This window comes from Thermus tenuipuniceus, assembly GCF_002964845.1.
GTDB classification, from domain to species: domain Bacteria; phylum Deinococcota; class Deinococci; order Deinococcales; family Thermaceae; genus Thermus; species Thermus tenuipuniceus.
In genome coordinates, this window is sequence record NZ_PRDA01000034.1 from 1 (window position 1) to 47948 (window position 47948).

Genomic DNA, 47948 nt, shown 5'->3' on the forward strand with positions numbered 1-47948 from the left:
GGCCCCCGCCTGCGGGGGGAAGGGGGTGTTTATGCAGGGTATTCGGGAGGTGCAAGTTTTGAGATCTCCAAGTCGTCAGAGGGACCTACCCAATAGCAGTTTCCGCCTATGCACTCGGCCTGCCCTCTGGGCAGGGGATTGGTGGCCAAGGGTACCAGATCTGGGGGCCGGACGGAGAAAAAAGCGTCCAGGCGCAGGTTCAGGAGGGCCTGGAGGGCGCCAGGGTCAAGACCTTGAATGGAAGGTTGCCAGGAAGGAAGACCAAGACCCTGAAAAGCGTTTGCCAGTTCTTGGATCACCTGCTGTACCTCTTCGCTCAGGGTTCCGAGGTTCTGTGCTGTTTCTTGGGGGGTGGCGTTGGCTTGGGGGATAGATTGCTGGGAGCATGCCACCAGCGCCAAGCCGAGGAGACCTAGGCCTGCAGCGCGGATGACCTTTTTCATGGCTTTACCTCCTCATTCTGAAGTTCGGTGTTAGCTTGGTGTGAGCAGGGGAACCCTAGTACTCTCACTTATATACCACGAAACCCCCTTAGGTTACAATCCCTCCATGGACCTTGCCTTCTATACCCCCTTTGCCCTCGAGCCCCGTCCCAACTTAGTCCCCATAAAGGACCACCCCCTCCTCATCCTGGTGGGCCTCACCGGGGTGGGGAAGAGCACCCTGGTGGAGGCCTTGGGCTTTCCCCGGCTTCCTGACCGGCGGGAGCTGGTGGACCTTTACGTCCTTCCCCGCTATGGGGCCAAGCCCCCCTTTCCCCGGGAGGAGCGCTTCCGGCTCACCCGGCGCTTCCGGGAGGAGTTCCCGGGAGGGGTGGCGGAGGTGCTGGCCCGGGGGTTTGTGGAGCCCCGCTTCCCCCTTCTCTTCGACGGGCTTAGGGGGGAGGCGGAGGTGGCCTATGCGTTGGAGCATCTGCCCAAGGCGCTTTTCGTGGTCCTCCACGCCCGGGAGGCCACAAGGCTCAAGAGGCTCCTCGCCCGCCGCGACGCCTTTGACCGGGTGGAACTCCGTCCCGAGGAGCGGGCGGAGCTCCAGGCCCTGGCTGAGGGGGTCCTTTCCTCCGAGGAGCTGGAGGAGGCCCTGGCCCCTTGGGAAGAGGTCTTGGCCAAGCTCAAAATCGTGGCCGAGGAGAAGCGGAACTACGATCCCTTGGGTCCCTTGCACCTCCTTGAGGACCACCCCCGGGCCCTCATCCTGGACACGGAGAGGCTTTCCCTCGAGGAAGAGGTGGAGGCGGTTAGGGGCTTCCTCAGGCGGCTTGGCCTCTAAAATGGCCTCATGGCGACCATCCGCGACCTCAGGCTGGTTCATTTCCGCATCCCCTTAAGGGCGCCTTTGCGCTGGGGTAAGGCCTCGGAGATGGCGGCCCTGGAGCATGCTCTTTTGCAGATGGAGCTCAGCGATGGCTCCCTGGGCCAGGCGGAGGTGGCCATCCGGCCTACCATCTACGGGGAAACCCTGGGGAGCGTGCGGGCGGGGCTGGAGTATCTGAAGCCTCGGCTTTTGGGCCTTGAGGCGGACGACCAGGAGGCTGTCCGGGCTGTCCTGGAGTCTTTTCCCTGCAACCTGGGCCTTAAAGGGGCCCTGGACCTCGCCCTTTGGGAGGCTTGGGCGAGAAGCGAGGGGGAGGAGCTTTACCAGGTATTGAAGCCCGCCAAGCACCGGGTGCGGGTGGCCTACATCCTGGGCATGGCCTCGGAGGAGGAGATGCTTTTAGATGCCCGCATGGCCTACGAGGCGGGGGTGCGGGTCTTCAAGGTGAAGGTGGGCCGGGACCTGGAGGAGGATGGCCGGAAGATCGGCCGCCTTAAGGAAGCCTTCCCCGACGCCGAGCTTTACGCCGACGCCAACGAAACCCTTTCCCCCAAGGAGGCGGAGCGCTACCTCCTTGCCTGGAAGGAAATGGGCCTCCTCTACGTGGAAGAGCCCCTGCCCATTGAGGAGGTGGAGGCCAGGAGGAAGCTAAGGGAGAAGAAAATCCTTCCCTTCATCGCCGACGACTCGGCTATGACCCCCAAGGACCTCCGCCGGGAGCTTCTTCTGGACACCTTTGACGTCCTGAACTTGAAGCCCGCCCGCACCGGCATCACCTGGACCTTGGAGATGCTCGCCCTGGCGCGGGAAAAGGGCAAACGGGCCATGGTGGGAAGCCAGGCGCAAAGTTCCTTTGGCGCCTACCAGTCGGCGCTTCTGGCCTTCCAACAGGGGGTTACCGAACCCAACGAGCTGGCCTTCCACCTGAAGGCGGGAGGGGGGTTCCTGGACTTCCCCGCCTTCCGCCAGGGGTGGCTTTACTGGGAGGACTTGGTGGAGGCCCGGTTTGAGGAGGGGGCCTTTCAGCGGTATGCCCTAGAGTAGCTCCATGGCCTTCCTGAAGTCCTGGAGGACCCCCCAGGCTCCCGCCTCGAGGAGGGCTTCCTCCTTGTGCCCCGTGAGCAGGGCGTAGGTAGGTATCCCCGCCCCCACGGCGCTCCTCACCCCGGAAGGGGAGTCCTCAAAGGCTAGGGCTTCCCGGGGGGTGAGGCCCAGGTGCCTTAGGGCCACCCGGTAGGGCAAGGGGTCGGGCTTGCCCCGGCCCACCTCCTCCGCCAGGACCAGAAGGGGCGGGTTCAAACCCAGGGCCTTCAACACATGGCGGGTGTTCTCCCGGGGAGCGTTGGTCACCACCCCCCAGGTGAGGCTCCTGGCCTGGGCCTTTTCCAGAAGCTCCTTAAGGCCAGGCATGGGCTTGAGGTTCAGGGCCAGCTCTCGGAAGCGAGCTTCCTTGGCCTCGATGAGCCTTCGGGCTTCCTCTCCCTCCAGCCCCAAAAGGTCTTTTACGATCTCGGGGTTAAGGCGGCCGGAGATGCGCTGGCGGTAGAAGTCCTCGTTCACCTCGAGGCCATAGGGCGCCAAGACCTCCCGCCAGGCCAGAAGGTGCAGGGGATCAGTGTCGGCCAAGGTGCCGTCCAGGTCGAAGAGAAGGGCCTTAAGCATGGACAGCCCTCCGTTCCAAGCTGGAAACCATCAGGAAAAGGCCCAGGGCCAGGCCGAGAAGCCCATAGGGGATGCCAGGTGTGGGCAGAAGGGCAAAGAGGGCTGGGATCAAGGTGCTTCCCGTGGCGCCTGCATAGAGCAAACCCCCCAGAGCCCGGTGGCCGAAGCGGGCCTGCACCAGGGCAAAAAGGGTGGAAAAAAGGGGACCCAGGAGAAAGCCAGCCAAGGGGAAGAGGAGGGCGGTGGGGGGCAGGAGGTTGAGGAAAAGGAGGGCGAGGACTCCGAGAAGGAGACCCCTCAGGGCAGCCAGGGGCTTTTGCGCCACCGGTTTGGCCAGGAAAAGGCGGCCCATAGCCAGAAAGAGCCAGTACAGGGAGAGAAGCACCCCTCCCATAGGGGTGGGGTGGCCGAGGCGTTCCAGCCAGACCCGGTTCCAGGTGGCTAGGGCTCCTTCCAGACCGGTGTAGATGGCCACGGCCAGGAGGAAGGGCCAAAGCCCCCGCCCTTGCTCCTTGGGCACCTGGGCTACCTGAGGGGCTCCCCAGAGGAGAAGGGCCCCTATCCAGGCCAGGAGGCCCGCCAGAAACAACACGGCGCCGTAGGGCAACAGGGTGAGGGCGAAGGGGGTGAAGACCGCCCCCAAGCCGAAGGCCACGTTCACCCGGTTCAGGAGTTCCACCCGTTTCCTGGGGTAAAGCTCCCCCACCAGGCTGTTGCCGTGCACGTTCATCAACCCTTCCCCGAGCCCCAGGAGGAAGGCCAGGGCCACCACCAAGGGGAAGGAAGGGGTCAGGGCCACCCCCCATAAGGCCAGGCCCACGAGCCCCAAGGCGGCGGGAAGAAGGGGGTGGCGCTTCTCCCCTTGGGCCAGGCGCACCCCCAGGAGAAGCCCCAGGAGGAGGGCGATGAAGAACCAGGAAACCTCCTCTCCCACCCCGTAGCGCCCTCGCCAAACGGGCAGGGCCGCCCCGGGCAGGGCCACGATCATCCCCACGAGGAAAAGCGCCAGGAAGGAGCCCCAGAAAAAGCGCACGTCCGCCATTCTCCCCCTTCCTGACCCTTTGGTCAATAATGGGAGGCATGGAGGCGGCCCTGGAAAAGGCCCTGGTGGGCGAGGGGTATTTCGCCTTCCCAGGGGTTTTACTGGTGCGGGGGCCTGACGCCTTTCCCTTCCTCCAGGGCCAGGCTACCCGGGACCTCAGGCGGCTTTCGGAGCCGGCGGGGACCCTCTTCCTCAACCATCGGGGCCAGATAGAGGAGGCGGCCACGGTGTTCGTGCACGAGGAAGGCTTTCTTTTGGCTCCCTGGGGCACCTTGGAGGGCTTAAGGGCCCGGCTGAAGCGTTACATCGTCTTTGACCAGGTGGAGCTTCTGGAACTTCCCCTTTACCGGCGCCTCCATGCTGATGGGCGGGAGGAAGTGGCGGAAAGCGGGGAGGGGGCCCATCCCGCTGGGGTTTATCCCCTTTACACCTTGCTTAAGGGCCTTCCGCTCCCGTCCGATATTCGTGGGGAGCTTCCCCAGAGCGTGGGGCTTCTCCACCTGGTGGACTACGGCAAGGGGTGTTATGTGGGCCAGGAGATCATGGCCCGCCTCGAGGGGAAGGAGGTGCACCATCACCTGGTGGGCCTAAGGGGGCTTTCCCCTACCCAAGAAGCCCCCTTTGACCTCCTGCTGGAGGGGCGCAAGGTGGGGGAGGCCAAGCGGGTGATGGAAACGCCCTTCGGGGTTTTGGGCCTTGCCGTGATGCGCAAGGAGGTGCCCCTAGGGGCGGTGGTGGAGGGGGGTGGGGGGCGCTTTCGGGTGGAGCCCCTGCCCTTTGAGGAGGTGGCATGGAGCGGGCGGAGATCATCGGGGTAGGCACGGAGCTCATCTACGGGGAGACCCTGGACACCAACACGGCGGAGATCGCCAGGAGCCTCGAGGCCTACGCCCTCAAGGTGGAAAGGACCCTCAGGGTGGTGGACGAGCCCCTCCCCTTGGCCCGGGAGGTGGGCCAGGCCTGGGAGCGGGCGAGGCTTTTGGTGCTTTCCGGGGGCCTGGGCCCCACCCCCGACGACGTGACCCGGGAGGCGGTGGCCGAGGCCTTGGGGGAGCCCTTGGTGTTGGACGAGGAGATGCTTTCGGAGGTTGAGGCCGTCTTCCGGGCCCGGGGTCGGAGCATGCCCGAGGCCAACCGCAAGCAAGCCTTGAGGATCCCTTCGGCCACCTGGCTTAAAAACCCCAGGGGCACCGCCCCCGGCTGGTGGGTGCGGAAGGAGGGGAAAGACCTGATCCTTCTGCCCGGGCCTCCCCCTGAGTGGCGGCCCATGTGGGAGGAGGTGTTGCCCAAGCTGAACCTCCCCCGCCGCCCCTACGCCAAGCGGGTTTTGAAGACCTGGGGCATCGGGGAGTCGGAGATCGTGGAGCGGCTTGGGGAGCTTTTCAAGCGGGAGGCGGAGGTGGAGGTGGGCACTTACCCCAAGCTCCAGGGGGTGGAAGTGGTGATCCGGGGCCGGGAGGATCGGGTGGCCGACCTTACGGAAAGGATCCGGAAGCGGCTTTTTAAGGAGATCTGGGGCGAGGGGGACCTCACCCTGGCCGAGGCGGTGAAGCGCCGCCTGGAGCTGGAAGGGGCCACCCTTGCCACCATGGAAAGCCTCACCGGGGGGCTTCTGGGGGCGGAGATCACCCGAATTGCCGGGGCAAGCCGCTTCTATTTGGGGGGCGTGGTATCCTATTCCGTAGGGGCCAAGGCCCGCTTCGGTGTGCCGGAGGAACTCCTCGCCAAGACGGTCTCCGCCGAGACGGCCAAGGCCATGGCGGAGGCCGCTCGGGTGCTTTTCGGTTCCACCTACGCCCTTTCCACCACGGGGGTGGCGGGACCGGACCCCTTGGAGGGCGAGCCCGTGGGCACGGTCTTCGTGGCCCTGGCGGGGCCTAAGGGGACGGAGGTGCGCCGCTACCGCTTCCCCGGGGACCGGGAGGTGGTGCGGCTCCGAAGCGTTTATGCCGCCTTGGCCTTGCTCCTGACATGAGGCTCTTCTACGCGGTCTTCCTTCCTGAAGAGGTGAAGCGAGCCTTGGTGGAGGCTCAGGGGCGGGTGGCCCGCTACAAGGGGTGGAAGGAGGTGGTGCCCCATCAGCTCCACCTTACCCTTCTCTTCCTGGGGGAAAGGCCGGAGGAGGACTTGGAGGACCTTTTGGCCCTGGGCCACCGGCTGGGCCGGCTCCATCCTCCCTTCACCGCCCGCATCCGGGGCACGGGTTACTTCCCCAACGAGGGCACCCCCAGGGTCTGGTTCGCCAAGGCGGAAGGGGAGGGGTTTGCCCCTTTGGCGGAGGGGCTTCGGGAAGGGGTGCGGGAGTTGCTGGGGGAGGAGGCGCTTCTGGCAGGTGGGGATAAGTCCTTCAAGCCCCACATCACCCTGGCCCGGCGCAAGGCTCCTGCCCCCCGGGTGCCCCCGGTGGTCTTCGGCGTGGAGTGGCCGGTAAGGGAGTTTGCCCTGGTGCGCTCGGAGCTTAAGCCCAAGGGGCCCGTCTATACCATTTTGGAAAAGTTCCCTTTGCGAGGTGACCATGGACGAGAACAAGAGGAAAGCGCTGGAAAACGCTCTCAAGACCATTGAGAAGGAGTTCGGCAAGGGCGCGGTCATGCGCCTGGGGGAGATGCCCAAGCTGCAGGTGGATGTGATCCCCACGGGTTCCTTGGGTCTGGATCTGGCCTTGGGGATCGGGGGCATTCCCCGGGGAAGGGTTATCGAGATCTACGGCCCCGAGTCCGGGGGGAAGACCACCTTGGCCCTCACCATCATCGCCCAGGCCCAGAAGCAGGGGGGTGTGGCGGCCTTCGTGGACGCGGAGCACGCCCTGGACCCCCTATACGCCCAGAAGCTGGGGGTCAAGGTGGAGGACCTGCTGGTCTCCCAGCCGGACACGGGGGAGCAGGCCCTGGAGATCGTGGAGCTTCTCGCCCGCTCGGGGGCGGTGGACGTGATCGTGGTGGACTCGGTGGCCGCTTTGGTGCCCAAGGCGGAGATCGAGGGGGAGATGGGGGACCAGCACGTGGGCTTGCAGGCCAGGCTCATGAGCCAGGCCCTGCGCAAGCTCACCGCGGTCCTCTCCAAGAGCAACACCGCCGCCATCTTTATCAACCAGGTGCGGGAGAAGGTGGGGGTGATGTACGGCAACCCCGAGACCACCCCCGGCGGCCGGGCCCTTAAGTTCTACTCCAGTGTGCGCCTAGATGTGCGCAAAAGCGGCCAGCCCATCAAGGTGGGGAACGAGGCGGTGGGCATCCGGGTCAAGGTGAAGGTGGTGAAGAACAAGCTGGCCCCACCCTTCCGCGAGGCGGAGCTGGAGATCTACTTCGGCAAGGGACTGGATCCGGTCATGGACCTGGTGAACGTGGCCGTGGCGGCCAACGTGATCGAGAAGGCGGGAAGCTGGTTCTCCTACGGGGAGATCCGCCTGGGCCAGGGGAAGGAGAAGGCGGCGGACTACCTGCGGGAGCGGCCCGAGCTTCTGGAGGAGATCCGGGCCAAGGTGCTGGAGAGGGCCCACGAGGTGGTGCTCGCGGGCAGCGAGGAAGGGGAGGAGTAGATGACCCTGACCCTTTTGGACCTGGGGCTTCTCCTCCTGGTCTTGGTCCTCTTGGGGGCCCTGTTCCTTCGGCGCAAGGGGGAGGACCGCGCGGGGGAGGAGGCCCAAAGGCTCCTCGAGGCCGCCAGGGGGGAGGCCAGGGAGGCCCTCGAGGCGGCCCGCAAGGAAGCCAGGGAGATCCTGGAAGCCGCCCGGGCCGAGGCCAGGACCCTGCGCCAGGAGGCCGAGGAGCGGGCCAAGGCCTTGCGCCAGGAGCTGGAGGCGGAGCTTAAGCGCCGTTCGGAGGCCTTGGAGGCCGAGGCCAAAAAGCGCTTGCAGGAGGCGGAAGAGCGCCTGAGGAGCGAGCGGGAGGAGCTTAAGGGCGAGCGGGAGAGGCTTCGGGCCTTGCAGGAGGAGCTTAAGGCGGAAAGGGAGCGCCTCAAGGGGGAGCGGGAGGAGCTGAGGCGGGAAGCGGAAAGGCTTTCCAAGCGGGGCGAGGCCTTGGACGCCCGGGCCCTCAAGCTGGATGCCCTGGAGGAGGCCCTTTCCAAGCGGGAGGAGGCGCTTAAGGCCCAGGAGGCCCTTCTGCAGGAGAAGGAACGGGAGGTGGAACGGAGGCTTCACGAGGTGGCGGGCCTTTCCCCAGAAGAGGCCCGGCGCCTCATTCTGGAGAGGCTGGACCGGGAGCTGGAGGAGGAGAAGGCCCAGAGGGTGCGGGCAGCCTTGGAAAAAGTGCGCCTCGAGGCCCGCAAGGAAGCCCAAAAGATCCTGGCCCAGGCCATGCAGCGCCAGGCCTCGGAAACCGCAGCCCAGCTGGCGGTCTCCGTGGTGCCCATTCCCTCCGATGCCATGAAGGGCAGGATCATCGGGCGGGAGGGGCGGAACATCCGCACCTTTGAGGCCTTGACCGGGGTGGACCTCATCATCGACGACACGCCGGAGGCCGTGCTCCTTTCCTCCTTCAACCCCATCCGCCGGGAGATCGCCCGCATGGCCCTGGAGGAGCTCTTGAAGGACGGGCGCATCCACCCGAGCCGCATCGAGGAGGTGGTGGAGAAGGCCAAGCAGGAGATGAAGACCTTCATCTACGAACGGGGCGAGGAGGCTGCCCTCGAGGCCGGGGTGGTGGGGTTAAAGCCTGGCCTCATCCAGCTTCTCGGCCGGCTCCACTTCCGCTCCAGCTATGGCCAGAACGTCCTCAAGCACTCGGTGCAGGTGGCCCACCTGTGCGGGATCATGGCCGCGGAGCTGGGCCTGGATGCCGCCTTGGCCCGACGGGCGGGGCTTTTGCACGACATCGGCAAGAGCGTGGACCGGGAGGTGGAGGGAAGCCACGTGGAGATCGGCATCGCCCTGGCCCGCCGCTTCGGGGAACCCGCGGAGGTCATAGACGGCATCGCCCACCACCATGACCCCGAGAATGCGGAAACCGTGTATGCCGTTTTGGTGGCGGCCGCCGACGCCCTTTCCGCCGCCCGGCCCGGGGCCAGGCGGGAGAGTCTGGAGGAGTACCTGCAGCGCCTCGAGGCCCTGGAACGCATCGCCCTTTCCTTCCCCGGGGTGGAAACCGCCTTTGCCGTGCAGGCGGGAAGGGAGGTGAGGGTCATCGTCAAGCCCGACAAGATCACGGACGCCAAGGCAACCCTTCTGGCCCGGGAAATCGCCAACCGCATCGAGCGGGAGATGAACTATCCGGGCCAGGTGCAGGTGACCGTGGTGCGGGAGACCCGGGCGGTGGAGTACGCTAGGTGACATGGACTGGCGTGAGCGCATCACCGTGGACCCGGAGGTCATGGGGGGACGACCCTGCATCCGGGGTATGCGCTTTCCTGTGGCCACGCTCCTGCAACTCCTCAAGCACCAGACGCCCGAGGAAATACTTCAGGTTCCTTACCTGGAACGGGAGGACCTGGAAGCTGCTTCGGATTTCGCCGCTTATCTCGCTGAGGGGCGAGAGGTGGTCCTTTGAAAGTGGTGGTGGATGTGTGCTTGAGCCCTGGTGCTGGCGGGTGTGGAGGAGTACTGGAAGAAGGGGGGAGTGGCGGTGGTAGAGGACCATAGGGTCCGCTACCGGGTTCTTCAGTAGAATGGGGCGATTATGCTGAGGGGCGAGGACATCGGGATTGACCTGGGGACGGCGAGCGTCCTCATCTACGTGCGGGGGAAGGGGATCGTCTTGCGCGAACCCTCCGTGATCGCAGTGGTGCAGGGGAAGCGCGAGGTGAAGGCGGTGGGGGCCGAGGCCTACCGCATGCTGGGGCGCACCCCGGGGAACATCGTGGCGGTACGGCCCCTTAAGGATGGGGTTATCGCCGACTATGCCTTAACGGAGCGCATGCTCCTCCTCTTTCTGCAAAAAGTGCTCTCCCCCATGAGCCGTTTCTTTCGGCCGCGGGTCATGGTGGGGGTGCCCTCCGGGGTCACGGATGTGGAACGGCGGGCGGTGGTGCAGGCGGTCTCGGCCATGGCTCACAAGGTCTACCTCATCGAGGAACCCCTGGCGGCTGCCATCGGGGCGGGGATCAACGTGGCCGAGCCCACGGGCAGCATGGTGGTGGACATCGGGGGAGGCTCCACGGACATCGCCGTCATCTCCCTGGGGGGTATCGTGCGCTCCGAGAGCCTTAGGATCGCTGGCAACGAGATGGATCAGGCCATCATCCGCTACGTGCGACAAAAGTACAACCTCCTCATCGGGGAGCGCACCGCCGAGGAGCTCAAGATCCAGCTGGGCCGGGCCAAGGTCCTTCCCGGGGAGGAGAAGGAGGTGGCCGAGGTGCGGGGCCGGGACCTCATCACCGGCCTTCCCCGCACCGCGGAGATCCCCGCCGAGGACGTGGCCGAGGCCTTGAAGGAGCCTTTGGACAAGATCTTCCAGGGGGTGAAGGGGGTGTTGGAAACCACGCCCCCTGAGCTGGCCTCGGACATCTACGAGCGGGGCATCCTCCTCACCGGGGGTGGTGCCCTGCTAAAGAACCTGGATGTGGCCCTGCAGGAGGCCACGGGGGTGCCCGTGGTGGTGGCGGAAAACCCCATCGAGGCGGTGGCCTTGGGCACGGGCAAGGCCTTGGAGATGCTCCACGTGCTGGAGGACGCCATCCTGTCTTCGGACGACGTCCTGAAGAGGTGAGCCGTGGAGATCGGGGAGATCCTGGCCCTCTTGCCCCATCGCTATCCCTTTTTGCTCATCGACCGGGTCCTTCACGCGGACGGGAAAACCTTCCGGGCCCTGAAGAACGTTACCTTTAACGAACCCCACTTCCAGGGGCATTTCCCCGGCTACCCCATCATGCCGGGGGTGCTGATCCTCGAGGCCATGGCCCAGGCGGCGGTGGGCACCATCGCCAAGCAGCCGGGTTTCAAGCCCGGGGGCCTGGTCTTTTTGGTGGGGGTGGAGGAGGCCCGCTTCAAAAAGCCCGTGGTGCCGGGGGATGCCCTGATCCTGGAGGGGGAGCTCCTCCTCTTCCGCCGGGGCCTGGGGAAGGTGGAGGTCAGGGCCTTGGTGGAGGGGGAGGAAAGGGCCAGCGCCCGTCTAAGCTTCATGGTCCGGGAGGGTGCGGAGTAGGGTGGCGCTGAGCTCCAGGAAGTCGGGAAGCCGTTCCTCGCCACATTGCGAAAGCCCACCCTGGCCTGCATCCCTTGGGAGTGGCTTGGGGAGATCAGCCCGGCTTTTTCCAACGAAACAAGGTTTCCCGAGAGGTTTGCGGTAAACCCAGGCGCCTAAGCCGCACCCCATGCATGGCCATGTCTATGGCCGCTTTGCAGGCTCGGAGCGGGTTGAGAACGATGGCGTCCTTTCTTTCCTCGTTGAGGCGGGCGTGGGCCTTAAGGGCGAGGTCTAATACGGGCACGCAGGGCAAAGAGGTGCTCCGGAGGGTAAGGCTTGGGGCCCAGGATGGCCGGATCCAGGTCGCTTTCTGGGGTCAAAAGGCCTTGGGCTCCGGAGCCAAAGGGGTAGACCTCGAGGGGATCCAGTTCCTCCACCAGAAGGCGGATGGCTTCCCTAAGCCTTTTGCACTTCCCTTAGGGTATCATCTTTCCTTGTGGCGGACCTCATGGCCTACCTGAAGCGGGCCCGGGGGGGACGGGTGGTGGAAACGGGCTTCCTGGACCCGGAGGAGCAGGCCCTTCTGGAGGAAAAGGCCCGGGGGGAGGGACTTAGGGTGGCCTTTTTCGGGGGGTTTCCCCTGGCGGAGAGGAGGCTTGCGGTGCTGTATCCCCCGGAGGTCCCCTCCGTCCACGACCCGGTGGTGGTGGTCTTTCTGGAGAAGGAGCCCCCGGATCTGGGGGAGGCCATGGGGGATTTGGAGGCCTTTGGCGAGGGTTACCTGGTGGCGGTGTCCGCTAAGGGAAGGAGGGCCTTGGAGGAAGCGGGCTACACCCTTTTCCCACCCCCGGAGGGGGCTTTAAGGGCCACCAGCGAACGGGTGCGAACCCTGGTGGTGCCCTCCTTGCGGGTGGATACCGTGGGGGCTAAGGGCTTCGGGGTCTCCCGCAGCTACTTCGTCCAGGGGGTGAGGGCGGGGAAGGTGCGGCTAAGGGGCAAGGTGGCCTCCCCCAAGGAGGAGATGGCTCCCGGGGACACCCTTTTGGCGGAGGGTCTGGGAAGCCTGAGGCTCCTGGAGGTACTTGGCGAAACCAGGCGGGGAAACTATAAAATCAAGGTGGAGGTGGAACGGTAGCGGAGAGAAGGGTCGGGTAGGCTTGACGGCTTAAGGGATTGCCCTATAAGCTAAGGTTTGTGCTCTTTGGTCGGGCCAAGGGAGCACGGTAAGAGCCAGCCGCCGCGGGGCGCGAGGTCCCGCGGAAGAACCCTGTTAGCTTACCTCGGGCGGCCCGCTTTCCCATCCTTGAGGTGACGCATGGAGATTAAGCGGTTCGGTCGCATCCGAGAGGTTATACCCCTTCCCCCTTTGACGGAAATCCAGGTGGAATCCTATAAGAGGGCCCTTCAGGCCGATGTTCCCCCGGATAAGCGGGAGGACGTGGGCATCCAGGCGGCCTTCAAGGAGACCTTCCCCGTGGAGGAGGGGGACAAGGGCAAGGGCGGTATGGTCCTGGACTTCCTGGAGTACCGCATCGGGGAGCCCCCTTTTTCCCAGGACGAGTGCCGGGAGAAGGACCTAACCTACCAGGCTCCCCTTTATGCCCGCCTCCAGCTCATCCACAAGGACACGGGCCTCATCAAGGAGGACGAGGTCTTCCTAGGCCACATCCCCCTCATGACCGAGGACGGCTCCTTCATCATCAACGGGGCCGACCGGGTGATCGTTTCCCAGATCCACCGCTCCCCGGGGGTCTACTTCACCCCGGACCCCGCCCGCCCCGGGCGGTTTGTGGCCAGCATCATCCCCTTGCCCAAGCGGGGACCCTGGATTGACCTGGAGGTGGAACAAAACGGCACCGTCTCCATGAAGGTCAACAAGCGCAAGTTCCCCCTCATCCTCCTCCTCAGGGTTCTGGGCTATGACGCCGAGACCCTGAACCGGGAGCTTGGGGCCTACGGGGAGCTTTTGGGGGGCCTTCTGGACGAGGCGGTGCTTGCCATGCGCCCGGAGGAGGCCCTGGTGCGCCTCTTTACCCTGCTCCGCCCCGGCGATCCCCCCAAGAAGGACAAGGCCTTGGCCTACCTCTTTGGCCTTTTGGCCGACCCCAGGCGGTACGACCTGGGGGAGGCGGGGCGGTACAAGGCGGAGGAGAAGCTAGGCATTGCCCTTTCTGGCCGCACCCTGGCGCGCTTTGAGGACGGGGAGTTTAAGGACGAGATCTTCCTGCCCACCCTGCGCTACCTCTTCGCCCTCATGGCCGGGGTTCCCGGGCACGAGGTGGACGACATCGATCACCTGGGCAACCGCCGCATCCGTACCGTGGGGGAGCTCATGGCCGACCAGTTCCGGGTGGGCTTGAGCCGCCTGGCCCGGGGGGTGCGGGAGAGGATGGTGATGGGCTCCGCCGATACCCTTACCCCGGCCAAGCTGGTGAACAACCGGCCCCTCGAGGCGGCCATCCGGGAGTTCTTCAGCCGTAGCCAGCTTTCCCAGTTCAAGGACGAGACCAACCCCCTTTCCTCCTTGCGCCACAAGCGGCGCATCTCCGCCCTGGGTCCTGGGGGCCTCACCCGGGAGCGGGCGGGGTTTGACGTGCGGGACGTGCACCGCACCCACTATGGCCGCATCTGCCCGGTGGAAACCCCGGAAGGCGCCAACATCGGCCTCATCACCTCCCTGGCCGCCTACGCCCGGGTGGATCACTTGGGCTTCATCCGCACCCCCTACCGCCGGGTGAGGAACGGGGTGGTCACCGACGAGGTGGTCTACATGACCGCCACCGAGGAGGACCGGTACACCATCGCTCAGGCCAACACTCCCCTCGAGGGGAACCGCATCGCCACCGACCGGGTGGTGGCCCGGCGCCGGGGTGAGCCGGTGATCGTGGGCCCGGAGGAGGTGGAGTTCATGGACGTGAGCCCCAAGCAGGTCTTCTCCGTGAACACCAACCTCATCCCCTTCCTGGAGCACGACGACGCCAACCGGGCCCTCATGGGTTCCAACATGCAGACCCAGGCGGTGCCCCTCATCCGGGCCCAGGCCCCGGTGGTGATGACGGGCCTCGAGGAGCGGGTGGTGCGGGACTCCTTGGCCGCGGTCTACGCCGAGGAGGACGGGGAGGTGGTGGCGGTGGATGGCCGCCGCATCGCCGTGCGCTATGAGGATGGCCGCTTGGTGGAGTACACCCTGCGCCGCTTCGTGCGCTCCAACCAGGGTACCGCCCTGGACCAGCGCCCCCGGGTGACCGTGGGCCAGAGGGTGAAGAGGGGGGACCTCCTGGCGGATGGCCCCGCCTCCGAGGAGGGCTTCCTGGCCCTGGGGCAGAACGTCCTGGTGGCCATCATGCCCTTTGACGGCTACAACTTTGAGGATGCCATCGTCATCAGCGAGGAGCTTTTAAAGCGGGACTTCTACGCCTCCATCCACATCGAGCGCTACGAGATCGAGGCCCGGGACACCAAGCTGGGTCCGGAGCGGATCACCCGGGATATCCCCCACCTCTCCGAGGCGGCCCTGAGGGACCTGGACGAGGAGGGGGTGGTGCGCATCGGGGCTGAGGTGAAGCCCGGGGATATCCTGGTGGGCCGCACCAGCTTCAAGGGGGAGCAGGAGCCCTCTCCGGAGGAGAGGCTTCTGCGCTCCATCTTCGGGGATAAGGCCCGGGATGTGAAGGATACCTCCCTCCGGGTGCCCCCGGGCGAGGGGGGCATCGTGGTGGGTACCCTCCGCCTGCGCCGTGGGGACCCCGGGGTGGAGCTGAAGCCCGGGGTGCGGGAGGTGGTCCGGGTTTACGTGGCGCAGAAGCGCAAGCTCCAGGTGGGGGACAAGCTGGCCAACCGCCACGGGAACAAGGGGGTGGTGGCCAAGATCCTCCCCGTGGAGGACATGCCCCACCTGCCCGACGGCACCCCCGTGGACATCATCCTGAACCCCCTGGGCGTGCCCAGCCGTATGAACCTGGGCCAGATCCTGGAAACCCATCTGGGCCTGGCGGGCTTCTTCCTGGGCCAGCGCTACATCTCCCCAGTCTTTGATGGGGCCACGGAGCCCGAGATCAAGGCCCTTTTGGCCGAGGCTTTCGACCTTTACTTCGGCAAGCGGAAGGAGGAAGGCTTCGGGGTGGACAAGCGGGAGCTGGAGGTCCTGGCCCGGGCGGAAAAGCTGGGCCTGGTGAGCCCCGGTACAAGTCCGGAGGAGCAGCTTCGGGAGCTTTTCATCCAGGGCAAGGTGGTTCTCTACGACGGCCGCTCCGGCGAGCCCATCGAGGGCCCCATCGTGGTGGGGCAGATGTTCATCATGAAGCTCTACCACATGGTGGAGGACAAGATGCACGCCCGCTCCACCGGCCCCTACTCCCTCATCACCCAGCAGCCCTTAGGCGGTAAGGCCCAGTTCGGTGGCCAGCGTTTTGGGGAGATGGAGGTGTGGGCCCTCGAGGCCTACGGGGCCGCCCACACCCTGCAGGAGATGCTCACCTTGAAGTCCGACGACATCGAGGGCCGTAACGCCGCCTACGAGGCCATCATCAAGGGCGAGGACGTGCCCGAGCCTAGCGTGCCCGAGTCCTTCCGGGTCCTGGTAAAGGAGCTTCAGGCCTTGGCCCTGGATGTGCAGACCCTGGACGAGCGGGATAACCCCGTGGACATCTTTGAGGGCCTGGCATCCAAGCGGTAAGCCGCACCGCAGAAGCGGGATCGCCCTTAAGTGGAGGAGGAATGAAAAAGGAAGTTCGCAAGGTTCGCATCGCCCTGGCCTCTCCGGAAAAGATCCGCTCCTGGAGCTACGGGGAGGTGGAGAAGCCCGAAACCATCAACTACCGCACCCTGAAGCCCGAGCGGGATGGGCTTTTCGACGAGCGCATCTTCGGCCCCACCAAGGATTACGAGTGCGCCTGCGGCAAGTACAAGCGCCAGCGCTTTGAGGGCAAGGTGTGCGAGCGCTGCGGGGTGGAGGTCACCAAGAGCATCGTGCGCCGCTACCGCATGGGGCACATCGAGCTGGCCACCCCGGCGGCCCACATCTGGTTCGTGAAGGATGTGCCCTCCAAGATCGGCACCCTCCTGGACCTCTCCGCCACCGAGCTGGAGCAGGTCCTCTACTTCAGCAAGTACATCGTCTTGGACCCCAAAGGGGCGACGCTGGACGGGGTGCCGGTGCAAAAGCGCCAGCTCCTCACGGACGAGGAGTACCGGGAGCTCCGCTTTGGCAAGCAGGAGACCTACCCCCTGCCCCAAGGGGTGGATGCCCTGGTCAAGGACGGGGAGGAGGTGGTGAAGGGGCAGGAGCTCGCCCCTGGGGTGGTGAGCCGCATGGACGGGGTAGCCCTTTACCGCTTCCCCCGGCGGGTGCGGATCGACTACCTGCGGAAGGAGCGGGCGGGCCTTCGCCTTCCCCTGGCCGCCTGGGTGGAACGGGAGGCCTATAGGCCAGGGGAGGTCCTGGCGGAACTCCCCGAGCCCTACCTCTTCCGGGCGGAGGAGGAGGGGGTGGTGGAGCTCAAGGAGCTCGAGGAGGGTTACCTCCTCACCCTTCTCAAGGACGAGGAGGCCGTGGCCCGCTACTTCCTCCCCGTGGGGCTTACCCCCTTGGTGGTCCACGGGGAGGTGGTGGAAAAGGGCCAGCCCCTGGCCGAGGGGCGGGGTCTTCTGCGCCTGCCCCGTCACATGACCGCCAAGGAGGTGGAGGCGGAGGAGGAGGGGGACACCGTCTACCTCACCTTCTTCCTGGAGTGGACGGAGCCCAAGGACTATGCGGTGGCCCCCCACATGAACGTGGTGGTGCCGGAAGGAGCCCACGTCCAGGCGGGGGAGAAGGTGGTGGCGGCCATCGACCCCGAGGAGGAGGTGATCGCCGAGGCCGAGGGCATCGTCCACCTGCACGAGCCCGCCAGCATCGTGGTGATGAAGGCCCGCCTCTACCCCTTTGAGGAGGACGTGGAGGTAACCACCGGGGACCGGGTGGCCCCGGGGGATGCCCTGGCCGACGGGGGCAGGGTCAAGAGCGAGATCTACGGCCGGGTGGAGGTGGACCTGGTCCGGAACGTGGTGCGGGTGGTGGAATCCTACGACATCGACGCCCGCATGGGGGCCGAGGCCATCCAGGCCCTTTTGAAGGAGCTGGACCTGGAGAAGCTGGAGGCCGAGCTCCTGGAGGAGATGAAGCACCCCTCCCGGGCCCGGCGGGCCAAGGCCAGGAAGCGCCTCGAGGTGGTCCGGGCCTTCCTGGACTCCGGCAACCGCCCGGAGTGGATGATCCTCGAGGCGGTGCCCGTGCTTCCCCCGGACCTCCGCCCCATGGTCCAGGTGGACGGGGGGCGCTTCGCCACCAGCGACCTCAACGACCTCTACCGCCGCCTCATCAACCGCAACAACCGCTTGAAGAAGCTCCTGGCCCAGGGGGCCCCGGAGATCATCATCCGCAACGAGAAGCGCATGCTCCAGGAGGCGGTGGATGCGGTGATCGACAACGGCCGCCGCGGCTCCCCCGTCACCAACCCGGGCTCTGAACGGCCCCTTAGGAGCCTCACCGACATCCTCTCCGGCAAGCAGGGCCGCTTCCGCCAGAACCTCTTGGGTAAGCGGGTGGACTACTCGGGGCGGAGCGTGATCGTGGTGGGGCCCCAGCTCAAGCTCCACCAGTGCGGCCTGCCCAAGCGCATGGCCCTGGAGCTCTTCAAGCCTTTCCTCCTCAAGAAGATGGAGGAGAAGGGCATCGCCCCCAACGTGAAGGCGGCCCGTAGGATGCTGGAAAGGCAGCGGGACATCAAGGACGAGGTCTGGGACGCCCTCGAGGAGGTCATCCACGGCAAGGTGGTCCTCCTGAACCGGGCCCCCACCCTGCACCGCCTGGGCATCCAGGCCTTCCAGCCCGTCTTGGTGGAGGGCCAGTCCATCCAGCTCCACCCCCTGGTGTGCGAGGCCTTTAACGCCGACTTCGACGGGGACCAGATGGCGGTGCACGTGCCCCTCTCCTCCTTCGCCCAGGCGGAGGCCCGCGTCCAGATGCTCTCCGCCCACAACCTCCTCTCTCCCGCCTCCGGGGAGCCCTTGGCCAAGCCCAGCCGGGACATCATCCTGGGGCTTTACTACATCACCCAGGTGCGCCGAGAGAAGAAGGGAGCCGGCCGGGAGTTCGCCACGGTGGAGGAGGCCTTGGCCGCCTACGAGCGGGGGGAGGTGGCCCTAAACGCCCCCATCCGGGTGGCGGGCAGGGAAACCAGCGTGGGCCGCTTGAAGTTCGTCTTCTCGAGTCCCGACGAGGCCCTTTTGGCGGTGGCCCACGGCCTTTTAGACCTCCAGGACGTGGTGACGGTGCGCTACCTGGGCAAGCGCCTGGAAACCAGCCCGGGCCGGGTCCTCTTCGCCCGCATCGTGGGCGAGGCGGTGGGGGATGAGAGGGTGGCCCAGGAGCTCCTCCAGATGGACGTGCCCCAGGAGAAGAACTCCTTGAAGGACCTGGTCTACCAGTCCTTCCTGCGCCTGGGGGTCGAGAAGACCGCAAGGCTTCTGGACGCCCTCAAGTACTACGGCTTCACCTTGTCCACCACCAGCGGGATCACCATCGGCATCGACGACGCCGTCATCCCCCCCCAGAAGCAGAAGTACCTGGAGGAAGCCGACAAGAAACTTAGGCAGATCGAGCAGGCCTACGAGATGGGCTTCCTCACCGACCGGGAGCGCTACGACCAGGTGATCCAGCTCTGGACCGAGACCACGGAGAAGGTCACCCAGGCGGTCTTCAAGAACTTTGAGGAGAACTACCCCTTCAACCCCCTCTACGTGATGGCCCAGTCCGGGGCCCGGGGTAACCCCCAGCAGATCCGCCAGCTTTGCGGTATGCGGGGCCTCATGCAAAAGCCCTCGGGGGAGACCTTCGAGGTGCCTGTGCGCTCCTCCTTCCGGGAAGGCCTTACCGTGCTGGAGTACTTCATCAGTAGCCACGGGGCCCGAAAGGGTGGGGCGGACACCGCCCTCCGCACCGCCGACTCCGGCTACCTCACCCGGAAGCTGGTGGACGTGGCCCACGAGATCGTGGTGCGGGAGGCGGACTGCGGCACTACCAACTTCATCTCCGTACCCCTCTTCCAGCCCGACGAGGTGACCCGCACCCTGCGCCTCAGGAAGCGCTCGGACATCGAGTCCGGCCTCTATGGCCGCGTTCTGGCCCGGGAGGTGGAGGTTCTGGGCCATCGCCTGGAGGAAGGGCGCTACCTGACCCTCGAGGACGTGGGGCTTCTCATCAAGGCGGCGGAGGCCGGGGAGATCAAGGAGGTCCCCGTGCGCAGCCCCCTCACCTGCCAGACCCGCTACGGGGTCTGCCAGAAGTGCTACGGCTACGACCTCTCCATGGCCCGGCCCGTGTCCATCGGGGAAGCGGTGGGGGTGGTGGCGGCGGAGTCCATCGGCGAGCCCGGCACCCAGCTCACCATGCGCACCTTCCACACGGGCGGCGTGGCGATGGGCACCGACATCACCCAGGGTCTGCCCCGGGTCATCGAGCTCTTTGAGGCCCGCAGGCCCAAGGCCAAGGCGGTGATTTCCGAGATCGACGGGGTGGTGCGCATCGAGGAAACCGAGGAGAAGCTTTCCGTCTTCGTGGAGTCCGAGGGTTTCTCCAAGGAGTACAAGCTTCCCAAGGATGCCCGCCTGGTGGTGAAGGATGGGGATTACGTGGAGGCGGGCCAGCCCCTCACCCGTGGGGCCGTGGATCCCCACCAGCTCCTCGAGGCCCGCGGCCCCGAGGCGGTGGAGCGCTACTTGGTGGACGAGATCCAGAAGGTTTACCGGGCCCATGGGGTGAAGCTCCACGACAAGCACATTGAGATCGTGGTGCGGCAGATGCTCAAGTACGTGGAGGTTACCGACCCTGGGGATAGCCGCCTGCTGGAGGGCCAGGTCTTGGAGAAGTGGGACGTGGAGGCCCTGAACGAACGGCTCATCGCCGAGGGCAAGACCCCGGTGGCCTGGAAGCCCCTCCTCATGGGGGTCACCAAGAGCGCCCTCTCCACCAAGAGCTGGCTTTCCGCCGCCAGCTTCCAGAACACCACCCATGTGCTCACCGAGGCGGCCATCGCCGGCAAGAAGGACGAGCTCATCGGTCTTAAGGAAAACGTCATCCTGGGCCGCCTGATCCCTGCGGGGACGGGGAACGATTTCGTCCGCTTCACCCAGGTGGTGGACAAGAAGACCCTCAAGGCCATCGAGGAAGCCAGGAAGGAGGCGGTGGAGGCCAAGGAGAAGGAGCCTGCCCTCCGCCGCCCCGGCCGCCGCGAGCAGCCTGGGAAGCAGGCCTAAGGCCATCCCACCCTGGCCTAGCCAGGGTGGGGGCTCCTAAGCGCCGCCTCCAGAAGGGTTTTTGCGCCATAATGGGCCCATGCTGGCGCGGATCTACACCGCCTTTCGCCAGGTGGGGGAGGATCTTTTCCACCATAGGCTCATCTCCGCCACCGCGGGCAACTTTTCCGTGCGCACCAAGGAGGGCTTTCTCATCACCCGAAGCGGGGTGCAGAAGGCCCGCCTGACCCCCGAGGACCTGGTGGAGGTGCCCCTCGAGGGCCCTTTCCCGGAAGGGGCCAGCGTGGAGAGCGTGATCCACCGGGAGGTTTACCTTAAAACTCCGGCCCGGGCCATCGTTCACGCCCATCCCCGGGTGGCGGTGGCTCTTTCCTTGCATCTGGACCGGATTGTTCCCCTGGACCTGGAGGGCCAGTACTACCTGAAAGAAGTGCCGGTGCTTGCTCCCAGAACCGTGAGCGCCACCCTGGAGGCTGCTCTGGCCGTGGCGGAGGGCCTTAAGGAGCACCGGGCCTGCCTGTTAAGGGGCCACGGGGCCTTTGCCATAGGGCTTAAGGAGAAGCCGGAGGAAGCCCTTCTGGAGGCCTATAGCCTCCTCACCACCTTGGAGGAAAGCGCGGAGATCCTCTTTTACCACCGCCTTTGGGGGAGGGGATGAGGGTAGTCTTTGTGGAGGGCAAGGAAAAGGAGGCCCTTTTGGGCTTGGCCCGGGAGCTTCCCCATCCCTATTGGCTTCTTGCGGGGGAAGGGGTTTGGCTTTTGGAGGTGTTCGGCGCCGGGGAGGAAGCCTTGGCCAAGGCCAGGGCCCTGCCCGGGGTTAAGGTTTGGGCCTTTACCCTGGAGGATGGGGTAGTCTATAGGGGATGCGGGAAGAAATCGGCTACATCCCCATAGGGGAGGCGGAGCTTTACGTGGAGGACGTGGGGGAGGAGTGCGCCCCTGCCCTGTTCGTCCTCCACGGGGGACCTGGAGGCAACGCCTACACCCTCCGGGAGGGCCTGGGGGAGTACCTGGAAGACTTCCGCGTGATCTACTTCGACCAGCGGGGCTCGGGGCGGAGCTTGGAACTGCCTCAGGACCCCCGGCTCTTCACCCTCGATGCCCTGGTGGAGGACACCGTGGGTCTGGCCGAGGCCCTGGGGGTAGAGCGCTTCGCCCTCCTGGCCCACGGCTTTGGGGCCATGGTGGCCCTGGAGCTCCTCCGCCGTTACCCGGAGGTCCTGGGGGCGGTGCTCCTTTCCCCCTGGGTGAGCTTCCCCTGGCTTTCCGCAAGGCTTGCGGAGGCGGCGGGGCTTGAGCCTTTGGCCGACCCCGAGGCGAACTTGAGGGCGGCCTTGGAGAAGGCGGAGCCCAAGCTCCTCTTCGACCGCCTCATGTTCCCCACCCCCCATGGCCGCCTGGAGTACGAATGGGTGGCGGAGGGCTCGGGCATCCTGGGGCCGGATACCCCGGCCTTGGCCTTTTGGAAAAACGGTCTCTGGCGGCTGGACTACACTCCCTACCTCTCCCCAAGCCGCAAGCCGGTGGTCCTGGTGGTGGGGGAGAAGGACGGCACCAGCTACCCCTATGCCGAGGAGGTGGCGGAGCGCCTCAAAGCCCCCATCCGGGTGATACCCGGGGCCGGGCACTACCCCTGGATCGACCAGCCGGAGGCTTTTGGCGAGGCTTTCCGGGAGGTCCTCGAGGGCCTGCTGGCTCCCTGGAGGGTGTGAGGGATGCCCTTCCAGGACTAGGAAGGGTGGTAAACTCAGGGCGTCACCGGGGGTGCCCTCTTATGGGGCTGAGAGATACCCTTGGAACCTGATCCGGGTAATGCCGGCGTAGGGAAGGTGACCAAGGCCCCTCCCGGTGACAAGGAGGGGTTTTATGTTGAGGATCTTTGCCCTGCTGGTCCTTCTGGCCTTCGGCTTCGCCCAGGAGATCACCGTCCTCACCCACAGCAGCTTTTCCCTGGATAAGGGGCTCATCGCCCGGTTTGAGCGGGAAACCGGCCTGAAGCTGCGCTTCCTCAAAGGGGGGGATGCCGGGGAGACCCTGAACCGGGCCATCCTCACCAAGGCGGCTCCCATCGCCGACGTGATCTACGGCTTTGACAACACCTTCCTCTCCCGGGCCCTCGAGGCGGACATCATCTTGCCCTACCGGAGCCGCGAGATCCAAAACCTGAAAGCCACCCTCCTCCTGGACCCCACCTTCCGCGCCCTGCCCGTGGACTACGGCTGGGTGAGCCTGAACTACGACCGGGCCTACTTCAAGGACCGTCCCTTGCCCAAGGCCCCCGCTGACCTCGCCCGGCCCGAGTACGCCCGGCTCCTCGTGGTGGAGAACCCTGCCACCAGCTCCCCGGGCCTGGCCTTCCTCATGGCCACCGTGGCCCGCTTTGGGGAGGATGGGTACCTGGACTTCTGGGCTAAGCTCCGGGATGGGGGCGTGCGGGTGGCCAAGGGCTGGAGCGAGGCCTACTACACCCACTTCACCCCCTACAAGGGGGATAGGCCCCTGGTGGTCTCCTACACCACCAGCCCCGCCGCCGAGGTTTACTATTCCGAGGGGAAGTACCAAGAGCCGCCCACGGGGAACCTCTTTCCCGAGCTGGCCTTCTTCCAAGTGGAGTTCGTGGGGATCCTGAAGGGGACCAGGAACCTGGAAGGGGCCAGGAGGGTGGTGGACTGGCTCCTCTCCAAGCCTGTTCAGGAGAACATCCCCACGGAGATGTGGATGTACCCGGCCCGGCGGGATGCCAGGCTCCCTGAGGTCTTTCGCTTCGCGCCCGAGCCCCTGGGGAGTGTGCGCCTGGACCCTAAGGCCATGGCCCAGAACCGGGAGCGCTGGATCGAGGAGTGGACCAAGGTGGTTCTCCAGGGGCAAAGCCCCGAGGCGGTGCGCCAGGGCAGGCGGTAGCGCCTCCTTCAGGATGGGAGGGTCCAGGGCCTTCCGCTGGCAAGCTTGGGGGTTAGGCTTAGGGGGATGGCCTACGGGGGCTTTTTCGTCCTCCTCTTCTTGGGCTTGGCCCTCTTCTACCCCCTTTTCCGCATCCTGGCCCTGGGGGTAGGGGAGGGGTTTGCCCAGGCCCTGGCGAACCCCTACTACTGGGAGCGCTACCTCTGGAGCCTAGAGTATGGGCTTCTCTCCGCCCTTCTCACCTTGTCCCTGGCCCTGCCCCTGGCCTTCCTCTTCCGCCGCCGCTTTCCCTTTAGGGGGGTTTTCCTGGCTCTTTCCACCTTGCCCTTTGTCCTCCCCACCCCGGTGGTGGCCCTGGGGTTTTTAGCCCTCCTGGGCCCCAGGGGACTTCTGGGGGTGGACCTTTACGGCACCAAGGTCCTCCTCCTTCTGGCTGCCCTCTTTTACAACCTGGGCCTTGCCCTCAGGATTCTCCTGCCGGTGGCCTTGAACCTGGAAGGCCCCTTGCAGGCGGCCAGGGTCCTGGGGGCCTCGAGCCTCAGGGCTTTTCTAAGGGTGGGGCTTCCCCTCCTGCTCCCCGCCTTGGGTTCTGCGGGGCTTTTGGTGTTCGTCTACGCCTTCTCCGCCTTCGGGGTGCCCCTCCTTTTGGGGGGGGCCAGGTACGCCACCCTCGAGGTGGAGGTCTACACCCTCTTGGCCTACCGCCTGGCCTTCCCCGAAGCCAGCGCCCTCATGCTTTTGGAGATTCTCACCCTGGGCCTCGCCGTGGCCCTCTACCTGCGCCTCCGGCCCTACCCCCTGCCCCCTGGAGGGCTTCTTCCCCCTCCTCCTTGGGCCTATACCCTGGGACTAGGCGCCTTTTTTCTCCTCCTTTTTGCCCCCTTGTGGGGGCTGTTTCTGCGCCTGGACCTAGGGGCCTTGGCCTCCGCCTGGGCCTCGGAGGACTTCACCCCCCTTTCCGTGGCCTTGGAGAATAGCCTCCGTTTCACCCTCTTGGCCCTGGCCCTGGCGCTTCCTTTGGGAATAGCCTATGCCGCAGCGGCCCGCCGGAGCCCCCTCATGGACCTCTTAGGGCTTTTCCCCCTCATGGTGAGCCCGGTGGCCGTGGGCCTCGGCTACCTTTTGGCTTACCCGAACCTCCGGGGCTCCTTGCCCCTTTTGCTTGCCGCCTATGCCCTTTTGGCCTATCCCCTCCTTGCCCGGGCCCTCCTGCCTGCCTTAAGGAGCCTTTCCCCAAGCCTCCTCGAGGCGGCCCGGGTCCTGGGGGCCACGCCCCTTCGGGCGTTTTTGCGGGTGGAGATCCCCTTGGTCTTTCCCGCCCTGCAATCTGGGCTTGCCCTGGCCTTGGCCGCCATTTTGGGGGAGTTTGGGGCCACCCTGGTGCTCTGGCGGCCCGAGTGGACCACCCTGACCCTGGCCATCTATGAGCGCCTGGGAAGGCCGGGGGAGGTGCCCTATAAGGAAGCCCTGGCCATCGCCGCCCTTCTCGCCCTCATCTCCGGGCTCCTCTTCTACCTCCTGGACCGGGGGCGGGGAAGGTGGGGCTAAGTACCCCGACGGGGCCCCCGAAAAGGCCAGGGGCAAGCCGCTAGGTCTGGCAACGGGGGCAGTGGTGGGTTCCCCGCCCCGCCACCACCGCCCGGGCTACGGGAGCGCCGCACCGGGGGCAGGGAAACCCCGCGCGGCCGTAGACCGCGTGGCGCATCTGGAAGCTTCCCGGAAGGCCGTCGGGTTGCTGGTAGGCGCGGTCGGAAAGGGTACTCCCCCCTTGAGCGGTGGCCTCGGCGAGCACCTCCTTAAGGGCTGCAAACAGCCTTTGCCCTTCGGCTTCCGTAAGCTCCCGCCCCCGGCGGAAAGGGGAGAGGCGGGCCCTGAAGAGGGTTTCGTCGGCATAGATGTTTCCCACCCCGGCGGCGAGGCGCTGGTCTAAAAGGAGGCTCTTGAGGGGCTTGCCGCTTTTCCTTAAGCCTTCCCAGAACTCCGGGAAGCGGAAGGCCTTGGAAAGGGGCTCGGGGCCCAGGCGGGAGAGAAGGGGGATCTCGCGGTAATCTCCCCTCTCCACCACCCAAATGCGCCCGAAGCGCCTCGGGTCGTGGAAGAAGACCTCTCCCTGGTCCAGGCGGAAGGCCACCCGGGTGTGGGGGGTCTTTTGCAGGCGGAATCCCCCGGTCATGCCCAGGTGGACCACCATCTCCAAGCCTCCAGAGAGGGAAAAGAGGAGGAACTTCCCGCGGCGCAGGAGGCTTTCCACCGCCTGCCCCTGGGCCCCTTCCGTGTGGCGGTAGCGCCTTGGGTCCTGGTGGTGGATTTCCAGGAAGCGCCGCCCGAGAAGGAGGGGCTCGAGGCGCCGCCTTGTGGTTTCCACCTCGGGCAGTTCAGGCATGGGGCCTCCTTTCCGCCAGGGTGCGGTAGAGCCTGGGCCCAAGGCCAAAGGCCAGGCCCATGAGGAGGAGGGGGTAGAGGGGCCAGAGGAGGGATAACCTTCGGGCCAGGGCCAAAAGGGCCTGGTAGCCCCGGTGAACCCTTTCCCCATCCAGGATGTGGAGTTCCTGAAGAAGGGCTTCCCGGTCCAGGCCCTGGGCCTCCTGCAGGGGCTCTATCCGGAGGCTTCCCCCAAGGTCCAAGGCCTTTAGGGTCCGGCCAAAGGCCCGGCAGTAGGGGCAGGATGCGTCAATCAGCACCCGCATCTTGGTCCACCGGCACGGGCTGGCCCCGCTCGTTCACCGCCACGTAGGTGAGCTCTCCCTTGGTGGCCAGAACCCGGCCGTTTTCCTGGCCGAAGCGCTCCTTGTACACCTCCACCTCCACGGTCAAGGAGGTGCGCCCCACCCGCACCACCCTGGCCACCACCTCCAGGAGGTCTCCCGTGCGGATGGGCACCTTGAACTCCACGCTGCTCACCGCCACGGTTACCACGGGCTTTTTGGCCCTTCTGGCAGCGGCGTAGGAGCCCACCTTGTCCATAAGGCCCAGCACGAAGCCGCCGAAGGCAGCCCCAAGGGGATTGGTGTGCTCGGGGAAGACAAGCTCTAAGGTCCGTGCCTCCATACCTTTCCCAGGCTACCCCAGGAGAAGGTCGGTGAGGCGGGCCATCTCCCGGTCCCTTTCGGTGATGCCCCCCTGGCTGTGGGTCCACCACTCCACCGTGACCCGCCCCCACTCCACGGTGAGGCGGGGGTGGTGGCCCTTGGCCTCGGCCAACTCGGCCACCCTGTTGGCAAAGGCCATCGCCTCCTGGAAGTTCGGGAAGCGGAAGGCCTTGTACAGGCGTTCTGGGTCTTGTCGTATCTCCCAGTCCATGCTTTAAGGGTAAGGGAAAACCCCGGGCGCCCGTGTGCCCGGGGTTTCGTTTGGTTGCGGGGGCGGGATTTGAACCCGCGACCTTCGGGTTATGAGCCCGACGAGCTACCAGGCTGCTCCACCCCGCGTCGCCATCCTTAACTATAGCGGAGGGCCTAGGGCGTGTCAAGCACCTTGCCCGGGTTCAGGAGGCCTTCGGGGTCAAAAAGGGCCTTAAGTTTTCGCATCCAGTCCAAGGAGGGGCCGTGTTCCAGGGAGAGGTACTTCTTCTTCCTAAGGCCTACCCCATGCTCAGCGGTGCAGGTGCCCCCAAGCTCCAAGGCGCGGCGCACCAGGGCTTCGGCGTAGGCTTCCGCCTTAGGGTAGTCTTCCGGCAAAACGGGGACCAGGGTGTGGAAGTTCCCATCCCCCACGTGGCCCAGGATGTTTCCGGTAAGGCCCATTTCCTCAAGAAGCCCTTGGGCGTGGCGCACCATCTCCGGCAGGCGGGAGAGGGGTACGGCCACATCGGTGATCACAAAGCGGTGGCCGGGGAAGAGGTGCACCAGGGCCCAGTAGGCTTGGTGGCGGGCCTCCCACTGGCGCCGGCGCTCCTCTTCGGTTTTGGCGGCCTCCACTGCCAAAGCGCCTGCCTCCTGCATGATCGTAAGGGCCAGGTTGCTTTCCGCCTCGAGGGCCTCCCGGGTGGAGGAGTGGAACTCCAGAAAGAGGGCGGGGCGCTCGGGGAAGCCCGCCTGAAGGTAGCGGTTCAGGGCCCTTAGGGCCAGCTCGTCCAAAAGTTCCAGCCGGGCCACGGGAAGCCCGCTGGCCATCACCTGATAGCTGGCCAAGGCGGCCTCCTCCACCCCGGGGAAGAAGACCCGTAGGGTGTGGATGTGCTCGGGCAGGGGATGAAGGCGCAGGGTGAGGCGGGTGATGACCCCTAAGGTCCCTTCCGAGCCGATGAAGAGGTCTTTCAGGTCGTAGCCGGCGCTGGTTTTGCGCACCCCCCGGCCAAGCTCCAGGACCTCCCCGTTGGCCAAGACCACCTGCAGGGCCAGGACATTGGCCCGCATCCCCCCGTAGCGCACCGTGGTGGTGCCACTGGCGTTGGTGGCGGCCATCCCCCCTAGGGTGGCGTCCGCTCCGGGGTCCACGGGGAAGAAGAGGCCCGTGCCCTTTAGGGCTTCGTTTAGCGCCTTGCGGGTGAGGCCGGGTTCCACCACGCAGAGGAAGTCCTCCGGGCGCACCTCGAGGATCCGGTTCATGCAGCTGAAGTCCAAGCTGAGGGTTTCTTTCAGGGGGTAGAGGTGCCCCTCGAGGCTGGTTCCAGCCCCAAAGGGAATCACCGCCAGGCCCTCTTCCCTGGCAAACCGCAGGGCCTTTTGCACATCCGCCACGCTTTCCGGGTAGACCACCGCCAAAACCTCCCCTTCCTCCGAGTAGCCCTCGTCCCGCCCGTGGCGGCGGCGTTCGGAAAGGGAGGTGTCCACCTTGCCCGGGAAAAGGCGCTTTAGAGCCTCCAAGGTGTCCATGGGAGCCAGTTTAGTCCGGCTTGGCGTCGGGGAGAAGGGTTTCCGCCTCCCGCACCGTGGGGAAAAGGTATCCGGATAGCCCCCACACCACCCCCAGGCCGCCGAAGATTAGCAGCATGAGGGCGATGCCCTCTCCCGAACCGTACCAGGGGGCGAAGACCCGGTCAGCCAAGGGCCCAGAGAGGAGCATGGCCAGGGGATTGGCGAACCAGGCGATCATCCGCCGGGCGGCGAAGACCTTCCCCTGGACCTCGAGGGGCACCTTGGACTGCCAGATGGCCTGGTTGGAACCGTTTAGCACGGGGATGAAGAGGCTCTCCATGAAGGCCAAGGCCGCCCAGGCCTGGGGGCCCTCCACCACGCCCATGAGGGCCAGGGCCAGGCTGGAGAGGGCCATGCCCAGGAATACCCCGTGCACCCGCTTCCGGGGGCCGCCCCAGAGGGAGAGGAGAAGTCCTCCCGCCACCCCTCCGAGCCCCGAGGCCGAGCGCACCAGGGCCAAAGCGGTCTCGGAGAGGGCGGTCTTGGCCAGGACCATGGCCGGAAGGACGGTGGCCGCCAGGGTGGTGAGGAAGTTCACCCCGAAGAACATGAGCTGCAGGCCCAAGAGGGGGGGTCTTTGCAGGATGAAGCGGAAGCCGAAGAGGGCCTCCTCCAGGAGGGAGGATGGGGGCCTGAGCGGGGCCTTGGGGTTGGGAATGGGCAGGAGGAGAAGGGTAAGGATGGCCGTGCCGGCTCCGAGGAGGTCCAGGGCGAAGATGCCTCCAAGGCCCAGGGGCTTCAGGAGGGCTGCGGCCAGCACAGGGGCCCCCACCCCCGCCAAGGACTCCGCCAGGCTCATCATGCCGCTCGCCCGGGCGTAGTCCTTTTTTTCCAGCATGGCGGAAAGGGCGGCGGAGAGGGCGGGCCAGTGGAGGCTACCCAGCGCGCCGGTTAAGGCGGAGACCAGGTAGAGCTGCCATACCTGTAGCTGACCGAGAAGGAATGCCAGGAGGAGAAGGCCCGTGGCCAGGCCGCTTCCCAGGTCCGCGGCCAGCATGGTCCACTTCCTAGGGTAGCGGTCCACCAAGGCTCCCGCCAGGGGCGAGAGGAGGATCAGGGGGAGGAAGTGGAAGAAGCCCAAAAGGGAAAGGGTGGTGGCCAGACCCGTCTTCTGGTAGGCGTAGAGGGTGAGGGCGAACCAGGTCATCTCCCGGCCCACCAGGGCCAGGGCCTGGCCCACCCAGAGCAGGCGGAAGGCGGCGAAGCCCTGCATGCTGCCCACTTTCCCCTTCCCTCTACTCCAGGCGCAAGCGGACCTTTAGAGTAGAGGCATGGCTCTCTGGGTGGAAAACCCCTTGGCGGCTCGCCTCCTGGCGGACCCCGGGATGGCCGTGGCCCTGAAGCCCTTCATGAAGGGCCCGACCAGCGTGAAGGACCTGGCCTTGGCCCAGGGGCTTTCCCTGCAGCAGGCCCACTACCGGGTGGGCCTCTTCCTGCGGGCGGGGCTTTTGGTGCCCGCCGGGATCCTGCGCAGGCGGGGACGGCCCGTGCGCCTTTACCGGGCGGTGGACACCGATTTTCGCATTCCGCGGGAGCGGGTGCCGGAGAGGGTCCTGCGGGCCCTCGAGGGGGCCAGAAGCTGGCAGGAGGAGTGGGCGAGGGCCCTCGAGGCCCACGACCCCGGCTACGGGGCCGTCCTAAGGGTCTTCCTGAACGAGGAGGGCCTTTTGGAGTTCGGGGGCGAGGCGGAACCCGACCTCCTGGCCGAGGACTTTCCTCCCTTGGTGAACCTTTGGAGCGCCGGGCTTTACCTGAGCCGGGAGGAGGCCAAAACCTTCCAGCGGGAGCTTCTCGCCCTGTACCACCGCTACGCCGCCTTGTCCCCGGCGCGGCAGGCGGAGGGCCAGGCCCGGTACCTGGTCCACCTCGGCCTGGCCCCGGCACCGAAATAGGCTTCTTTACGCCTCGCCCTTCAGGATGGCCTCAATCCGCTCCAGGGCCTCCTTTGGCAGGTCCACCCCCGCGGCCCCCAGGCTTTCTCGGATCTGCTCGGGCCGGGTGGCCCCGGTGATGGCGCTGGAGATGCCAGGGAGGCGCAAAACCCAGGCCAGGGCCAGCTGGGTGCGGGTGAGGCCCAGTTCCTCCGCCACCTCCTTAAGCCGCAGCACCTTCCTGCGGTTCTCCTCGGTGAGGAAGCGCTCGGCGAACTGGGGGTAGCGGGCGAAGCGGCTTTCCGGCGGGATGCCCCCGTCGTAGCGGCCGGTGAGCATGCCCATGGCCAGGGGGCTCCAGACCACCAGGCCCATGCCGAAGCGCTCCGCCTCGGGGAGGATCTCCCCCTCCACCCGCTCCCGGTAGAGCATGGAGTACTGGGGCTGCTCCACCACGGGCGGGTGGAGGCCGTTGGCCTTGGCGAAGGCCACCGCTTCAGCGATCCTGGCCGCAGGCCACTCCGAGGTGCCCCAGTAGAGGGTGTAGCCCCGCTCCACCAGGGTATGCATGGCGTAGACGATCTCCTCCATGGGCACCTCGGGGTCGTAGCGGTGGGCGAAGAAGAGGTCCACGTAGTCGGTCCTGAGGCGCTTGAGGCTTTTCGTGAGGCTTTCCAGGAGGTGCTTGCGGCTTAAGCCCCGGTCGTTGGGGTCCTCGGACATAGGCCAGTAGGCCTTGGTGGAGAGGACCAGGGTGTGCCGGGGGAACTCCTTGAGCACCTCTCCCATGACCTCCTCCGCCAGGCCCTTGGCGTAGACGTCGGCGTTGTCAAAGAAGTTGACCCCGCCCTCGTAGGCGATCTTCACGATCTCCCGGATGGTTTCCCTGTCCTTCACCGCGTCGCCAAAGGTGACCCAGGCCCCCAAGGAGATCTCGGAAACCTTTAGGCCCCACTTCCCCAGCTTCCGGTAGCGCATCTCGCCCATAGCCTCCGGAGTTTACCCCTTTGGCCCGAGACTGACCAGTGGGTCAGTCCCCTTCCACCTCCAGCACTCCGCCCGGGGCCTGAAAACCGATCCGCTTGTGCGTGCCGTCGCAGAAGGGCTTGTTTCCCGAACCTCCGCAACGGCAGAGGAAGACCCTTGGCCTCTCTAGGACCTCCTCCCGCTCCCCCAGCCGCACTGCGAAGCGCTTTCCCTCCACCCGGATGGGACCGTTCTCCAAGAACTCCAGCCGCATGGCTTCATGCTACCGGAAGAGGAACCGGGCCAGGAGGGGCACCAGGAGGAAGAGGAGGAAGACCCGCACCGTGTGGAACACCCCCACCAGGGCTGGGTTGCCTCCCTCCGCCTGGCTTAAGGGGCTCATGCCGGTGATCCCTCCGGGGGCGAGGGCGAAGAGGAGGGCACCCGCCCCCTGCCCCAGGGCCCGGGAGAGGAGGAGGGCCAAGACCACCGCCAGGAGCAAGAAGGCCAGGGCGGTTAAGGCGGCATAGGGGAGGAGGCGCAAGGAAAGAAGCTCCCGCCGGAAGGAAAGCCCCACCAGCACCCCGGCCCCGAGCTGGACCAGGAGGTCCAGGCCCCTGGGGGTTGGGGCGGGGGGCAGGAGGATTTGGTGGATGCCCGTGCCCAGCATGGCCCCCACCACCGCTCCCCCAGGCAGGCCCAGGCGCTGGAAGAGGAGGCCTAGGAGGAGGCCGCTTAGGGTGGCGCGCAGGAGTTCCATGGCCCCATGGTATACTTCGTCCAATTATGAAACGCTTCGGGCGGGTTCTAGCCTGGGTAGTCGGTTTGGCGTTGGCGGTTGCCTTCTTGCTGGGGCTCGGCGTCTACCTCACCCTGCGGGCTTCCTTGCCCCAGATGGAGGGGCGCATCGCCCTGAAGGGCCTTTCCGCTCCTGTGGAGGTGCTGCGGGACGGATGGGGGGTGGTGCGGGTGCGGGCGGCAAGCCTCGAGGACCTCTTCTTCGCCCAAGGTTTCGTCCACGCCCAGGAGAGGCTCTGGCAGATGGAGTTCCAGCGCCGGGTGGGGCAGGGGAGGCTTGCCGAGGTCCTGGGGGAGGCCGCGCTTCCCCAGGACCGCTTCCTGCGCACCTGGGGGTTCTACCGGGCGGCCGAGAGGGCCTACGCCAGGCTTTACCTCGAGGAGAAGCGGGCGGTGGACGCCTATGTGGCCGGGGTGAACGCCTTTTTGCAAAGCGGGGCCCCCTTGCCCCCGGAGTTCCGCCTGCTCTCCTTCCGTCCCGAGCCCTGGACGGGGCCGGATGTGTTGGTCTGGGCCAAGATGATGAGCTTTGACCTCTCCGGGAACTGGGAGGAGGAGCTTTTGCGCCACCGCCTCCTCGCCCGGGGGGTGAGCCCGGAGCGGCTCCTTGACCTCCTGCCCCCTTACCCTGAGGATGCCCCCACCATCCTGCAGACCGAGGACCTGAACCTGCCCCTGCCGCGGGAGGAGGCCCCGGCGGCTCTCCTCCAGATGGCCCCGCCTCGCTTTTTGGAGGCCAGCAACAACTGGGTGGTTTCGGGAAGCCGCACGGTCACCGGAAAGCCCCTCCTGGCGGATGACCCCCACCTGGGCCTGCAGGCGCTGAGCTTATGGTTTTTGATGGTCCTCGAGGCTCCCGGTTACCGGGTTATCGGGGCCAGCCTCCCCGGGGTTCCCGGGATCGTCATCGGCCGCAACGACCGCATCGCCTGGGGAGTCACCAACGTGGGGGCGGATGTACAGGACCTCTACCTCCTGGAGGACGTGGAGGGGAAAGGGTACCGCTACAGGGGCCAGGTGCTTCCCTACCGGGTGCGGGAGGAGAGGATCCGGGTGAAGGGGGGCAAGGAGGAGGTCCTCCGGGTGCGGGAAACCCTCTATGGGCCGGTGATCACCGACGCCCTCCAAGACCCTCCCAAGACCCCCATGGCCCTCCGCTGGGTGAGCCTGGATGAGGAGGACCACCTCCTCATGGCCTATCTGGGGATCAACCGGGCGCAGAACTGGCAGGAGTTCGTGGCCGCCCTAAGCCACTACTCCGCCCCCAGCCAGAACTTCGTCTACGCCGATGTGGACGGCAATATCGGCTACATCGCTCCCGGAAAGTTTCCCATCCGTAAAGAGGGGCACACGGGCATGGTGCCGGTGCCGGGGAATGGGGAATGGGACTGGCAGGGCTACCGCAAGCCGGAGGACTGGCCCAAGGTGCTGAACCCCAAGGAGGGCTTCCTGGTCACCGCCAACAACAAGGTCACGCCCCAGGGCTTCCCCTACGCCCTCACCTACGACTGGGCCGAGCCCTACCGGGCGAGGCGCATCCGCGAGATGCTTTTGGCTAAGGAAAAACTCTCCTTGGAGGACATGGAGGCCATCCAGCTGGACCAAAAGAGCCTCCTCTTCCAGGACTTTCGCCCGGTCTTGGAGCTTTTGAATCCCCTCTCTGAGCGGAGCCGGGCCTGGCGGGAAAGGCTTCTTTCCTGGGATGGAACCATGGGTAAGGCCTCAGAGGAAGCCCTGGTCTTCGCCCTCTGGTACACCGAGCTCACCCGGCTTCCGGAAAGGGAAGTGGGCGAGCCTTACTGGGACGAGCCCCGCTACCTCCTGAAGGCCATGCGGGAGGGGGACAAAAACTGCGACCAGCCGGAAACCGAGTACCGGGAGTCCTGCCTGGACTTTGCCGCCTTGGCCCTGGAAAGGGCTTTGGACCGGAAGGAAGCCTTGAAGGTGCGTTCCTGGGGTCAGGTGCACCGGGCCACCTTCCCCCATGCGGTCCTCACCCACACCCCCTTGAAGCGCCTCACCGACCGGGTGGTTCCCTTCGGCGGGGACCGGTACACGGTGAACGTGGGCCCGTTTGTGCCTGAAAGCCTTCAGATGAACCACGGGCCTAGCTACCGCCAGATCGTGGACCTCTCCGACCCAGAGGCCTCCCTCTTCATCCACCCTATGGGCCAGTCTGGGCATTTTCTCTCCCCCCATTACGCCAACCTCCTGCCCCTATGGGCCAGGGGGGAGTACCTGTCCATGACCTTCAGCACCCCGGGTCGGGAGAGGGTGTTGCTTCTGGAGCCCGGCCGCTAGCCAGGCTCACCTCTTCCCCCAGGGCTATCTTTTCTGGGCGGCCCTTGGCCAAAGTAGAGGCCAGGCTGGCCAGGCGGATGAGGTCGTCGGCGGTGGCCCGGGGGTTGCCAGGCCGCCGCCTCCGCCGCCTTCCCCCGGAAACCCCCAGGGAAAAGCTCACCGCTACCCCTTCCACCACCAGGGGCGGCTCCAGGAGGCTGGGAAGGTGGGGCAGGAGGCCCTGGCGCAGCCGGGGGAAGAGGAGGGCAAACTCGTCCCCCCCGTAGCGGTAGGCCTCCCCCCGGTGGTGCCGGGCGAAGCCCAGGAGCCTCTCCGCCACAGCCTTCAGCACCCGGTCGCCGAAGGTGTGGCCCAGGCGCTTGTTGAGCCTCCCGAAATCGTCCAGGTCTGCGAAGACCAAGGTGGGGTCCAGGCCCCGACCCAGGGAGCGCTCCAGCTCGTCCCGCAGGAGGTCGGCCGGGGGAGGCCCGTGAGGGGATCGAAGCGCTGGCCCAGGGCGAAGGCCAGGGTACGCTTGGTGAGAAGGCCCAGAAGTTGACCTTCCTTGACCACCAGGAGCCGCTCCACCCCCTTCTCCTCCATGAGGGCGCGGGCCTCGAGGAGGCTGGCCTCGGGAGGGAGGCAAAGGGGCGGCCCCTTGAGCACGTCCAGGACCACCCGGTTGGGGTGGACTCCCCGCAGGTCCCGGCTGGTGATCACCCCCAGGAGGACCCCGTTTTGGAGCACGGGCAGGCTGCCCACCCGGTGCTGGGCCATGAGGAGGGCGGCCTCGCGCACGCTGGCCCAAGGGTTCACGGTGACGGGGGCCTTGGTCATGATCTCCCGGACCTGAGCCATGGTGGGAGTCTATTCTAGCCGGATGGTCCTCCCTGTGTGCAATACGATCTCCACTTGGACCCGCACCACCTGGTCCTCCCCTAGGAGGGGAGTGAGCTCCTCAAGGAGAATCTCCACCAGGGGTTCGGGGGCCAAAGCTTTGAGGAGGCTCTTGCGCACCAAAAGGGCCTCCACCGGGGCCTTCTGCACCCGGATCAGCTCGAATTGCCCCGGGGCCAGGCTTTCCGCCATACGCTTAGCGGCCTCGGGGCCGATGGGGGCTTGGTGGCCGATGAGGAGGACGTCCCAAAGGGGTGGGATCTCAAAGGCCTGCCCGCTCAGGCGCAGTTCCAGCTGCCTTTTGGAAGGGAATTCGCGCCGCTTGGCCATGGGCGTATTCTAATAAAGGCTTGTCTTCCCTCGCAAGTCCGTGTAGTTGGCCACCACATTTGAGACACCTTGGGGAACCGACCCCTCCTGCATCCTAGCCAGAAACTCCAAGGGAGCAAGGCCACCCAGGGCCATGTGGGGTCTCCTGCGGTTGTAGTGCTCAAGGTAGGCCTTGAGCTCCGCCTGTAGCTCCCCCACTCCCGTGGGTAAAGCTCGGGTATAAAACTCCTCCCTGAAGGTCCGCTGTAACCGCTCCACGTGCCCGTTCAGCTTGGGGCTCCGGGGAGGTAGCACAAAAAGAGCAATGCCCAGGCCCCGGCACGCCTCTTCAAACTCCCCCATGAACTCGCTACCCCCGTCCACCTGCACCGCTCGGATAGCAAAAGGAGCCTGGGCCACCAGCCGGGACAAAAACTCCCCAGCTAGCCTAGCCGTAGCCCGGCTATGCACCTCCCCCAGGGCATACCGGGTAAACAGGTCCACCGCCGAAAACTGCCGCACCACCTCCCCAGGCCCCAGGGTCACCGTGAGGGTGTCCACCTGGATGAGGTCCCCAGGAGCTTGCACTTGGTATCCCCGGGGCTTCCTCCGGGCGTAGGGTCTCCTAGCCCTTCCCCTGGCCTTCCCTCCCCCCCTCCTGGCCAGAAAGCAGGCCACCCTCTCCACCCGTCCTCTCCCCTCAAGGTGGGCCAGGATACGGCCCACCGTGCGTTCGCTCACCCCATAACCCTCCTTCCGGAGTGTCAGCCAGATGGGCCATCGCCCCCAGGTGGGGTTCTCCTTCCTCAGCTCTTCCACCCGGAGAAGAAGCTCGGGCCTCCAGTGCCTCTTTCCCCGTATACGCTTGGGGCGGCGGGGCTTGGGCTTGAGCCCGGCCAGCCCCTTCTCCCTCAAAGCCCTTTCCCAACGGTAGTAGGTGGCCCGGCTGATGCCCAAAAGCTTCTGGATCTCATCCCAGCCCCTCTTGCTCTCCCGCAAGGCTTTCACCAACTTCACCTTGCGTAGGCGTTCCTGGACATCCGGGTCGCCTGCTCCGGCCTCGGCCAGACTCTGCGCTTCCTTAGCTCCTCGCCATAGGTCTCTGCCAACCGTAGTAAGCTGCATACGGGGAACCTCCTCTCTAGGGTCGGTTCCCCATCTTTTTATCCCGCTCGGTGTCTCACATGTGTTTGTCCGGGTTCAGAATGAGGACATGGCCTATGTGCTTCTGGCGTACTTCCTGGGTTCCCTGGTGGGGGGGCTCCTCTTCTTTCCCGAGGTGCGGGCCAGGGACCTCCCGGGGGGCTCGGGCGTTTTCCGCCGGAAGGGTCCTTGGGCCGCCCTCGGAGTGGTGCTGTGGGACCTGGGCAAGGGAGCCTTGACCCTTCTCCTTGTTCCCCCGGAGTGGCGGGTGTGGGCCGCGGGGGCGGTGGTGGCGGGGCACAACTGGCCCCTGTTCTTCCGCTTCCGGGGCGGGGGTGGGATTGCCCCCTCCCTGGGTTACTTCCTGGCCTGGCTTCCCGGGGAAACCCTGGGGGCGGCCCTTTTGGGCCTGGGGGTGGCGGGGGTCTACCACCTCCTTTACTGGAGGAGGCGGCGCAAGGGTATTTATCCCATACCCTTCGGGGCCATCTTCGGCTACCTGGCGCTTTTGCTCCTGGCCCCTGCCGAGGGGCGGCTCGCGGCCTTACTGGTGGCCCTGGTGGTGGCCCTAAGGGGTCTGCAAATCCTCTCGGGAAGATGGTAGCTTTAGGGCATGAAGCTGCTGCGTTTTAACGAAGGCCGCTGGGGGATACTGGAAGGGGAGCTGGTGCTGGAGACGGATGGTCCCGGGGGAAACCCCACGGGGAGGCGCTACGACCTGGCCTCGGTGCGCCTTCTGGCCCCGGCCACGCCCAGCAAGATCGTGTGCGTGGGGAGAAACTACCGGGAACACATCCGGGAGATGGGGCACGATTTCGGCCAGGACCTGCCCAAGGAGCCGGGTCTGTTCCTGAAGGCCCCCAACACCCTGGCCCACCCCGGAAACCCGCGGGATCCCTGGAACACGGGGGATGCGGTGCCCTACCCCTTCTTTACCCAGGAACTCCACTACGAGGGGGAGCTGGCGGTGGTCATCGGCGACCGCATGCGGAATGTGTCCCCGGAGAAAGCCCTGGACCACGTGCTGGGGTACACCATCGCCGTGGACATCACCGCCCGGGATGCCCAGAAACAGGACCTCCAGTGGGTGCGGGCCAAGAGCGCCGACAAGTTCTTGCCCCTAGGTCCCTGGATTGAAACCGATCTGGACCCACAGAACACCTGGGTGCGCACCTACGTGAACGACCAGCTCCGCCAGGAAGGGCACACCTCCGCCATGATCTTCAGCGTGGCCGAGATCCTCTCCTACATCTCCAGCTTCATGACCCTGGAGCCCTTGGATGTGGTCCTCACCGGCACCCCGGAGGGCGTGGGGGCCTTAGAGCCGGGGGACAGGCTGGAGGTGGCCATTGAGGGCATCGGCACCCTGCACACCCGCATCGGCCCCAAGGAGGAGCGCCCATGGTGAGGGTCCTGGACCTCTACTTCCAAGGGGCGGAGAAGGTCATCGCCAGCTTCCTCCTTCGTTCCAAGGAGGGGCCGGTCCTGATCGAAACGGGGCCGGAGAGCACCTATGCCCGCCTCGAGGCGGCCTTGAAGCAGGAGGGAGTGGACCCGAAGGAGGTCCGCCATGTCTTCGTGACCCACATCCACCTGGACCACGCCGGGGCTGCCTGGCGGTTTGCGGAGCTGGGGGCCACGGTGTACGTGCATCCCCGAGGGGCCCCGCACCTGGTGGATCCCTCGAGGCTTCTGGCCTCCGCCGAGCGCATCTACGGGGCGATGCTGAAACCCCTCTGGGGGGAGCTTAAGGGGATCCCCCAGGAGCGGGTGCGGGCTTTAGAGGACGGGGAGGTGGTGGACCTCGGGGGGCTTAGGGTCCAGGCCCTGGAAACCCTGGGCCACGCCTCCCACCACCATGCCTACCTGGTGGATGGCCTCCTCTTCGCCGGGGACACCGCCGGGGTGCGCATCGCCCCGGGGCCGGTTCTGCCCCCTACCCCACCCCCCGACATCCACCTGGAAAGCTGGTACGCTTCCCTGGACCGCATCCTGGCCCTCAGGCCCGAGGCCCTCTACCTCACCCACTTCGGTCCTTACCGGGACGTGGAAGCCCACCTCCTGGCCTTGCGGGGGGTTTTGGAGGAGTGGGCGGGCTGGGTCCTGCACCGGCTTAAGGAGGGGCTTCCCCTGGAGGAGATGACCGAGCGCTTTGAGGCCTACTGGCGGGAGGGCTTGCGGCGGGCCGGGGTGGGGGCGGAGGGAATGCGCCTCTACGAGCTCGCCGATCCCCCCTACATGAACCTGCAAGGTCTGGTGCGCTACTGGCAGAAGCACCACCCGGCTGCTTTGGCCGAAGGCCAAACACGTTGAGGCCCTGGGATAGGCCTATGCTGAGCCCTTTTCCCTTGGGCCATCCCGCGCGGATGGCGGTTATGGCCTCGGGCCGGGGCACCAACCTGGAGGCCCTCCTGGAGGCCTTTCCCCCTCAAAACCCCTGGGGGGAGGTGGTGTTGGTCCTCTCCGACAATCCGGAGGCCTACGCTTTAAAGCGGGCCTCGAGGCGGGGGGTGGAGGCGGTGGCCATCCCCTGGCGGGGGCGGAAGGCGTTTGAAAGGGAGGCCCTGGACCTTTTGCGGGCCAGGGATGTGGACCTGGTGCTCCTGGCCGGGTTCATGCGCCTCCTTTCCCCTGGTTTTGTGGAGGCTTGGTACGGGCGGCTTCTCAACATACACCCTTCCCTCCTCCCCGACTATCCGGGGCTTCATGTGCACCGGAGGGTCTTGGAGGCGGGGGAAAGGGAAACGGGCTCCACGGTGCACTTCGTGGACCAGGGGATGGACACCGGCCCCATCGTCCTCCAGGGGCGGGTGCCCGTCCTGCCCGGGGATACCCCGGAAACCCTGGAAAGACGGGTGCTTTTCCTGGAGCACCGCCTTTACCCCAGGGCGGTGCGCCTGGTGCTTTCGGGGCTGGCCTTCCCCCCGGGGGAGAGCCTGAAGGCCCTTCTTGGGGAGGTTTGGCCCCGCTTCCAGGGGCTCACTCCCCGGGAGAAGCCCCTTTATCTCCGGGCTGCGGCCCTGCTTGCCGCCTGGGGCCTGGGGGACCTGGTGCCGGCCGCCCTTATGGGCCAAGGGGGGGACTGGGGCCGGGGGGCCTTCCTCACCGCCCACCTCCTGGGGGAGGAACATCCTGCCTTGCGCCAGGAGCTGGCCCAGCTCCCCGAGGCGGTTCGCCTGAGGGCCGAGGAGGCCTTGAGGCGGGTAGAATCTCCCCTATGAGGGTGCTGGTGGTGGGTTCCGGAGGGCGGGAGCATGCCCTCCTTTGGAAGGCGGTGCAAAGTCCCCTGGTGGATCGGCTCTACGCTGCTCCCGGCAATGCCGGGATGGCGGTTTTGGCGGAGCTGGTTCCCTGGAATGGGGACGTGGAGGCCCTGGCGGACTGGGCTTTGGCCGAGGGGATAGACCTCACCCTGGTGGGTCCCGAGGCCCCCTTGGTGGAGGGCATCGCCGACGCCTTCCAGAAGCGCGGCCTTCCGATTTTTGGTCCCACCCAGAAGGCCGCCATGATCGAGGGTTCCAAGGCCTTCGCCAAGAGGCTGATGGAGCGCTACGGCATTCCCACGGCCCGGTACCGCGTGTTCCAGGATGCCCTCCTGGCCCTGGAGTACGTGGAAAGCGTGGGGGTGCCCATCGTCATCAAGGACTCCGGCTTGGCGGCGGGCAAGGGGGTGACCGTGGCCTTTGACCTGCACACCGCCAAGCAGGCCATCCTCAACCTTCTCTCCGGCCCTGAGGGGGGGGAGGTGGTGGTGGAGGAGTACCTGGAGGGGGATGAGGCCACGGTGCTGGCCCTGACCGATGGCGAAACCGTCCTGCCCCTCCTGCCCTCCCAGGACCACAAGCGCCTGCTGGACGGGGACCAGGGGCCCATGACCGGGGGCATGGGGGCGGTGGCTCCTTACCCCATGGAGGCCGCTACCCTCAAGCGGGTGGAGGAGGAGATCCTGAAACCCTTGATCCAGGGCCTGAGGGCGGAAGGGGTGGTCTACCGGGGGGTGGTCTATGCCGGCTTGATGCTCACCCGGGAAGGCCCCAAGGTGCTGGAGTTCAACGCCCGCTTTGGCGACCCCGAGGCCCAGGCCCTTTTGCCCCTTTTGCGGAATGACCTGGTGGACCTGGCCCTGAGGGTGGCGGAGGGGCGGCTTAGGGGAACGGAGCTGGCCTGGCGGGAGGGGGCCTCCGCCTGTGTGGTTCTGGCGGCCCCCGGTTACCCGGAAAGCCCGAGGAAGGGGATCCCCCTCCATGTCCCGGAGCCGGCGGAAGGGGTTCTGGTCTTCCACGCCGGGACCCGGTGGGAGGGGAACAACCTGGTGAGCGCCGGGGGGCGGGTTTTGAACGTGGTGGGGCTAGGGAAAACCCTGGAGGAGGCCCTTTCCCGGGCCTATGGCTTCATTCCCCAGGTGGGCTTCCCCGGGGCCCAGTACCGGAAGGACATAGGTCACAAAGCCCTCCGCCTGGGTTAGCCGGCGGCTTGGTGGGAGAGGGCGTTCAGTACCTGAGCCTAGCCAGGGGCAATCGGGCACAGGCCTGGAGCACCTCCCCCAGGGTCCGGTACCCTTTGGCCTTGAGGAGGGGGACCATGCCCGCAAAGACCTCCGCGGTCATGAGGGCGTCCCCCAAGGCGGTGTGCCGGCCGATCACGGGCACGCCGAAGCGCTCCGCCAGGGTTTCCAGGCGGTGGTCCTGGAGGTCAGGGAAGAGCAGGTGGGAAAGGAGCAAGGTATCCACCAAAGGGGGCTGGTCGATTCCCACCCGCCTGAGGAAGGCCATGTCAAAGGCCCCGTTGTGGGCCAGGAGCACCGTGTCCTCCAGGAACAGGCGAAACCTAGGGAGCACCTCTTCCAGCTTGGGTTTTTCCTTCAGCATCTCCCAGGTGAGGCCGTGGACCTCGGTGGAGGCTTTGGGGATGGGGCGTCCAGGGTTGACCAGGGCCTCGAAGACCTCGTGGCGGAGCACGGTTTTCCCCAGGATGTGGACCGCCCCTAGGGCGATGATGGCGTCCCTTTCCGGATCCAGGCCCGTGGTTTCCAGGTCGAAGGCAGTGTAGAGGAGGCCCTCCAGAGGGGCTTCTTCCAGCTCCTCGGGGGCATGGAGGAGGGAGAGGTCGAAGACCTCGGCCCGGGGGGGAGGGCCCGCCTTGGCGGGAAGCCGGGGGGCTTCCCGGGCGGGGAGGAGGAGGCGAAGGTGGGATCCTGCCCACCAGGCGCTTCCGCCGGACTTCTCCACCGCCTCCTTGAGAAGAGGGGGAAGGTCGGGCTGGGCGTCCCCTGGGCTCATAGGAGGCTTGGGCAGGGTGAGGGTGAGGTGGAGCAGGTTGCCCTCCCGCCTTCCCTCCAGGAAGGCTTCCTCCTCGTCCCTTAAGGCGACGGCCAGGCCTCGAGCCAGGGCGTAGGTGTCCGCCTGGACCAGGAGGTTTTTGGCTTCCCCCTCCAGGGAGAACCCTGGGGAAACCCCTGTCTCCCGCTCCAGGGCCTGGGCCAGGAGGGTTAAAAGGTCTTCCGCCAATACCTCCGCCGCCTGGGCCGGGGCTTCAAAGGAGGCCACCAGCTGGCCGAGCTCCTCGGCGGTGGCCTTGGCGGTCTTGAGAAGGGGCTCGAGGGGGGTCCCCCTGGCTTCCTGGTCCACGGCTTCCGCCAGGGCCTTGAGCCCCGCCAGCTTGTCCCTAAGGCGGTGGAGGCGGGTGGCATCCCATCCGCCCTTTTCCCGGGCCTCCTCCAGGAGGACCAAAAACCCTCCCTCCCCCTCCAGGGGCACCACCTGGAGCCAAAGCGGTCCCTCGGGACCCTGGGTTAAGAACCGCTTCTCCGGCAGGCCCAGGGCGTGGACCATGAGCCCCCGGTCCAAGAGGCCGAAGAGGCTTTTGCCCACCCCCAGGCCCTGCCCCAGAAGCTCCCGGGCTCCCTGGTTGTAGAGGAGGACCTGGCCCTTGGGGTTGGCCAGCACCACCCCGTGGGGAAGGTGGCCGATGAGGGCGGAAAGCTTCCTCCTCTCCTCCTCCAGGAGGGATTTGGCCTCGGCAATGCGCGCCGTCACCTCCTTTTCCAAGGCTCCCTTTTCCTGGGCCAGGCGGTTGATAAGGTCCGCCAGGGCCCTGAGTTCAAAGGGCCCCCGGAGGCGCAGGCGGTGGCCAGGGTTGGCCAGGAGGATTTCCGCCTCCTGGCCCAGGGCCCGGGTGGCGGCCAGATAGCCCAGGAAGACCGGGTAGAGGAGGGCGGCCAGCACCAGGGTGAAGAGGAAGCCCACGAAGAGAAGGGTGGGAAGCTTCTCCCTCGCCAGGCGGAGGAGTTCCCTTCCCAGGACCTCCTCCCCTTGGAGCAGGAGGAAGAGGCCAAGCCCCACGGTCCCTCCCACCAAGAGGAGTCCCAGGAGAAGAGCTCCCAGAAAGCGCAAAAGCTCCCTCATCTTTTTCCTGCCAGCTCATCCACCTGGGCTAGGAGGTCCTGGATGCCAAAGGGCTTAGCCATGAAGGCCTCGGCTCCCAGGGCCAAGGCCTTGGCCCGGTCCGCCTCCCGCCCCCGGGCGGTGAGAACCAGGACCTTGGGCCTTTGGGATAGGGCCTTGGCCCGCTCCAAAACGGCGAAGCCATCCATGCCCGGAAGCATGAGGTCCAGCACCATGAGGTCAAAGGCTCCTCGGGATAGGGCCTCGAGGGCTTCCTCCCCCCTGCGGGCCAGAACCACCTCGTGGCCGGCCTTCTTCAGGAGGAACTCCAAAGGCACCAGGATGCTTTCCTCATCGTCCACCACCAGAATCCTCATGCTCCACCCCCAGGGGAAGGGTGAAGGCGAAGCTGGCTCCCTCCCCTTCCTCCAACCAGATCCGCCCCCCCAGGCTTTCCACCAGCCTCCGCGCCAGGAAAAGGCCCAGGCCTGTGCCTCCGGAGAAGCTCTGGAAGGGTTCGAATACCCGGGCCCGGGCCTGGGGGGGTACTCCAGGGCCATCGTCAAAGACCCGGAAGAGGGCCTCGCGGTTGGTGAGGGTAAGCTCCAGGCGCACCCGGCTTCGGGCGTGGCGCAGGGCATTGTGGAGGAGGTTCAAAAGCACCTGGAGGACCCGGTCCCGGTCCGTGAGGGCTTGCACCCCCGCCAGGTGGGAGTCCATTGTAATCCCCCTTTCCCGGGCCAAGGGTTCCACCAGGGCCAGGGCTTCCTCGGCCAGGGCCCGAAGGTCCGTGGGGCTGCGGGCGAGGGGCACCCCTGCCTGGAACCGGGTATAGGCCAGGATCTCCTCCACCAAGCGGGAGAGCCTGGCGGTTTCCTTGGCCAGAAGGGACACGAAGCGCCCACGCTCCTCCTCGGGAAGGTCGGGATTGGCCTCGAGGATCTCCGCCAGGGACCGCACGGCGGTGAGGGGGGTTTTAAGCTCGTGGGAAACCGCAGCCAGAAGCTCGTCCTTGGCCTGGTCCAGGGCCTTTAAGCGCTCGTAGGCCTCGGCCAGCTCCTTCCTGGCCTCCTCGAGGGCCTGGGCGTAGGCCCGAAGCTCCCAGGATTCCCGGGCTGCCTCCTCCACCTCCTCCCGCAGGGCTTCCGGGGGGACCTCCCGGGTGACGGAGAGGAGGAGGAGCTTGGCGGTGGCGGGCCCCACGGAGCCCGCCAGCAGGGTTTCCGCGAGCCCCGCCGCTTCCCGGTCCGGGAGGGTGTGGGCCTGGCGGCGGAAAGCCTTCTCCGCCTCCGGCCCCAAGACCCGCCGGAGGAGGGCGGCGAGCTCCTCCACCTCCCCGGTGCGCTCCTCCTGCAGGGGCTTCCGGCGGGTGAAGAGGGAAACCCCGAGGGTCAGGGCCAGGTTCAGGGTAAGGCTTGTCAAGAACCCGTGGGTCACGGGATCCAGGCCCCGGATTCCCAAAAGCCCCTCCGGCCTTAGGAGGGGGTGGGGGCCTTCCAAAAAGAAGGGGGAGAGCCAGCCCGAGCGGGCCAGGGCCGGGAGAAAGAGGGTATAGGCCCAGATGACGATCCCTCCCAAGAGGCCCGCCAGGGCTCCTTGGGGGGTGGCTCCCTTCCAGAAGAGCCCGAGAAGGCCCGCCGGGGCCAGCTGGGCCACGGCCACAAAGGAAATGAGGCCCATGGCCACCAGGGCATAAGCCTCCCCCGCCAGGCGGAAGTAGAGGTAGGCCAGGAGCATCACCGCCAGGATGGAGATCCTCCGCCAAAGGAGGAGGCTTCCCAGGGCCCGGAAGCGGAGGAGAAGGGGTGAAAGGAGGTGGTTGGAGATAAGGATGGAAAGGGCCAGGCCTTCCACCACCACCATGGCCGTGGCTGCCGAAACCCCGCCCAGGAAGGCCAGAAGGGCCAAAGGAGCATTTCCGAGCTCCAGGGGAAGGGCCAGCACGTAGAGGTCCGGGTTCCCCTCGGGGAGGAGAAGCCGGCCAAAGAGGGCCAGGGGAAGGACGGGCAGGTTGATGAGGAGAAGGTAGAGGGGGAAGGCCCAGGCCGCCAGGCGGAGGTGCTGGGGGTCGGTGTTCTCCACCACGCTCACGTGGAACTGCCGGGGCAGGAAGAGGAAGGCCAGGCCGGAAAGGACCACCAGGCTTGCCCACTCCAGGTAACCGGCAAGCCCCTCCGGGGGGAGGAGGAGGGGGAGGAGCTCAGGGCGGTTCTGAACCTGGGGGAAGGGGTTTCCCAGCTGCCAAAGGACCACTCCCCCCACGAGGAGGAGGGCCAGGAGCTTCACGAAGGACTCAAAGGCCACCGCCAGCACCAGGCCCTGGTGCCGCTCCGAGGGGTCCAGGCGGCGGGTGCCGAAGAGGATGGCGAAGAGGGCCAGGAGCAGAGCGGTGGGAAGGGCGATGTCCGTGAGGGGTTCCTCCTCGCCCCTGAGGAAGAGGAAGGCCTGGGCGATGGCCTTGAGTTGCAGGGCCAGGTAGGGAAGCAGGCCCACCACCAGAAAGCCGGCGGCCAGGGGGCCGAGGAGGTCGTGGCCGAAGCGCAGGTAGAGGAAATCGGCCCAGGAGGTGAGGCGGTGGGCGCGGGCCAGGGAGAGCAGTTTTTCGTGAAGAAACGGCCAGAGGAGGAGGACCAGGGTAGGTCCCAGGTAGATGGAAAGGAAGCTCATACCCTCAGTGGCCGCTCGGCCCACGCTGCCGAAAAAGGTCCAGGCGGTGGCGTAGACGGCCAAGGAAAAGGCGTAGGCATGGGCGCTTTGGGCTAAGGTTCTTCCCCGGCCCTCCCCCCACAGGGCCACCAGGAACAAGGAGGCCAGGTAAAGGAAGAGGATCAGGAGAACCCAGACAGCGCTCATGGTTTGCGGTAAAGCAAGTAGGCCAAAAGGATGACCAAGCCCCAGACCAGGAAGAAGTAAAGGTACAGGGTAGGGAGTCCCCAAGGCCCCTTAGGAGCCCAGGGAAAAAGCTCTAAGGGCATAGTGAAAAGCCCTAGGGCCAGAAAGAACAGGGCAAAGGCCTTCTCCTTCATCGCAGCTGGAAGCGGTTTGCGGTGCTTTCCTGGATCTCGGCGATGGCCCGGAAGCCTTCCAGGGCCTTCCGCCGTTCCCCGGGGGATAGGCTGGACCAAAGCACCCGGTTGCTCACCTCCCCCCCTTGCTCCAAGGCCTTTAGCTGGTGTTTCAGGCGCAGGGAGAAGAAGAAGCGGAAGGCCTCCTCGAGGCGTTCCGCCCCCTCGGGGCTTAGGGTGCCCCCTTCCGCCGCCACCTTGAGCCGCTCCACCGTGCCCTTGGCCAGGCTGCCCGCCATGAGGGCATAGAGCCGGGCCAGGGCCACGATGGGGGCGATGGCGTGCCGCTTCAGGTCCACAAAGCCCTCCTCCGTGCGCACCCTTCCAAAAAGGCCCAAGGGAGGGCGGAACTCCAGGCTGGCCTGGGCCAGGTGGTAAAGGAAGATCCCCTTCCGGCTCCCCTCCAGGATGGTTTCCTCCAGGGGCCTTAGGGAAAGGCTACCTGCCGCCTTGCGCAGGTCAAAGAAGATCTGGGTTTCCAGAAGGGCCTGGGGCTCGGGGGCCTCCATCCAACGGCGGAAGGTTTCCTGCCATTCCCCAAGGGTCTTGCGCCAGCGGGTGGCCATGTACCCTCCCTTGCACTCGGGGATTCCTGCCCGGATGAGTCCTCCCACCACGCGCTCCCCCAGGGCCTGGAAGTAGGCCTCGTGGCCTTTTCCCTCCAGAACCAAGGCGTTGTCCTGGTCGGTGAGAAGGGCCTGCTCCCGCCTTCCCTCCGAGCCGAAGACCAAAAAGGCGTAGGCCACGGGAGGGGGGCCTAAGGCGGCTTCCGCCTCCCGCACCAGGCGGCGGATGAGGGCGTCGTTCAGGGAGGCCACCACCCGGCCGATCTCCACCCCGCCCAAGCCCCTCTGGAAGAGGCCTTCCACCAAGGAGGCCACCTCGAGGCTATACCGCTCCAGCTCCAGCCTCTCGATGCGCCTCAAGAGAAGGAGGGGGCTTTGCGCCTGGTTCATAAGGAGGTCGGTGTGGGTGACCACCCCCACCACCCGTTCCTCTTCCGTAAGGGGCAGGTGGTGGATTCCCCGCTCCACCATGGCGGCCAGGGCCTCGTAGACGGGGGTTTCCGCTGGGAGGGAGAAGAGGGGAGAGGTCATCACCTTCCCCACGGGGGTGGAAGGGGGACGGCCCTCGGCCAAGACCCGGTTCCTCAGGTCGCGGTCGGTGAGGATGCCTGGGGGCTCCCCCTCCACCAGGAGGCTGGAGATGCCTTCCTGGCGCATCTTCCTGGCCGCTTCCTCCACGGTGGCGGAGGGTGGGATGAAGGCAGGCGGGCGGCGCACCAGCTGGCCCACGGGCGAGAAGAGGGAGGGGGACGGGGCCAACCTGAGCCGGACCCGTTCCACCAGGCCTTGGCCGAAAAAGCGGGCTACTTCTGGATAGGCCAGAAGCCTTTGGAAGGCCTCCTTGGGAAAGGCCAGGACCGTAACCGGCGTTTTGGCCACCACACTTAGGGAAGGAGGTTCCCCGGAGAGGAGGGAGGGGAAGCCGAAAAACTCCCCCGCCTCGAGGGTCCCCACCTCCTCCTCCCCGTCCACCAGGGCCACGGTTCCCTCCAGGAGCAGGTACAGGGCCTGCGCGGGCTCGCCCCCCTGCTCCAGGAGAAAGGTGCCAGGGGGATGCTCTTCCGCCCGGGCCTCCTTCAGCAGGGCTTCCCGTTCAGCCTCGGGAAGGGCGTTTAGGGGTGGAAGGGTCCTGGGATCCATACTCCGGGGTCAGCCAGGCCAGGAGGGGAACCAGGAGGTGAAGGGCTACTTGGGCCTGCAGGAGGATCAGAAGGCCAATGCCCAGCATGAAGGCCGGGGGGAGAAGCACCACCAGGCGGATCACCCGGCCTATCCCGGGCTCGGGTAAGGGCCAGATGCGGTGGTAAACAATTCCAAGCCCTACCCCGGTACCGGCTCCCAGGGCGATCTGGAGCAGGGTAACCGGGGTGGGGAAGGGAAGGCCCAGCAGGTAGTGGCCCGTGAGGTAGAAGCCAAAGAACACCACCAGGCTTCCCAGGTAAAACCGCAGGTAATGGAGCATGAAGATAGTTTAACCCAAGTTGCTACCTAAGCGATTTTATCGGCGATGAGTCGCAGATTGTGGGCCAGGATGAAG

General features: G+C 66.2%; 48 protein-coding genes, 1 tRNA gene and 1 riboswitch. Of the genes, 25 read left to right on the forward strand and 24 right to left on the reverse strand.

The genetic code is table 11. The annotated features are described in order from the left end of the window. Positions 1–29 precede the first annotated feature (29 nt). A complete protein-coding gene (locus C2847_RS09860; RefSeq protein WP_105318184.1) occupies positions 30–443 on the reverse strand; it encodes a hypothetical protein in 414 nt (137 codons plus the stop codon). A 106-nt stretch (positions 444–549) separates the two neighbouring features. Here C2847_RS09860 and C2847_RS09865 point away from each other — a divergent pair, with 106 nt between their 5' ends. Further along, positions 550–1269: a DEAD/DEAH box helicase family protein gene (locus tag C2847_RS09865; RefSeq protein ID WP_105318185.1), complete on the forward strand. Its 720-nt coding sequence runs from the start codon at positions 550–552 to the stop codon at positions 1267–1269. A 9-nt stretch (positions 1270–1278) separates the two neighbouring features. Then, complete coding sequence (locus C2847_RS09870; protein ID WP_105318186.1) at positions 1279–2358, forward strand: enolase C-terminal domain-like protein; 1080 nt, start codon at positions 1279–1281, stop codon at positions 2356–2358. Here C2847_RS09870 and C2847_RS09875 read toward each other — a convergent pair. Both C2847_RS09875 and C2847_RS09880 read right to left on the reverse strand, forming a co-directional pair. Next, the gene (locus C2847_RS09875) at positions 2350–2976 is read right to left on the reverse strand and encodes an HAD family hydrolase (protein ID WP_105318187.1); all 627 of its coding nucleotides are present in this window, start codon (positions 2974–2976) and stop codon (positions 2350–2352) included. The genes C2847_RS09870 and C2847_RS09875 overlap by 9 nt on opposite strands. Continuing rightward, complete coding sequence (locus C2847_RS09880; protein WP_105318188.1) at positions 2969–4018, reverse strand: MFS transporter; 1050 nt, start codon at positions 4016–4018, stop codon at positions 2969–2971. Before C2847_RS09880 ends, C2847_RS09875 begins: the two co-directional genes overlap by 8 nt. Positions 4019–4056: 38 nt before the next feature. Between C2847_RS09880 and C2847_RS09885 the strand changes: the two genes are divergently transcribed. The 8 genes from C2847_RS09885 (at position 4057) to fabZ (ending at position 11100) form a co-directional block, all read left to right on the forward strand. Next, a complete protein-coding gene (locus C2847_RS09885; RefSeq protein WP_164835701.1) occupies positions 4057–4836 on the forward strand; it encodes a YgfZ/GcvT domain-containing protein in 780 nt (259 codons plus the stop codon). After that, positions 4809–5993, forward strand: a complete 1185-nt coding sequence (locus C2847_RS09890; protein ID WP_105318190.1) for a CinA family nicotinamide mononucleotide deamidase-related protein — start codon at positions 4809–4811, stop codon at positions 5991–5993. Before C2847_RS09885 ends, C2847_RS09890 begins: the two co-directional genes overlap by 28 nt. After that, positions 5990–6583, forward strand: coding sequence for an RNA 2',3'-cyclic phosphodiesterase (gene thpR / locus C2847_RS09895; protein WP_105318191.1), 594 nt, complete (start codon positions 5990–5992; stop codon positions 6581–6583). Before C2847_RS09890 ends, thpR begins: the two co-directional genes overlap by 4 nt. Further along, a complete protein-coding gene (gene recA / locus C2847_RS09900; protein WP_105318192.1) occupies positions 6534–7556 on the forward strand; it encodes a recombinase RecA in 1023 nt (340 codons plus the stop codon). The genes thpR and recA overlap by 50 nt, the downstream gene beginning before the upstream one ends. Positions 7557–7562: 6 nt before the next feature. Beyond that, positions 7563–9287: a ribonuclease Y gene (gene rny, locus C2847_RS09905; protein ID WP_105318225.1), complete on the forward strand. Its 1725-nt coding sequence runs from the start codon at positions 7563–7565 to the stop codon at positions 9285–9287. Position 9288: 1 nt separating this feature from the next. After that, positions 9289–9504 (forward strand): DUF433 domain-containing protein, encoded by a 216-nt coding sequence (locus tag C2847_RS09910; RefSeq protein WP_105318193.1) that lies wholly within the window; start codon positions 9289–9291, stop codon positions 9502–9504. 129 nt (positions 9505–9633) lie between these two features. Continuing rightward, a complete protein-coding gene (gene mreB, locus C2847_RS09915) occupies positions 9634–10665 on the forward strand; it encodes a rod shape-determining protein (RefSeq protein ID WP_105318194.1) in 1032 nt (343 codons plus the stop codon). Positions 10666–10668: 3 nt separating this feature from the next. Next, positions 10669–11100 carry a 3-hydroxyacyl-ACP dehydratase FabZ gene (gene fabZ / locus C2847_RS09920; RefSeq protein ID WP_105318195.1) on the forward strand — a complete coding sequence of 144 codons (432 nt, stop codon included), beginning with the start codon at positions 10669–10671 and terminating at the stop codon, positions 11098–11100. 260 nt (positions 11101–11360) lie between these two features. On the opposite strand, the gene C2847_RS13065 is transcribed toward fabZ, so the two are convergent. Then, the gene (locus C2847_RS13065) at positions 11361–11531 is read right to left on the reverse strand and encodes a nucleotidyltransferase domain-containing protein (protein ID WP_105318196.1); all 171 of its coding nucleotides are present in this window, start codon (positions 11529–11531) and stop codon (positions 11361–11363) included. Positions 11532–11578: 47 nt separating this feature from the next. Between C2847_RS13065 and C2847_RS09930 the strand changes: the two genes are divergently transcribed. The 8 genes from C2847_RS09930 (at position 11579) to C2847_RS09965 (ending at position 24825) form a co-directional block, all read left to right on the forward strand. Continuing rightward, positions 11579–12217, forward strand: coding sequence for an RNA-binding protein (locus C2847_RS09930; RefSeq protein ID WP_105318197.1), 639 nt, complete (start codon positions 11579–11581; stop codon positions 12215–12217). Positions 12218–12397: 180 nt separating this feature from the next. Beyond that, positions 12398–15757, forward strand: coding sequence for a DNA-directed RNA polymerase subunit beta (gene rpoB, locus C2847_RS09935; protein ID WP_105318198.1), 3360 nt, complete (start codon positions 12398–12400; stop codon positions 15755–15757). A gap of 41 nt (positions 15758–15798) precedes the next feature. Further along, positions 15799–20376 (forward strand): DNA-directed RNA polymerase subunit beta', encoded by a 4578-nt coding sequence (gene rpoC, locus C2847_RS09940; RefSeq protein WP_105318199.1) that lies wholly within the window; start codon positions 15799–15801, stop codon positions 20374–20376. Positions 20377–20455: 79 nt separating this feature from the next. After that, a complete protein-coding gene (locus C2847_RS09945) occupies positions 20456–21034 on the forward strand; it encodes a fuculose-1-phosphate aldolase (protein ID WP_105318200.1) in 579 nt (192 codons plus the stop codon). Continuing rightward, on the forward strand, positions 21031–21270 hold the full coding sequence (locus C2847_RS09950; protein ID WP_105318201.1) for a hypothetical protein: 240 nt from the start codon (positions 21031–21033) through the stop codon (positions 21268–21270). The genes C2847_RS09945 and C2847_RS09950 overlap by 4 nt, the downstream gene beginning before the upstream one ends. Further along, positions 21240–22088: an alpha/beta fold hydrolase gene (locus tag C2847_RS09955; protein ID WP_105318202.1), complete on the forward strand. Its 849-nt coding sequence runs from the start codon at positions 21240–21242 to the stop codon at positions 22086–22088. Before C2847_RS09950 ends, C2847_RS09955 begins: the two co-directional genes overlap by 31 nt. A gap of 38 nt (positions 22089–22126) precedes the next feature. Then, a riboswitch (TPP riboswitch) is annotated at positions 22127–22221 on the forward strand. A 21-nt stretch (positions 22222–22242) separates the two neighbouring features. Continuing rightward, on the forward strand, positions 22243–23277 hold the full coding sequence (locus C2847_RS09960) for a thiamine ABC transporter substrate-binding protein (protein WP_105318203.1): 1035 nt from the start codon (positions 22243–22245) through the stop codon (positions 23275–23277). Positions 23278–23343: 66 nt separating this feature from the next. Beyond that, positions 23344–24825 carry an ABC transporter permease gene (locus tag C2847_RS09965; RefSeq protein WP_105318204.1) on the forward strand — a complete coding sequence of 494 codons (1482 nt, stop codon included), beginning with the start codon at positions 23344–23346 and terminating at the stop codon, positions 24823–24825. 40 nt (positions 24826–24865) lie between these two features. Here the strand turns inward: C2847_RS09965 and mutM are convergent, their stop codons facing one another. The 7 genes from mutM to C2847_RS10000 all read right to left on the reverse strand — a co-directional run bounded on the left by mutM (position 24866) and on the right by C2847_RS10000 (position 29346). After that, the gene (gene mutM / locus C2847_RS09970; protein ID WP_105318205.1) at positions 24866–25660 is read right to left on the reverse strand and encodes a DNA-formamidopyrimidine glycosylase; all 795 of its coding nucleotides are present in this window, start codon (positions 25658–25660) and stop codon (positions 24866–24868) included. Then, entirely contained in the window at positions 25653–25964 is a 312-nt protein-coding gene (locus C2847_RS09975) for a DCC1-like thiol-disulfide oxidoreductase family protein (protein ID WP_105318206.1), read from the reverse strand. Before C2847_RS09975 ends, mutM begins: the two co-directional genes overlap by 8 nt. Next, positions 25948–26325 carry an acyl-CoA thioesterase gene (locus tag C2847_RS09980; protein ID WP_105318207.1) on the reverse strand — a complete coding sequence of 126 codons (378 nt, stop codon included), beginning with the start codon at positions 26323–26325 and terminating at the stop codon, positions 25948–25950. The genes C2847_RS09975 and C2847_RS09980 overlap by 17 nt, the downstream gene beginning before the upstream one ends. Positions 26326–26337: 12 nt before the next feature. Further along, a complete protein-coding gene (locus tag C2847_RS09985; RefSeq protein ID WP_105318208.1) occupies positions 26338–26577 on the reverse strand; it encodes a 4a-hydroxytetrahydrobiopterin dehydratase in 240 nt (79 codons plus the stop codon). 51 nt (positions 26578–26628) lie between these two features. Next, positions 26629–26705 (reverse strand) — tRNA-Met (locus C2847_RS09990). Between the two features lie 27 nt (positions 26706–26732). Beyond that, complete coding sequence (locus C2847_RS09995; protein ID WP_105318209.1) at positions 26733–28091, reverse strand: FAD-binding oxidoreductase; 1359 nt, start codon at positions 28089–28091, stop codon at positions 26733–26735. Between the two features lie 10 nt (positions 28092–28101). Further along, complete coding sequence (locus C2847_RS10000) at positions 28102–29346, reverse strand: MFS transporter (protein ID WP_105318210.1); 1245 nt, start codon at positions 29344–29346, stop codon at positions 28102–28104. Positions 29347–29404: 58 nt separating this feature from the next. On the opposite strand from C2847_RS10000, the gene C2847_RS10005 reads away from it, so the two are divergent. Then, the gene (locus C2847_RS10005) at positions 29405–30025 is read left to right on the forward strand and encodes a hypothetical protein (protein ID WP_105318211.1); all 621 of its coding nucleotides are present in this window, start codon (positions 29405–29407) and stop codon (positions 30023–30025) included. A gap of 6 nt (positions 30026–30031) precedes the next feature. Here C2847_RS10005 and C2847_RS10010 read toward each other — a convergent pair whose 3' ends face one another. From C2847_RS10010 to C2847_RS10020, 3 genes are read right to left on the reverse strand one after another with little or no spacing between them, the layout of a single operon-like run. After that, on the reverse strand, positions 30032–30991 hold the full coding sequence (locus C2847_RS10010; RefSeq protein ID WP_164835703.1) for an aldo/keto reductase family protein: 960 nt from the start codon (positions 30989–30991) through the stop codon (positions 30032–30034). A gap of 43 nt (positions 30992–31034) precedes the next feature. Beyond that, complete coding sequence (locus C2847_RS10015; RefSeq protein WP_105318212.1) at positions 31035–31244, reverse strand: CDGSH iron-sulfur domain-containing protein; 210 nt, start codon at positions 31242–31244, stop codon at positions 31035–31037. A gap of 9 nt (positions 31245–31253) precedes the next feature. Next, positions 31254–31730: an AbrB family transcriptional regulator gene (locus C2847_RS10020; protein ID WP_105318213.1), complete on the reverse strand. Its 477-nt coding sequence runs from the start codon at positions 31728–31730 to the stop codon at positions 31254–31256. Positions 31731–31756: 26 nt separating this feature from the next. Here C2847_RS10020 and C2847_RS10025 point away from each other — a divergent pair, with 26 nt between their 5' ends. Further along, positions 31757–34069 carry a penicillin acylase family protein gene (locus C2847_RS10025; protein ID WP_164835704.1) on the forward strand — a complete coding sequence of 771 codons (2313 nt, stop codon included), beginning with the start codon at positions 31757–31759 and terminating at the stop codon, positions 34067–34069. Here C2847_RS10025 and C2847_RS12685 read toward each other — a convergent pair. From C2847_RS12685 to C2847_RS10040, 4 genes are read right to left on the reverse strand one after another with little or no spacing between them, the layout of a single operon-like run. After that, on the reverse strand, positions 34020–34469 hold the full coding sequence (locus C2847_RS12685) for a GGDEF domain-containing protein (protein ID WP_244187427.1): 450 nt from the start codon (positions 34467–34469) through the stop codon (positions 34020–34022). The genes C2847_RS10025 and C2847_RS12685 overlap by 50 nt on opposite strands. Continuing rightward, entirely contained in the window at positions 34394–34906 is a 513-nt protein-coding gene (locus C2847_RS12690; protein ID WP_244187429.1) for a CBS domain-containing protein, read from the reverse strand. The genes C2847_RS12685 and C2847_RS12690 overlap by 76 nt, the downstream gene beginning before the upstream one ends. A 9-nt stretch (positions 34907–34915) precedes the next feature. Further along, positions 34916–35275 carry a hypothetical protein gene (locus C2847_RS10035; RefSeq protein ID WP_105318214.1) on the reverse strand — a complete coding sequence of 120 codons (360 nt, stop codon included), beginning with the start codon at positions 35273–35275 and terminating at the stop codon, positions 34916–34918. A gap of 9 nt (positions 35276–35284) precedes the next feature. Further along, complete coding sequence (locus C2847_RS10040; protein WP_105318215.1) at positions 35285–36379, reverse strand: integrase core domain-containing protein; 1095 nt, start codon at positions 36377–36379, stop codon at positions 35285–35287. Between the two features lie 88 nt (positions 36380–36467). Here C2847_RS10040 and C2847_RS10045 point away from each other — a divergent pair, with 88 nt between their 5' ends. The 5 genes from C2847_RS10045 to purD are packed head-to-tail and all read left to right on the forward strand — an operon-like array spanning position 36468 to position 40862. Then, a complete protein-coding gene (locus C2847_RS10045; RefSeq protein WP_105318216.1) occupies positions 36468–37001 on the forward strand; it encodes a glycerol-3-phosphate acyltransferase in 534 nt (177 codons plus the stop codon). Between the two features lie 9 nt (positions 37002–37010). Beyond that, positions 37011–37805: a fumarylacetoacetate hydrolase family protein gene (locus C2847_RS10050; protein WP_105318217.1), complete on the forward strand. Its 795-nt coding sequence runs from the start codon at positions 37011–37013 to the stop codon at positions 37803–37805. Then, complete coding sequence (locus tag C2847_RS10055) at positions 37799–38710, forward strand: MBL fold metallo-hydrolase (RefSeq protein ID WP_105318218.1); 912 nt, start codon at positions 37799–37801, stop codon at positions 38708–38710. The genes C2847_RS10050 and C2847_RS10055 overlap by 7 nt, the downstream gene beginning before the upstream one ends. Positions 38711–38727: 17 nt before the next feature. Then, positions 38728–39618, forward strand: coding sequence for a phosphoribosylglycinamide formyltransferase (purN, locus tag C2847_RS10060; RefSeq protein ID WP_208619950.1), 891 nt, complete (start codon positions 38728–38730; stop codon positions 39616–39618). After that, the gene (purD, locus tag C2847_RS10065) at positions 39615–40862 is read left to right on the forward strand and encodes a phosphoribosylamine--glycine ligase (RefSeq protein WP_105318219.1); all 1248 of its coding nucleotides are present in this window, start codon (positions 39615–39617) and stop codon (positions 40860–40862) included. Before purN ends, purD begins: the two co-directional genes overlap by 4 nt. 25 nt (positions 40863–40887) lie before the next feature. Here the strand turns inward: purD and C2847_RS10070 are convergent, their stop codons facing one another. From C2847_RS10070 to C2847_RS10090, 6 genes are read right to left on the reverse strand one after another with little or no spacing between them, the layout of a single operon-like run. Next, positions 40888–42801, reverse strand: a complete 1914-nt coding sequence (locus tag C2847_RS10070) for a 3'-5' exonuclease (RefSeq protein ID WP_105318220.1) — start codon at positions 42799–42801, stop codon at positions 40888–40890. After that, a complete protein-coding gene (locus C2847_RS10075) occupies positions 42798–43157 on the reverse strand; it encodes a response regulator transcription factor (protein WP_105318221.1) in 360 nt (119 codons plus the stop codon). The genes C2847_RS10070 and C2847_RS10075 overlap by 4 nt, the downstream gene beginning before the upstream one ends. Further along, positions 43132–45633: a sensor histidine kinase gene (locus C2847_RS10080; protein ID WP_105318222.1), complete on the reverse strand. Its 2502-nt coding sequence runs from the start codon at positions 45631–45633 to the stop codon at positions 43132–43134. The genes C2847_RS10075 and C2847_RS10080 overlap by 26 nt, the downstream gene beginning before the upstream one ends. After that, on the reverse strand, positions 45630–45806 hold the full coding sequence (locus tag C2847_RS12345; RefSeq protein WP_164835705.1) for a hypothetical protein: 177 nt from the start codon (positions 45804–45806) through the stop codon (positions 45630–45632). The genes C2847_RS10080 and C2847_RS12345 overlap by 4 nt, the downstream gene beginning before the upstream one ends. Beyond that, positions 45803–47551, reverse strand: coding sequence for a DUF294 nucleotidyltransferase-like domain-containing protein (locus tag C2847_RS10085; protein ID WP_105318223.1), 1749 nt, complete (start codon positions 47549–47551; stop codon positions 45803–45805). The genes C2847_RS12345 and C2847_RS10085 overlap by 4 nt, the downstream gene beginning before the upstream one ends. Continuing rightward, entirely contained in the window at positions 47505–47873 is a 369-nt protein-coding gene (locus tag C2847_RS10090) for a hypothetical protein (protein ID WP_105318224.1), read from the reverse strand. The genes C2847_RS10085 and C2847_RS10090 overlap by 47 nt, the downstream gene beginning before the upstream one ends. Between the last annotated feature and the right edge of the window lie 75 nt (positions 47874–47948).

Excerpts from the sequence above, each read along its gene's own strand:
- C2847_RS12345 (WP_164835705.1), bottom strand. The coding sequence starts at position 45,806 with ATGAAGGAGAAGGCCTTTGCCCTGTTCTTTCTGGCCCTAGGGCTTTTC.
- C2847_RS09885 (WP_164835701.1), top strand. The coding sequence starts at position 4,057 with ATGGAGGCGGCCCTGGAAAAGGCCCTGGTGGGCGAGGGGTATTTCGCC.
- purD (WP_105318219.1), top strand. The coding sequence starts at position 39,615 with ATGAGGGTGCTGGTGGTGGGTTCCGGAGGGCGGGAGCATGCCCTCCTT.
- C2847_RS10015 (WP_105318212.1), bottom strand. The coding sequence starts at position 31,244 with ATGCGGCTGGAGTTCTTGGAGAACGGTCCCATCCGGGTGGAGGGAAAG.
- C2847_RS10090 (WP_105318224.1), bottom strand. The coding sequence starts at position 47,873 with ATGCTCCATTACCTGCGGTTTTACCTGGGAAGCCTGGTGGTGTTCTTT.
- C2847_RS10010 (WP_164835703.1), bottom strand. The coding sequence starts at position 30,991 with ATGGGCGAGATGCGCTACCGGAAGCTGGGGAAGTGGGGCCTAAAGGTT.
- C2847_RS09950 (WP_105318201.1), top strand. The coding sequence starts at position 21,031 with ATGAGGGTAGTCTTTGTGGAGGGCAAGGAAAAGGAGGCCCTTTTGGGC.
- C2847_RS10040 (WP_105318215.1), bottom strand. The coding sequence starts at position 36,379 with ATGCAGCTTACTACGGTTGGCAGAGACCTATGGCGAGGAGCTAAGGAA.
- C2847_RS10005 (WP_105318211.1), top strand. The coding sequence starts at position 29,405 with ATGGCTCTCTGGGTGGAAAACCCCTTGGCGGCTCGCCTCCTGGCGGAC.
- C2847_RS09955 (WP_105318202.1), top strand. The coding sequence starts at position 21,240 with ATGCGGGAAGAAATCGGCTACATCCCCATAGGGGAGGCGGAGCTTTAC.
- C2847_RS12690 (WP_244187429.1), bottom strand. The coding sequence starts at position 34,906 with ATGGCTCAGGTCCGGGAGATCATGACCAAGGCCCCCGTCACCGTGAAC.
- C2847_RS09945 (WP_105318200.1), top strand. The coding sequence starts at position 20,456 with ATGCTGGCGCGGATCTACACCGCCTTTCGCCAGGTGGGGGAGGATCTT.
- C2847_RS09995 (WP_105318209.1), bottom strand. The coding sequence starts at position 28,091 with ATGGACACCTTGGAGGCTCTAAAGCGCCTTTTCCCGGGCAAGGTGGAC.
- C2847_RS10075 (WP_105318221.1), bottom strand. The coding sequence starts at position 43,157 with ATGAGGATTCTGGTGGTGGACGATGAGGAAAGCATCCTGGTGCCTTTG.
- C2847_RS09870 (WP_105318186.1), top strand. The coding sequence starts at position 1,279 with ATGGCGACCATCCGCGACCTCAGGCTGGTTCATTTCCGCATCCCCTTA.
- C2847_RS09865 (WP_105318185.1), top strand. The coding sequence starts at position 550 with ATGGACCTTGCCTTCTATACCCCCTTTGCCCTCGAGCCCCGTCCCAAC.
- purN (WP_208619950.1), top strand. The coding sequence starts at position 38,728 with ATGCTGAGCCCTTTTCCCTTGGGCCATCCCGCGCGGATGGCGGTTATG.
- C2847_RS09860 (WP_105318184.1), bottom strand. The coding sequence starts at position 443 with ATGAAAAAGGTCATCCGCGCTGCAGGCCTAGGTCTCCTCGGCTTGGCG.
- thpR (WP_105318191.1), top strand. The coding sequence starts at position 5,990 with ATGAGGCTCTTCTACGCGGTCTTCCTTCCTGAAGAGGTGAAGCGAGCC.
- C2847_RS10050 (WP_105318217.1), top strand. The coding sequence starts at position 37,011 with ATGAAGCTGCTGCGTTTTAACGAAGGCCGCTGGGGGATACTGGAAGGG.
- C2847_RS09980 (WP_105318207.1), bottom strand. The coding sequence starts at position 26,325 with ATGGAGGCACGGACCTTAGAGCTTGTCTTCCCCGAGCACACCAATCCC.
- C2847_RS10045 (WP_105318216.1), top strand. The coding sequence starts at position 36,468 with ATGGCCTATGTGCTTCTGGCGTACTTCCTGGGTTCCCTGGTGGGGGGG.
- recA (WP_105318192.1), top strand. The coding sequence starts at position 6,534 with ATGGACGAGAACAAGAGGAAAGCGCTGGAAAACGCTCTCAAGACCATT.
- C2847_RS09985 (WP_105318208.1), bottom strand. The coding sequence starts at position 26,577 with ATGGACTGGGAGATACGACAAGACCCAGAACGCCTGTACAAGGCCTTC.
- rpoC (WP_105318199.1), top strand. The coding sequence starts at position 15,799 with ATGAAAAAGGAAGTTCGCAAGGTTCGCATCGCCCTGGCCTCTCCGGAA.
- C2847_RS10055 (WP_105318218.1), top strand. The coding sequence starts at position 37,799 with ATGGTGAGGGTCCTGGACCTCTACTTCCAAGGGGCGGAGAAGGTCATC.
- C2847_RS09960 (WP_105318203.1), top strand. The coding sequence starts at position 22,243 with ATGTTGAGGATCTTTGCCCTGCTGGTCCTTCTGGCCTTCGGCTTCGCC.
- C2847_RS10070 (WP_105318220.1), bottom strand. The coding sequence starts at position 42,801 with ATGAGGGAGCTTTTGCGCTTTCTGGGAGCTCTTCTCCTGGGACTCCTC.
- C2847_RS09965 (WP_105318204.1), top strand. The coding sequence starts at position 23,344 with ATGGCCTACGGGGGCTTTTTCGTCCTCCTCTTCTTGGGCTTGGCCCTC.
- rpoB (WP_105318198.1), top strand. The coding sequence starts at position 12,398 with ATGGAGATTAAGCGGTTCGGTCGCATCCGAGAGGTTATACCCCTTCCC.
- C2847_RS09890 (WP_105318190.1), top strand. The coding sequence starts at position 4,809 with ATGGAGCGGGCGGAGATCATCGGGGTAGGCACGGAGCTCATCTACGGG.
- mreB (WP_105318194.1), top strand. The coding sequence starts at position 9,634 with ATGCTGAGGGGCGAGGACATCGGGATTGACCTGGGGACGGCGAGCGTC.
- C2847_RS10080 (WP_105318222.1), bottom strand. The coding sequence starts at position 45,633 with ATGAGCGCTGTCTGGGTTCTCCTGATCCTCTTCCTTTACCTGGCCTCC.
- C2847_RS09880 (WP_105318188.1), bottom strand. The coding sequence starts at position 4,018 with ATGGCGGACGTGCGCTTTTTCTGGGGCTCCTTCCTGGCGCTTTTCCTC.
- C2847_RS09910 (WP_105318193.1), top strand. The coding sequence starts at position 9,289 with ATGGACTGGCGTGAGCGCATCACCGTGGACCCGGAGGTCATGGGGGGA.
- C2847_RS10085 (WP_105318223.1), bottom strand. The coding sequence starts at position 47,551 with ATGGATCCCAGGACCCTTCCACCCCTAAACGCCCTTCCCGAGGCTGAA.
- mutM (WP_105318205.1), bottom strand. The coding sequence starts at position 25,660 with ATGCCTGAACTGCCCGAGGTGGAAACCACAAGGCGGCGCCTCGAGCCC.
- C2847_RS09875 (WP_105318187.1), bottom strand. The coding sequence starts at position 2,976 with ATGCTTAAGGCCCTTCTCTTCGACCTGGACGGCACCTTGGCCGACACT.
- C2847_RS10035 (WP_105318214.1), bottom strand. The coding sequence starts at position 35,275 with ATGGCCAAGCGGCGCGAATTCCCTTCCAAAAGGCAGCTGGAACTGCGC.
- C2847_RS09975 (WP_105318206.1), bottom strand. The coding sequence starts at position 25,964 with ATGCGGGTGCTGATTGACGCATCCTGCCCCTACTGCCGGGCCTTTGGC.
- C2847_RS10020 (WP_105318213.1), bottom strand. The coding sequence starts at position 31,730 with ATGGAACTCCTGCGCGCCACCCTAAGCGGCCTCCTCCTAGGCCTCCTC.
- C2847_RS10000 (WP_105318210.1), bottom strand. The coding sequence starts at position 29,346 with ATGCAGGGCTTCGCCGCCTTCCGCCTGCTCTGGGTGGGCCAGGCCCTG.
- C2847_RS10025 (WP_164835704.1), top strand. The coding sequence starts at position 31,757 with ATGAAACGCTTCGGGCGGGTTCTAGCCTGGGTAGTCGGTTTGGCGTTG.